This is a genomic window from Neisseria sp. HMSC068C12 (genome assembly GCF_001814095.1).
Taxonomy (GTDB): domain Bacteria; phylum Pseudomonadota; class Gammaproteobacteria; order Burkholderiales; family Neisseriaceae; genus Neisseria; species Neisseria perflava.
Map to the genome: position 1 here is coordinate 90,818 of NZ_KV814812.1, position 57,230 is coordinate 148,047.

Consider the following 57,230-nt stretch of genomic DNA (forward strand, 5'->3'; position numbering starts at 1 on the left):
AACCTGACGGATTTCGACCGTGCCGGTTACTTGCTCTTTCTCTTCCGGAGAGAGCATACCACTCATGGCGGCTTTCACGTCGTCAATGGCATCATAAATGATGTTGTAGTAACGGATTTCCACGTTTTCATTCTCAGCTAGTTTGCGTGCGGAAGCATCTGCACGGACGTTAAAGCCGATGATGAATGCGCCGGAAGCAATGGCCAAGTTGACATCAGATTCGGTAATGCCGCCCACGCCGCTGTGCAACACGTTCACTTTCACTTCGTCGGTGGACAGTTTTTTCAGGCTGCCCGCCAAAGCTTCGTAAGAACCTTGTACGTCTGCCTTAATGATGACAGACAAGGATTGGGCTTGGTTTTCGCCCATGTTGTTGAACATGTTTTCCAGTTTCGCAGCCTGTTGTTTGGCCAAGCGCACGTCGCGGTATTTGCCTTGACGGAAGAGGGCGATTTCGCGCGCTTTTTTCTCGTCGGCCAACACCATTGCATCTTCGCCTGCGTTCGGTACGTCGGACAAGCCGAGGATTTCGACAGGGATAGAAGGGCCGGCTTCATTGATGGCTTTGCCGTTTTCGTCAACCATTGCACGGATTTTACCGAATGCAGTACCGGCCAGCAGCATATCGCCTTTTTTCAGCGTACCGCTTTGAACCAGCAATGTGGCAACCGCGCCGCGGCCTTTGTCCAAACGTGCCTCAACAATGATACCTTTGGCAGGTGCATCGACTGGGGCAGTCAGTTCCAAAACTTCAGCTTCGAGCAAGACGGCTTCGAGCAATGCATCGATGTTCAGGCCTTTTTTAGCGGAAACGTCGATAAACTGTACATCGCCGCCCCATTCGTCAGGCACGACTTCGTGCGCAGTCAGCTCTTGGCGGATACGCTCTGGGTTGGCGGCTTCTTTATCGATTTTGTTGACGGCAACCACCATCGGTACGCCCGCAGCTTTAGCGTGGGCAATGGCTTCGATGGTTTGCGGCATCACGCCGTCGTCGGCTGCAACCACAAGAATCACGATATCGGTTGCTTTCGCACCGCGCGCACGCATTGCGGTAAACGCTTCGTGACCCGGAGTATCCAAGAAAGTAATCACGCCGCGAGGGGTTTCAACGTGGTATGCACCGATGTGTTGGGTAATGCCACCCGCTTCGCCTTGTACCACTTTGGCGCGGCGGATGTAGTCCAGCAGGGAAGTTTTACCGTGGTCAACGTGACCCATCACGGTAACAACCGGTGGACGCGGCAATGCTTCGGCTTCTACTGCTTCAACGCCTTCATCCAGGAATGCTTCAGGGTCGTCGGCTGCAGCAGGTTTGCCGATGTGGCCGAGTTCTTCCACCACAATCAGGGCAGTGTCTTGGTCGATGGATTGGTTGATGGTTACCATCATGCCCATTTTCATCAGGGCTTTAACCACTTCGACGCCTTTAACGGCCATTTTGTGTGCCAAATCGGCAACGGTAATGGTTTCAGGTACCAAAACTTCGTGTACGACAGGTTCGGTTGGTGCTTGGAAGGCGTGTTGGTTTGGCTCAAGTTTGAGTTTTTTGCCTTTTTTGCCGCCGCGTACGCGCTCGTCGTCGCCAGTGCGTGCATTGCGGTCACGTCCGCCTTTGCCGCCTTTGCCTTTAGCATTGCGGCCTTGAATGTCTTCATCACGCTCACGACGGTCTTCTTTTTTACCGCGCACGTTGTGTTCGGATTTGCCTTCGCCGGATGCTGCTTTGGCTTTCTCGGCAGGTTTGTTGCGTTCGCCTGATTTGGCTTCTTTCGTAGGTTTTGAGTCTTGAGCGGCCTGTTGTTTCATGGCTTCGCGGCGTGCTTGACGCTCTTGTTTTTCTTTCAACAAAGCTTCTTGATGCGCACGCAGGGCGGCGGCACGACGGGCCTCTTCATCGCGTTGAGCCTGTTCTTCCACGCTGACGACAGGTTGCGGTACGGCAGGAGCGACAGGTTTGGCTGCCTTTTTCGCTTCTTTGCCTTTGCCGCCTTTGTCTTGTTTGGCTTTGGCAGTTTTTTTGGCTTCGGCTGGTTTTTCAGCTTCAACGGATTTTTCAGACGGCTTGTTGTCTGCTTTAGCCTCAACTTTTGCTTCGGCCTTGGCTTCTACGGCTTCAACCGGTTTGGCTTCTTCTTTTTTGGCTTCGGCAGGTTTGCCTTCCGCTTTTGGTGCGGTTTTGGCTGCTTTCAGTCTGGCTGCTTCGGCCTCTGCTTTAGCACGGGCTTCGGCTTTGGCGGCAGCTTCTGCTTCAGCTTTGGCTTTTTCTTCGGCAGCTTGGGAGGCTGCTTTTTCTGCTTCGGCTTTTTGGTTTTCCGCTGCTACTTTGGCTTTGGCTTCCGCTGCCAATTCTTCGGAAGAAGGAATAGTAACGGCACGGCTGCGGCGGCGTGTTTCTACTTTTACGCCGTCAACGGTGCTGACTTCGGTTTTTTTGCGGCGGATGCTGATGGTGCCGCTGTTGCTGCCGTTTTTCTTTTGCAGGTAAGCGGTCAGCAATTGTTTGTCGTCAGTGGTTATGCTGTCATTACCGCTGTTTTTATTGACCCCGGCTTCTTTCAATTGTTTAAGCAAATCATCGACGGGGCGGTTTAGTTCGGCGGCAAATTGCGCTACGGTTGTATTACTCATTCAGTACCCCCTTAGTTGTTTTCTTCAGTAAACCAGTGTTCGCGTGCAGCCAAAATCACTTTTTTGGCTTCTTCTTCGTCAACACCGGTAATTTCGACCAATTCGTCAACAGACAATTCGGCCAGATCATCGCGTTGGGTAACGCCGGCTTCGGCCAGTTTGCGCAACATGTCGGAATCTACGCCGTCCAAATTGCGCATGTCTTCAGACACTTCACCCAGTTTTTCTTCTGCGGCGATGGTAATGGTCAGGATAGCGTCGCGTGCGCGGTTGCGCAGGGTTTCAACGATTTCTTCGTCAAAGCCGTCAATGGCGAGCAATTCTGCCGCTGGAACGTAAGCAACTTCTTCCAAAGTGGCAAAGCCTTCTTCCACCAAAATATCGGCGGTTTCGTCGTCGATGTTCAAGTGGGTGGTGAAGAGGTTGCGGATAACCGCGTCTTCGGCGGCATTGCGTTCGTCGGCTTCTTCAACGGTCATGATGTTCAGCTGCCAGCCGGTCAGGATGGAAGCCAGACGGACGTTTTGACCGCCGCGGCCGATGGCCAGCGCCAGTTGGTTTTCATCAACGATCACGTCAACGGCGTGTTTGTCTTCATCAATTACAATGCGGCTCACTTCGGCAGGAGACAGCGCATTCATTACGAATTGGGCAGGCTCTGGAGACCACAATACGATGTCAATGCGTTCGCCGGACAATTCGTTGCTCACGGCGTTAACACGGGAACCGCGCACGCCGATACAAGTACCTTGCGGGTCGATGCGTTGGTCGTTGGCTTTAACGGCAACTTTGGCGCGTTGGCCGGGATCGCGTGCTACTTCGCGGATTTCCAACAGGCCGTCTGCAATTTCAGGCACTTCGTTGGCGTAGAGTTTGGCCAAGAAGTCGCCGCTGGTACGGCTCAAAATGACTTGTTTGCGGCCGGTATTGCCGATTTCGTCCACACGCAGGAAGAGGGCGCGGATGCGGTCGCCGCTGCGGAAGTTTTCGCGCGGAATCATTTCTTCGCGCGGAATCAGGGCATCGAGTTTGCCTGCGACAACTTCAACGATAATGCCGTGGCGCTCGACGCGTTTTACCGTACCGGAAACGATGTCTTCTTTAGAAGCGAGGAACTCGTTCAGGTTTTGCTCGCGCTCCGCATCGCGGATGCGTTGCAGGATGATTTGTTTGGCAGTTTGCGCGGCTTGGCGGCCGAAGCCTTCGTTTGGCAGCTGCTCTTCGTAGTATTCGCCGATTTGGATGGTGGTGCCGGGAATTTCTTCTTGGATTTCCTCGATGGTTTTTTCTACGTCGGGGTAGGTGTAGTCTTCATCGGCAACAATCAGCCAGCGGCGGAAGGTTTGGTATTCGCCGGTATCGCGGTCGATTTCGACACGCACGTCCATGTGCTCGCGGTCGGCTTTTTTCTTGGCGGCAGTAGAGAGGGCGAATTCAAGGGCTTTGAATACGACTTCCGTTTCAACGTTTTTTTCACTTGCCAGCGCTTCGGCTAGCTGTAACATTTCGCGACTCATTTTCTAGAATCTCCAAGTAATCGGTTTTTAAAATTTAAATTCGGGGCGCAAACGGGCTTTGTCGATGTTGCTCAATTCGATTTGGGCAGTTTTGCCGTCGAAAGAGACGGTAACGATGTCGTTTTCGCAAGATTCGATGCGGCCGATGAAGTTTTTCTGACCATCAATCGGCAGGCGTGTTTTGATTTTGGCGTTCTGGCCGGCAAAGCGCACGAAGTCGGCGGCTTTTTTCAACGGACGGTCAAGGCCCGGGCTGGAGATTTCCAAACGTTTGTAGTCGATGTCTTCAACCATAAACACGCGGCTCAGATGGTTGCTGACAGTGGCGCAGTCTTCGACGGTGATGCCGCCTTCTTTATCGATGAAAACGCGTAAATCGCCTTGTGCGGTCAGTTCGAAATCGACCAGCTCGTAGCCCAAGCCGGGCAGGGTTTTATCAAGAATGCTTTGAATATCCATGCTTCTCCAGAAGTACATAAACAAAAAAATGGCCGCGCGGCCATTTTTCGTGTGATTTGAAAAATTGGCCTATTATAACTGTTTTCAAGATAAAAGAAAAGCGTTGATTTGGCGTGGATTTTTTGAAGTGATTGCGTAAATGGAAGGATAGGGGCGAGGCCGTCTGAAAAGGAAATTGTTGACAAGTTTTGATGTGGTGTCTCTGAAATTATTTTGGAAAACAAAGAATTGGTGTTGCTTTGTTTTCAGGCGGCCTTGTATTTCCTGGTTTTTCGTGCTTGCACAATGTGCAAGGCGGTTCTACAATTTCCTTATACTCTCCGAATAAGAAAGAAGGCCGCCATGTTCGCACATCCGATTTACAATTTTTCCGCAGGTCCTGCCGTATTGCCGGAAGCGGTATTGCGTACCGCGCAACAGGAAATGCTCGACTACAACGGTACGGGTTTCCCCGTGATGGCGATGAGCCACCGTTCGGATATGTTTTTGAGCATTCTGCATCATGCCGAACAAGACTTGCGCCAGCTTTTGAATATTCCGTCCAACTATAAAATCCTGTTTTTACAGGGCGGTGCGACCGCGCAATTTAATATGGTGGCCATGAATTTAGCGCACGGTTTTACGACTGCCGATGCGGTGGTAACGGGCAACTGGAGCCGTATTGCCTATGAACAGATGAGCCGTTTGAGCAATGCCGAAATCCGTTTGGCCGCGCATGGCGGCGAGCAATATGCCTATAAAAACCTGCCTGCGGTGGAGGATTGGGATGTCAACCCGAATTCTGCGTTTGTTCATTTTGCGATTAATGAAACCGTAAACGGTTTGCAGTATCAAAACGTCCCCAAACTTTCAGACGGCCTGCCGCCGCTGGTGTGCGATATGTCGAGCGAGATTTTGTCGCGTGAGTTTAATGTATCCGATTACGGCTTGATTTATGCCGGTGCACAAAAAAATATCGGTCCTGCCGGTGCGACCGTGGTCATTATCCGCGAGGATTTGCTGGAGCGTTGTCCGAACGATATTCCCGATGTGTTCAACTACCGCTCTCACATCAACCGCGACGGTATGTACAACACGCCGTCCACCTATGCGATTTATATGTCGGGTTTGGTGTTCCGCTGGCTGCAAACGCAGGGCGGTGTGAAAAAAATTGAAGCGGTCAATCGAATAAAGGCTCAAACCTTGTATGAGACGATAGACGGCAGCGGCGGTTTTTACATAAATGATATTCATCCTGATGCGCGCTCCAAAATGAACGTGGTCTTCAAAACCGCAAGTGAAGACTTGGACCGCCGCTTTGTGTTGGAAGCCGAGTTGCAGGGCTTGTGCCTGCTTAAGGGCTATAAAACCGTCGGCGGTATGCGTGCCAGTATTTACAATGCGATGCCGCTTGAAGGTGTGAACGCGTTGGCCGACTTTATGAAAGATTTCCAACGACGTTACGGTTAAGATGAAGATATAAAAAGGCCGTCTGAAACTGGGTTTCAGACGGCCTTTTGATTTGAATAAGTCTTATTCGGTGACTTCTTCAGTGATGCTGTCGCGGTAGATAGTGCTGTCGTAAGTCGGAACAGGAGGAGGCAGCAGGCTGTCGAGTGTCAGCGCGGACGGGTTCAGCGTAGGATAGCCACTGAAGGTTACGGAATAACCGCCGTTGCCGTTACTGCGGACTTTGGCATGCGTGCCCAAAGGGAAAGTGGTTTTGTTGGTGATGTGGCCGAATGGGAAGCCGGTCAACACAGGAATCTTGGCGGTGCGCGAAATGTGGTTGACTACGGCGGAGAAATCGTAGTTGGAGTCGTACACGTCGCGGATGGTGCCCATGCGGAAATCGCCGAAGATGATGGCGCGTTGTTTTTGCAAAACACCTGACAGATAAAGCGTGTTGAGCATGCGCTCGATGCGGTAGGGTTGCTCGCTGACGTCTTCGATAAAGAGGATGCCGCCTTGAATATCAGGCATATAAGGCGTACCGGCGAGGGAGGCGAGAACGCTGAGGTTGCCTCCCCACAATGTGCCTTCGACGTTGACATCGGCGCGTTGGATGGTCGGAACATCAACGATGTTGACGTTGTTGGTCGTGCCGCGGATGAACGAATCCATGGTAAAGACGCTGGGGTCTGCTTTGCCGAATTCGCTGTACACCATCGGGCCTGCAAAGCTCATCATATTGCCTTTGGCCAACAGGGCGAGTTGGACGGCGCACACGTCGCTGAAACCGAAGAATAATGTGCCGCGTTCGCGCATTCTGGCGCCGAGTGAGGCAAAGTCAATTTGCGGCAGGATGCGTGCCGCGCCGTAGCCACCGCGCAGGCCCATCAAGATTTTAGGCGTTTCGACACGACCGCTGGCAACGTCTTGGAAGTCGGCGGCGCGTTGGGCATCGCTGCCGGCAAAGCGTTGGTAACGGCGGCTGCCTGCTTGTTGGTTGGTCACGGTAAAGCCTGCGTTGTAGAGGCGGGTCAGGCCGGTGGTCACGCGGTTGGGGTCTTCGGCGAAGCCTGACGGCGCAACAACGCGCAGGAGGTTGTCGCCGGAACGTGGCGGATGGGGTTGCTTAGGTTGCACGGTTTGGGCTTTCGCGGTGGTGGAAGTGGTTTTGGTTTGCGGTGTGGTGGTCGTGCCTGTGCCGCAGGCTTGTAGCAACCCTGCGCCTGCCGCGGCAGAGCAGGTACGCAGGAAATGGCGGCGCGTGGTGGAGTTCATTGAGGTTTTCCTTTCGTTATATGTTCAGACGGCCTGAACTAGGCGTGTCGGGCCTTGCAGACCGTCTGAAAGTTTAAGCGATTAAGTTTTTGATTTGTTCCGGCCAATTTTCGGGCAGGGTCATACCGTGTTCGCGTACGGGCGCGGCCCAAATCGGCGCAGGAAAGTTGGCGTCGTTTTCAAAGCGGGCGATGACGTGCCAATGCAAGTGAGGCACAACATTGCCGAGGCTGGCCAGATTGATTTTGGCCGGGCGGAAGACTTGGCGCATTGCGGCTTCAACCTGATACACCATTTCCATGATTTCATTGCGTTCGGCAGGGGAAAGGTCGGTCATCTCGGAAACATGGTTATTCCAAATCACGCGGCAGAATGCCGGTGCGCCGGCTTCATTGTGGACGGCGATAACGCGCAGGTTTGGCGTTTGCAGCAAAATATCTTCGTTGTCGGCAGTGCAGATGGGGCAGGTCATGGGTTTTTCTTTCTCAGTCTGAATAGGAATCGGATGATTTCAATCAGGATTTTTAGAACAAGGTAAATGGCAGTCAGAGATATGAATGCGAAAAGCCACGGTTCAGGTATAAACCACCAAAATAAATAGGAGGGCGTGATTAAGTCGGCACATTCTTCGGCACTCTTAACGTGATCGCACAAGCCAAAGCGAAAAAAATCATTGACATCATGAAAGGGCGAATAGGCGAACATAAGTGCTATGGGCGTCACACAAATCAATGCAATGATGGCAATCCAAAAGAATGGTTTGAGATGTTTGAGTGCAGTCATGGATGAAATGTTATAAAAATTTTGCCGCGCCCTTATTGGCAAGTTCGTCGGCTTTTTCGTTTTCTGGGTGTCCGGCATGGCCTTTTACCCATGTCCAGCGGACATCGTGTTGTTGAACCAAACTATCCAGCTCTTTCCATAAGTCGTCGTTTTTAACCGGTTTTTTGGCGGCGGTTTTCCAGCCGTTTTTTTTCCAACCGCGTATCCAGCTTTCCATGCCGTTTTTGACGTATTGCGAGTCGGTGCAGATGACGACTTGGCAGCGGCGTTTTAGGGATTTCAGGCCTTCGATGACGGCAGTCAGTTCCATACGGTTGTTGGTGGTTTCGGCTTCGCCGCCGAACAGTTCTTTTTCGTGTGTGCCGTAGCGCATAAATACACCCCAGCCGCCTGCGCCGGGGTTGCCTTTGCATGCGCCGTCTGTGTAGAGGTAAACGGGTTTATCCATGGGCATGTCTTTGTCGAATAAGGCGGTATCATTATCATAACATAAGGCCGTCTGAAATATCGGCAAATACGGTTTACGCGTGTAAAATACCCTGCGCTTTATCACTCGTATAGAAAGAAGGCAGATATGGGATTGTTCAGCGGCCTTTTGGGCAATGCTTCGCAAAAAGACGCCGATGCGGTGGAACGCGATTTGGCGAATATCCTGATTGATGGCGAACAGGTAAAAATGGCATTCAGCCTGGTGCGCGATTTGATTGTGTTTACCGAATATCGGCTGGTGTTGGTGGACAAGCAGGGGTTGACCGGCAAGAAAGTGTCTTACCGTTCGATTCCATACCGTTCAGTATCGCGCTTTTCGGTGGAAACCTCGGGTCATTTTGATTTGGATGCCGAGCTGAAGATTTGGGTTTCTTCCGGCGAGGTGCCAACCGAAACCTTGCAATTTAAAAGCGACAAGAGCGTGATTGCCATTCAAAAAGCCTTGGCAGAAGCTGTGTTGAAACCGTCAAAATAGAAAGGAAACATGATGAGCGAACAGCAAGAATTGTTTTGTTACAAGCAGATGCCGGTGTGGACGGCGGACGAGATTCCCGAAGCCTTGTTGTCCAAACACAATACTGCCGCCGGTACTTGGGGCTGCCTCAATGTCCTCCAAGGCCGTCTGAACTTCAATGAAGTGGACGAGGCGGGCAATGTTACGTCCACGCACGAGCTGACGCCTGAAAGCGATGATTGGATTATCCATCCGCAAGCATGGCACTTTATCGCGCCGCAAACGCAAGACACGGAAATCCAACTGTCGTTTTACTGCGAGGCGGCAGACTATTTCAATAAGAAATACGGCATGAGCGCGACACATTCGGCCGTCCGTGCTGCCGAAGGCATCGTACCTGTCGGCAAGGTTTTGGATATGGGCTGCGGTCAGGGCCGCAATGCGCTGTATCTGGGTTTGAAAGGTTTTGACGTTACCGCTGTCGATAATAATCCCCATGCGGTTCAAAACGTGGAAGAGCTGGCGCGTATCGAAGAGTTGAATGTCCGCGCGTTTGAATACGACCTCAACGCCGCCAATATTCAGGAAAACTTCGATTATATGGTGGCGACCGTGGTGTTTATGTTCCTGATGCCGCGTTACGTTCCTGACGTGATTGCCAATATAAAGGAACACACCAACCCCGGCGGCTACAACCTGATCGTGTCTGCGATGGATACGGAAGATTTCCCTTGCCCGATGCCGTTCCCGTTCAAGTTTAGTGAGGGCGAGCTGCGCGAATACTATAAGGATTGGGAATTGGTGGAATACAAGGAAGAGCTGGGTTCGATGCACGCGAAAGACGAATTCGGCAATCCGATTCAGTTTAAATTCGTTACCATGCTGGCGAAGAAACCGGAATAAAGGTTTTGCCGTCAAAAGGCCGTCTGAATTCAGTTTTCAGACGGCCTTTGCCGTAATCAATCCACAATCCTTTTGCCCAAAATCACCACGTCTGCCAACATGGTTTCCAAGTCGCAGACTTGTGGCAGCCGCCCCCATTCTTCAAAACCGAAACGGTGAAACAGGTTCAGGCTCGGATAGTTGTGGCCGAACACAAGCGCGATGACGTTGTGGATGTCTAAGGACGGTGCGCGTTCGAGCATGTGCCGCAACAGGATTTTGCCCACGCCTGCGCCGCGCATATCGTGGCGGACATAAATGCTGACTTCCGCGCTGATGTGGTAGGCGTAGCGCGGATGGTAGTCACTGAAACTGCCCCATGCCAATACGGTGCCGTCGGCATCGTAAAGGGCGTAGATCGGGCGTTTGTCCGTGTGCGCGGCAAACCACATTTCACGCTCGGCAACCGTGGTCGGCGACAAATCGGCCGTGGATTGGCGCGTGGCCACGGTGCTGTTGTAAATATCGACGATGGCGGGCAAGTCTTGGCGCAGGGCAGGACGGATGGTGTATTGCATTTCAGACGGCCTGTTATTGAATTAGTTTGGAGATAGTCTTAAAGGCCGGATGTTTGGCATCGCCGAGCAGTTGGAACAAAATACTTTCGACATTGGAAACGATAATGCCTTGACGGCTCATTTGCGCCAAACCATTGTCGCGGTTGGCCGTTGTGCGCGAGGCGGTGCATTCGAAAGGCAGGAATACGGCGTAACCTTGCGCCTTCAAATCCAAGGCCGTCTGAAGCATACAGATATGCGCTTCAGCACCCATCAAAATAACGTTTTTAATGTCGTTTTTGCGTAAGATTTCCTGAATTTCGGGCAAAAACGCCGAAAATTGGGTTTTCTCGACAATCGGCGTGCCTTCGGGCAACAGCAGCGATACGGCGGATACGGTGCTGCCCAAACCTTTCGGATATTGTTCGGTTACGGCAAAGGGGATGTCCAAAGCCGTCAAACCTTGAATCAGCAGGCGGCAGCGTTCCAACATTTCATCCGCGCCGGAAAGGGCGGGCAGCAGGCGTTCTTGAATATCGACAATCAGACAAAGCGTATTTTTCGGGTTCATGGCTTTTCCTTTCAGACGGCCTTTACAGCAAAATCGTTGAATCAGAATGCAATCATATAACAAGCCGCTGGAAAAGTATTGCAGCTTGCCCTGTTTTAAAGCCCGAAATTCTTTTAAAATACCGCCTGATTTGAATTGATAGAGACCGACAACATGAATTTATACCAAACCGTCGAACGTGAAGCCCAAGCAGCCTTTGCCGCCGCAGGCATTGCCGACAGCCCCGTTGTTTTGCAGCCGACCAAGAATGCCGAACACGGCGATTTCCAAATCAACGGCGTGATGGGTGCGGCGAAAAAAGCCAAACAAAATCCGCGCGAGTTGGCGCAAAAAGTGGCCGAAGTATTGGCGGACAACGCTGTGATTGAAAGTGCGGAAGTAGCCGGCCCGGGCTTTATCAACCTGCGCCTGCGTCCTGAGTTCCTCGCCCAAAACATTCAGACGGCCTTAAACGACGCGCGTTTCGGCGTAGCAAAAACCGACAAACCTCAAACCGTCGTTATCGACTATTCTTCGCCTAATCTTGCCAAAGAAATGCACGTCGGCCACCTGCGTTCCAGCATCATCGGCGACAGCATTTCGCGCGTGTTGGAATTTATGGGCAACACCGTTATCCGTCAAAACCACGTCGGCGACTGGGGTACGCAGTTTGGCATGTTGGTCGCTTATTTGGTTGAGCAGCAAAAAGACAATGCCGCGTTTGAGCTGGCTGATTTGGAACAGTTTTACCGTGCCGCCAAAGTACGCTTTGACGAAGATCCTGCCTTCGCTGACACTGCACGCGAATACGTTGTGAAGCTACAAGGCGGCGATGAAACCGTTTTGGCGTTGTGGAAACAGTTTGTCGATATTTCGCTCTCGCACGCCCAAGCCGTTTATGACACGTTGGGCCTGAAACTGCGTCCAGAAGACGTGGCGGGCGAATCGACATACAACAACGATTTGCAGCCCGTGGTCGATGATTTGGCTCAGAAAGGTTTGGCAGTCGAAGACGACGGCGCGAAAGTCGTGTTTTTGGACGAGTTCAAAAACAAAGAAGGCGAACCTGCCGCATTTATCGTGCAAAAACAAGGCGGCGGCTTCCTTTATGCTTCCACCGACTTGGCGTGTTTGCGCTACCGCGTCGGTACGCTTCATGCCGACCGCCTGTTGTATGTCGTCGACCACCGCCAAGCCCTGCACTTTGAGCAACTCTTTACAACTTCCCGCAAAGCAGGCTATCTGCCGGAAGATGTAAAAGCCGAGTTTATCGGCTTCGGCACCATGATGGGCAAAGACGGCAAACCGTTCAAAACGCGCAGTGGCGACACCGTGAAACTGGTTGATTTACTTGATGAAGCGATCAATCGAGCCGAACAAGTCGTAAAAGAGAAAAATCCAAAATGGCAATTAACAACAGAATTAGAAGATGGATTAAAAAAGATTTCTTCTTTAACTAATTCTGATAATTTAAAAAATAAATTAAAGTACAACTTAGAAAATAAAAAGTTGGAAATTACTTTGGAAAACGATGTTGTGTATCATCTTCCTATCGATAAGATTGACAAGATTGTCAGAGGAGCAGAGGAATATACTGATACAGCATTAAGTGATGCAGAGAAAATTGCCCGAGTTGTCGGCATCGGCGCAGTCAAATATGCCGATTTGAGTAAAAACCGCACCAGCGATTATGTGTTCGACTGGGATGCCATGCTTTCGTTTGAAGGCAACACCGCCCCCTACCTGCAATACGCCTACACACGCGTGCAAAGCGTGTTCCGCAAAGCAGGCGAATGGGATGCAACCGCGCCAACCGTTTTGACCGAACCTTTGGAAAAACAACTGGCCGCCGAGCTGTTGAAATTTGAAGACGTACTGCAAAGTGTGGCAGATACTGCGTATCCGCACTACCTCGCCGCCTACCTCTATCAAATTGCCACTCTGTTCAGCCGCTTCTACGAAGCCTGCCCGATTTTGAAATCAGAAGGCGCAACCCGCAACAGCCGCCTGCAACTGGCGAAGCTGACCGGCGACACGCTGAAACAAGGCTTGGAATTGCTGGGTATTGATGTATTGGATGTGATGTAAGTTTTTGAATAAAAACGATGAAAGGCCGTCTGAAACTTTGCGGGTTGCAAGGTTTCAGACGGCCTTTTTTTATGCTTTGAAAAATATTGTGATACCGTTGATTTTGAGCCTAAGCGGTTTTGAATTTGCTCAGGTAATGCGTTTAGACGGCCTTATCTTTATTTCAAATTGCTTGCCAACAACCAAGCCTGTGCTTCGGCAGCATCGCTGAAATATTTGGGATGTTGGTTGGTCAAGAGGCTGGAAAGGCGCGCGCCGAGTTTGATCCAAATGTCGTCGGTAATGACGGCAACGCGGCCGAAGTCGGTTTCGTGTTGGTTGAGGAATTTGATTTGCTCAACCGCCATATCGATGGTGAAGTCTTTCAGCATGGACAAGTCCAACAGGATGTCGGGCAGATGGACTTTTTGTTTCGCGGCCAACAAGGCTTCTTCCAATTGGCGGAAATCGTCCAAAGTGAACTCGTTGTACAGCGCTACGTTTAAGCCGTAAGATTGTTCGCGGATGGAAATCATGGTGTTCTCCTTGTTAAATTATTGCTTCATCAGAAATTTTTTGATTGAGGCCGGAGTAAAACTGCTGAACACGCCGCCTGCAACAATGATAACCATGCCGACAGCTTCCTGCCAAGTGATTTTATCGCCGAAAAGCAATACGCCGGATAGGGCGGAGAAAACGACGGTCAGGTAGGAAAGCGAGGCAACGGTAAATTTCTTGCCGACCTTATAGGCGCGGGTCATGGCCAATTGTGCAATCATGGCGGAGATGCCGTTGCCGGCCAGATAGGGCAGGGAAGAGATGGTCAGCGGATGCCAGCCTGTGATGGTGCTCCAGACTGCGCCCATAATCAGGCCGGTAAGCGAGAGGTAAAACACCACGCGCCAGCCCGGCTCGCCCAAAAGAGAGAGTTCGCGCACCTGCAAATACGCCCAGCCCGACATGGCGCCACCTGCCAAACTGACCAGCGCGGCAAATTCTTGTCCGCCTTGAAAAGATGGGTTGAGCAAGAGGATAACGCCGATAAAGCCCATAACCAAAATGGCTTGGGTATAAAGCGTAATTCTTTCTTTTAAAATGAAAAATGAAAAGATGGCCAGCCAGATGGAGGACGTGTAGTTGAGCGTGACGCCTGTTGCCAGCGGCAGGTGCATGACGGAATAAAACGTGCACATCATGGCAAGCGTGCCGATGACGCTGCGGTTGAGATGGGTTTTCCAATGCGGCGTGGAAAACGTGTTGCCTTGCGCTTTGGCCATGATGCCTAAGAACAGGGTGGAGACCAGCATGCGCCAAAAGACCAGCTCGCCGCTGGAAAAGCCGAATTGCGTTGAGGCGGCTTTGATGGAGAGGTTCATGACGGTAAAGCCGAGCGCGGCAATAACCATCCATGCCGAGCCGAGCGGATCTTTTCTGACGGTTTCCATTTGATGGGTATATAAAGCGATTTTATTAATAAGAAAATATTATACAGATCAATCAGGCCGTCTGAAAAATATCGTTGGGTTTCAGACGGCCTTTAGATTAAGAAATGAGAATTATTATTGAAAAATATAGTGGTTTTTTGTAGAATGAAAGCCCTATTTTCAAGAAAGGCTTGTCATGAAAGTTGCCAATATTTCTGCCGTATTGCTGTCTGCTTTGTTTTCCGTTGCTGTTTCTGCCGCGCCTTTGGGAGAGGTTTCTTCAGAAAACGGTAAGATTTTCAGCGGCGAAAATTACATGGTCGTTAAGAAAGACATGAAGAAAGGGGAGCAGATTAAGCCGCACGATCATCCGGGTTTTAAAACGTTGATTTTTGCCGTTGGAAAAGGAAGCTTTGACGTAACCTTGAATCAGAAGGAAAAACATACGGTTGGCGCAGGCTCGGTGCTGCGATTTGGCGGAGATGTCGTGATTGAGGCCGTTGCAACTGAAGATGCGAATGTGGCAATTACGTTGATTAAGTAAGCCGATAGATGATAAAAGGCCGTCTGAAGATGATGTTTCAGACGGCCTTGTTTATTCAGTCAACCATTGCCATTAAGCGCAAATCAAATAGATGAAGCCGGAGCCGAAGATATCTGCCAAGGCGTGAATCAGGAAAAACGGCAGCAGGTTTTTGACTTTGTATTTATAGAAGAAGTAGTACATCAAGCCGAAAACAACGCCGATAACGGTCGCCCAAAGCATGCCTTGATAAGTATGGAAGGAGATGCGCACCAAGGTCGAATAGGCCAATGCCTGCCATTTGTATTTGTCTTCCACGCAGGTCAAGAGGCCGAGGAAACAGAATTCCTCATAAAAGCCGTTTAAAAGGCCGTAGAGGATGGCCATCGGCGCAAGGGCGGCGAATTTGTCAAAAATGGATAATGGTTTGATGTATTGGAAGATTTCAGTGGTGAAGTAATTGTAGCCGCCGCTTAACGAAGTTACCGCATCGGCGGTCAGACCCATCAGGATAAAAATCACAGGCGTCCAAAACAACACGCCTAAGTTAAAACGAATCGGCAATTGTTTGAAGTCGAAACGGCGGATAACGAGGTAAATCAGAGCAATAGCAAGCAGCGTCAACTGCAGGCTCATGTTTTCAGAATAAGCCACGCCGGTTACCGCAGTATCGCGCGCCTCTTCGGCAACCGCGGCTGTTTCCACTTGCGGCATCAGGCTGGCGATATAAAGTTGGGTAGAACGGTAGGCAAATTGACCGAACAGGATAGCGGTCACAATCAGCATGTCAAACCAGCGCAAATGGCGCAAAGGCTCTTTAGGGCGGATAGCGGCGAGTATGCTCATATTCTCCTCTTTGCTCTAATAAATAACGGTGCGCAATAGTTACATAAACATACAAAAATCGTCAACGATTATCACAATAAAACATGAATTAAAAATCAGACCGTTTCAGACGGCCTGAAGCGCTTCTAAAAATGCCATATTTTTCGAAGGGTTTATCTTCAAAAATATGGCATAATCACTTTATTGCAAACCAAGGAATCTTATCGTGAGTATTTCTCTGTCCCAATATCTGCTCTACCTGCAATACATGTTGGCAGGTATCGCCATGACCGTTGTTTTTGCTGCCGTATATCTGCGGATTACACCCGTTGAAGAATTGCGCCTGATTAAAAACGGCAACCTTGCCTGCGCCTTGTCATTTGGCGGCGCGTTGGTCGGTTTTTGTCTGACGCTTGCCTCAAGCATTGCACACAGCGTCAGCTTCATCGATTTTATCCTGTGGGCCCTTGCCGCAGCCGTAATTCAGATTTTTGTCTATTTCGCTGCGACAATGATGATTAAAGGCGCTACCGCAGAACTCATCGGTAACAATGTTGCCGTCGGCGCGTTGTTTGGTGCAGTGTCCATCTCGATCGGCATTTTGAATGCGGCTTGCTTGACTTGATTTTGATGGTCGGTTGGATAGCAAAAGATGTGCTGTTCCTGACTCCTACCTAGAAAAATTATCGGTAGATTTTTTTGACTGATAAGGTCTTATGTCTGATGGTATTGGCGTTATAGTGAAATTCTGAAAGCATCAAAAAATTCAGACGGCCTGTTATATACAAGGCCGTCTGAAATGTTTTAACTACTTAAGTTTGCTAAATTAGAACGAGTATTGCAATCTTATGCCTGTTTCACGGGTGCGGTTTTTAGGTTCGATCGCGCCCAATTGAATGAAGCCATAGTCTTCTGTAACGGTGAAGTTTGAATCTTTGACTTTCCAGCCGCGATAGAACGGGGTCAGACTGATTTTAGAACCGTTAGAGAATTTTTTAGATACAGGTACTTCAACCTCAATACCTTGTCCACCGCCTTGTTTCATTCTGGTTTCTTCTCGATCTGGCTCGTAAGAATACTGGCGGCCCTTAACGGCACGATTGTAGGCAATACGAGGAGCAATCTCAAAGTTTGCTGGAAGTGCGATATTTACACCGGCATTGATTTGCGCATATGTGGTTCGGTTTTTGCGGTCATAATCATCAGGATCGACACGTCGGCTCAAATCTCTCAGAACACGGTGTCCCAAGCCTGCACCGGCAGTCAGGCTAAAGCGATCGTTAATTGGATGTGTATATTCATATAAGGCACGGATATCGTATGCGCGGCGAGGTGCATTTTTGAGTGTGGCAGAACCATAACCTGTGGATTCACCAAATCCATTTTGGAAGCTTCCTGTGTAATCTGATTTACCACGGGAATAACGGCCTTCCAATTTTGCCGCATGGCGATCGTTGAAACGGTATTTAACCCCCGCATTAATAGACCACAGGTTGCCTTTTTGTTGCATTATTCGACTACCATCTTGTTCATATTCGCGATAGGTTTCGTTGTAATATTCGCTGCCAACGGTAAATTCAACAGGGCGGGCAGCCTGTGCGCCTACTGCAGCAGACAGTGCTAACACAGCAAGACAGAAATGAGCAGAATTTTTCATGTAAATTCCTTTTAGTTTGGGAAAATCAGTGTGATAATTTAATGTTATTGCATGGCAAAGTTTATAATATTTAATGAACATTAACAATGCTGATGGGGTAATATATTTACTTTTATTATATTCTTTAATGATTTATCGCAAATATTTGTCTTTTTTATGAGACAGTATGGATAAAAAACCTGGAAATAGTGTAAAACTGAGTCGGTAAGAGGTTTAATTTCGAAGTTTTCAAAAGTTAATATCTATATAGTTATTATTTAGTTTGCGATAAAAGTATATGCAGCCACCCACTCTATTCCCATGCATAAAGACATTTTGAATGTTAATATCGTATGACATTCTATTTATATAAAATAAGCGATATAACCGACTAGGCAAATTGACCTGACTGCCCATAAGTTATCCTTTCTTCTTCAAATAAGGAACTGCGATGTTCAACTTTATCAAGAAACAGTTTATCGACGTCATTCAATGGCCGAATCCCGATGACAGCCTGCTGATGTGGCGTTTTCCGATTGCCGATGAGGAGATCCAAAACGGTGCAAGCCTGACTGTGCGTGAGGCGCAGATGGCGATGTTTGTCGATGAAGGCGTAACCGCGGACGTGTTCGGTCCGGGGCGTTACACGCTCAATACGCAAACTCTGCCAGTGCTGACCAACTTGAAAAACTGGGACAAGCTTTTTGAGTCTCCGTTTAAATCGGATGTTTACTTTTTCAATACCAAACAACAGCTCGCACGAAAATGGGGTACGTCTCAACCAGTTACCGTGCGCGATGCTGAGTTTGGCGCGGTGCAACTGCGTTCGTTCGGTATGTATTCTTACCGCATCAGCGATCCGGCAAAATTCTTTAAAGAAGTCAGTGGTGTGGCGGCGCAATACAGCGGCGTAGACTTGGAAAACCAACTGCGCAATATCGCAGTCACCCAGTTGGCGGCCGCGTTCGGCAGCTCCGGTATCCCATTCTTGGATATGGCGGCGAACCAAGTTTTGCTGTCGCAAAAAATCGGCGAATTGCTTGGCGCGGAATTTGCCAAGCTGGGTTTGGCACTGGAAAACTTCACTGTTGAAAGCATTACTTTGCCCGCGTCTATTCAGGCTGCGTTGGATAAGAAAATTTCGATGGGTGTTATCGGCGATTTGGGACGCTACACCCAATATCAAACCGCCGAATCTATTCCGCTTGCGGCACAAAATGAAGGCGGACTTGCCGGAATCGGTGCAGGTTTGGGCGTAGGTGCCGGTATTGGTCAGGCGATGGCGGGTGCCATGGCTGGCATGATGCAGCCGAATGCGCAACAGGCTCAGCAAAATGCTCAGCCGGTTGCCGAAGATCCGCAGGCTAAATTGGTGAAACTCAAGTCTTTGCTGGATGGCGGTTTGATTTCGCAAGAAGATTTTGACAAAGCCAAGGCTGAAGTGTTGAAACAGCTGATTGGTTGATCAATTGAAGGCCGTCTGAAAAATATCATTCAAAAGAAGCGTTGAGCTGCTTCTATGAAAAGGTTTCAGACGGCCTTTCAAATGATTTGATTAAGCCTGTCCGACTTCAAAAACGTTAAGGCCGTCTGAAACACTCCAACCCATTCTGAAAAAGCAAACCCATGTCTCAAACTCCTTTCTTCAAAACCGACTGCCCAAGCTGCGGAGCACCTGTCGAGGCGCATTCTGCTTCTGCCGTGACGCTGGTGTGCGGCTATTGCAACAGCATGCTGGTGCGGAAAGATAACGGCGTTGTCGACTCCGGCCGCGACTCCGCATTGCTGGAAGATTTTAGTCCGCTGCAAATCGGAACCAGCGGCACATTTGTCGCACAACGCTTTACCTTGGTTGGACGGCTTCAGGTGCAATACGACGATGGCGCGTGGAATGAATGGTATGCGCTGTTTGACGACGGCAGAGCCGGTTGGCTTTCTGAGGCGGGCGATTTGTATGTGATGACCATGCCGGTCGAAATCGATAATCCGCCGAAATTTGAAGATACGCGAGCCGGATTTAGCGAGCTGACTTTTCAAGATAAGCACTATATTGCCTCCGATGTCCGCAACATCAGCTTGAAACATGCGGCTGCGCAGGGCGAATTGCCGTTTGTTTTGAAAGAGGATACAGAAAATCGGGTTTCCGACTGGCGTTGCGAAAACCTTTTCATCACGCTCGATTACAACAATAAAACTCCCGAAGCCTTCTTCGGGCGGATGGTAAACCTAGATGGTTTGAAGCTGGAAAACACGCGCCACGAAGATGAAATTAAAGAAAGCGCAGGCCGTCTGAAAGGCAGTATTACTTCAGAAAACTGTCCTAACTGCGGCTCGTCCATTCATTGGGTAAACGGGCTGACTTCCCATCTGAACTGTCAAAGTTGCGGCAGCGAATTGGCAGTCGGCAAAGATAAAGCGGAGCTTATTACCGCCAATAATCTGCGTTTGTCGCAAAATACGATGTTTACTTTGCCTGTCGGCTCGACAGGCAGTCTGAAAAATAAAGAGTTTCATGTTATCGGCGCAATTAGATATTTAGAAACAGATGCGCAGGAAACATTTGATAACTTGTTCAAAGGTGCCAAACATACATTGGCACCAGAAGGGCAGTGGACAGAGTATCTGCTTTACAACCCAACTCAGGGTTTCTTATGGCTGGTTGAAGCTGATGAAGGTTGGAATATTTCCGAAACCTTGAACGATTGGCCGCGCCTCGACCGCAACCGCCAACCGCAAGGCTATGGCAAACTTTATGACTATGGCGGACGGGTCAGGATTGCCAGCGGAGCGTTTTATTGGCGTGTCCGAAACGGTGATTTGAACTATTACAGCGATTACAGAGACGGACAAAGCCGTAAGATTGGCTCCGAACTAAACAGTCACGAAATGGCATGGACTAGAAGTGCCCCAATTGCTTATCGGGAGATTGCAGACGCGTTTAATCTGACCAGCCAAGCTCCGCATTACACTGCAAACATGGCGGCGGACGGCATTGATAAATCATTAAGAATCATAATGACCGTCATCCTGGTTGTCGTCAATCTCCCTGCGCTTCTGACCGGCGATAGTTCTGCCGCACTTACCGTCATCTTTATAGGATGCTGGTTGTTGTGGACCATGGGCAAAAAAGACGAGGACGAGGATTAACATGTCGAGAATCACTTACATCATTTTCAGTACCATCATCATCGTCATCTCCATGATCATCAGCTACGGCTCTTCCGATTCCGACGGCTCGCGTATGCACTCCGGCGGCTATTATGGCGGCAGCGGTTATTCCGGAGGCCATAAATGACCCATGCGCCCGGTAATCATGGCCTATTGGACTTATACGGTTGCGATGAAGCCATCTTAAAAGATGAAGGCCGTCTGAAAACCGCTTTGGTGGCTGCCGCACAGGCTGCAGAAGCCACCATATTGACCGAACACTTCCACACCTTCGGTGGCGCAGGCGGCGTAACCGGTGTTTTGCTGCTCGCCGAGTCCCATATCAGTATCCACACTTGGCCTGAACACCGCTTCGCTGCTATTGATGCATTTATTTGCGGCGGTATGAAATTGGAAAAAGTGAAGGAAATCTTGTGCAGGGAGTTGGTGGCAGCAAGGGCTGTTTGGACGGTTGTGCAACGTGGCGAAGGTATACTGGACGATGTACAACCATCGGTTGAACAATAAAATCTGTCGGGCCGTCTGGAAAAAATTGGCTGATAGTAAATTAGATAACAAATTTTGTATAAAAAGGCTTTTAAACAAAATGCTTAAAATAAAAGATTGGAAGAGAAACAGAAGTTTGCCATTGGTTATTTACTTGCTTGCAGGTTTGTTTTTGCTTGGAGTGGAAAGTGCCGAAGCAAAAAAATTAACACATGATCGTACCGAGTATTGCCGTAATCAAGTTTATGTCAGTAATAACCAAGGCGCATCCCTGCAAGCTCAACCGGACGATAAAGCATCTTCAATCACTCAATTGCACCATATGCAATACCTTTGCGTTGTCGGTAATGACAGCAAAAATACCGAAGAAGGATACTCTTGGATAAAAGTAAAAAAAGTACCTTTGGCAATCAAAGAAAACCAAATCAGTTGTCATGATATGGGCCTGCCTGACAACTGCACCAAACCTACCGATTTCCCGACTGAATGGAAAATCAAACCGCCCAAAGGCAAAAAATGTCGTCTTTCCACTCATGTTGATAATGAAGGTCAGTTGCTTATTGTCGCAAAAGGCGTTTGCCCAACCGGATGGGTAAAAGAGAGAGATGTACAATTTTTTGCCGATTAGTAAACTTGGCTTTAGTTAAAGAAAAAAACAAAGTTCATCATATGGCAGAACAATCAAGAAAAAAGATTTAACTTATTCTTTATTAAAAGACAGGCCGTCTGAAAGCATATTCAATCCGTTTTCAGACGGCTTTATCTTACATTTTTAAAATATCCTGATTAAGGAAATCAGAAATGCATGTTCGTACTTCCATCATTTTTGCCTTATCCATGCTCACCTTAGGAGCATGTGTCAGTCATCATCCTTCGGTTCCTCATGCTTCAACGGTGAAAGACCGTGCATATTATTTCCAACATCTTGACGAAGCCCAAGCAAAAAAAGAGCAATGTTTGAAAGACAGAGTATTTGAGAAAGCAGGCGTTGATATGGAAAACAGCAGAGATCAACAAATGATTGCTGCGTATCCCGATGACCTTTTAATGCTCAACCAAGATAATGCGGAATTATTTTCTTGTATCGCTGCGTGGACGGCTGCTAATTCCGCAGAACCATTACGCAAATGGCAGAGGGAAAATGAGGAAAGTGAAGCCACCAATCAAAAATTTGAGGCACAGGTTATGCGGTTTAAAGCAGAACTAGAAAAGAAATACTCAGAAATAGATTGGAAAAAGTTTTATCCTGCCGCACTCTATCAGGAATCTGTCCATTTCCTTTACACAGACAGTACGTCAGAAGAATATGCAAAAAAAGAAGCCATCGAACGTATCTTTATTGATAAAGCGAAACGGTTTATAGCAGAATCGGAAGCGAACAATATTGAAACGCTGACCCAAAAGATGTCGCAAATCTGCAAGGAGGATACTTGGGGCTATATCCCTTCGTGTAAAGTCTATTATCATGTTTTAAAAGAAAAACTCTCGAAAAAAACACTATCCGAATTAGTGGAGATGGAAAAACAGTATAACGACGGCGAGCATATGCCTGTTCCTATTTTATTTGAAGCTTATCGTTTTACCCTTGGATCTGCTTTGGAGAAAATAAATCGAGAATTAATGTCAGACTACGGTAAACTCGATTCCGAATATAGGCAGTGTGTAAAAAAAATCGGAGAAAAAGTCTCGGTTACCCAAATGGACAGCTTTGAAGAAAATTTCGAGCCGGAGTTTTATCTCGGTTTTTATCCCGAATGTGCCGTTACCGATAACATTATGAAACAATTGGAGTTTCCTCTGGATTTAAATGTCGCGGTTGAAAGCAAAATTTTCCACAAAATAGTCAAACAAAGCCAGGAAGAAAACGAGAAATTTCTCATCGATGAAGAGCTATCAGGAATAGCATGGCGGAAGCAGCTGGAAGAATCGCCCGAAGTCTTACAAACCAAAAAAAGCTTGGCTCAAAAATATGCCCAAACACCTTGGCAAAATTTCAGGAGCACTATAAAACAAGACTATCCAGATATCGAAAGTGACTTCTCGGGTACGGAAGAAGAACAGAAGCAGAAAAAGATAATTTCTACTGCCCTGAGGTTAATCTTGATTGAAAAAATACAGCCTGAAATGGACAAGTTAGAGAAAAAAAGTATAGATGAATTACTTACTGAACTACGAGCTCGTTGTAAAGAAGGAGAAGGAATAGATTGGCTAAGCGATACTCAGTGTATTCTGTATTACCGTACCTTCTTAAAAAAAATTCAGGGTCAAACTTTAGAAGAGCTATTAGCTTCAAAAGATAAATATGAAGAGGGGCCTTCCTTGGTTAAGTTTTCCTATAAGTTAGTATTAGAAGGGAAAGAGGTGAAACGATCCTTCGAACTGATAAAAAATGATGACAAACGCGAAGCAGCATACTGGCAATGTATCAAAAACATCAGCAAAACCATAAAGAAATCAGGCATTCTAGAAACTAACGATGCCGAGTCGATTATCTTGAACGAACCTGGTTGCAAACAGGTGTACTATGTCATGAGCAATATGAACGAAGAAAAACGGTTCACATATTTTGCCGACACGCTGCTTAACAAGAAACGTTTCAAAGAAGCTCCGAAAGTTCAACAAGATTGATGTAAACATTTCATTAAGAGGCCGTCTGAAGTCTTGCATATGCTGTTTTCAGACGGTCTTAAACCTTGTTCTGATTAAACTGAAATATTGACGTTATATGGAAAAAACGCCTTTTTTTAAAACCGATTGCCCAAGCTGTGGTGCGCCTGTGGAGGCGTATTCCGCTACTGCCGTGACGCTGGTGTGTGGCCATTGTCACAGTATGCTGGTTGCTAGAATCGGTAAGGGGAGGAGCGGATATTTTGTTGCCAATTCAGGGCGTGATTCTGCGTTGCTGGAAGATTTCAGTCCGTTGCAGATTGGAACGCGAGGCGTTTTTGATGATCGGAAATTTACGCTGATTGGGCGATTGCAGGTGCATTACGATGTCGGCGCATGGAATGAATGGTATGTCTTGTTTGATGACGGGCAGACCGGCTGGCTTTCCGAGGTTGGCGATTTATATGTGATGACATGTTTACTTGCCCAGAAGAGGAGACGGGGGCCGAAAAATTTTAAGTCGGTGAAAGCCGGTTCCAGTTCGTTGATCTTTAATGGCCAAACCTTTATTGCGTCAGATGTCCGCACCATACATTACCGTAATACCGATGCGCAAGGCGAGTTGCCGTTCAACTTATCTGAGAACCAAGCGGCAGGCGAGGTTTGCGACTGGCGACGGGGCAATTTGTTTTTGACCTTGGATTATTCGACGTTTCCAATGGACTCCTACTTCGGACGCATAGTCAGTTTGGACAGTTTGAAGCTGGAAAATAAGCGCAGTGATGATGAAATCCATGAAAGTGCAGGTCGTCTGAAAGGAGAGATTCTTTCTGAAAACTGCCCGCATTGCGGCTCTCCTGTTCATTGGCCAAGGGGTGTTACTTCTTTCCTTTTATGTCAGTCTTGCGGCAGCAGTTTGAATACGACAAAAGATACTGTTGCGTTGATGGAGGCAAATGCCCAAAGGAAAGAACAAGAAAATCTGTTCACACTTTCCATTGGTACGAAAGGCCGTCTGAACGATACAGAATATCTGATTATCGGGGCTGTAAGATTTGTCGAGATATCGTCCTATAATCAAAATCAGTCCGAATACTGGACGGAATATCTGCTTTATAACACTCAACAAGGTTTTGCCTGGCTGATTGAGTCTGGAAAACGCTGGCGGCTGTCAGAAACCATTACAAACATGGCCGGACTTTGATTCAAGTGGCAATCCTGCCGGTGAAATGTTGATTGATCATTACCGCGGGCAGGTCGAGGTAGCGGCTGGTGCTTTTTATTGGAAAGTCAAACAAGGCGATTTGCTTCATTACAAGGAATATAGCGGCAAGAAAAGTTATGGCCGGAATGTCATTCTGTGTTCCGAGCAGAGCAAGGACGAAATTGTCTGGAGTAAAAGCAGTCCTGTGTCTTACCGTCAAATGAGAAAGGCATTCGGTCTGTCTTTTGATACTAAGGAGATGCTCTCTTACTGGCTGAAGGGCGACAATAGAAATGTTGGGAGTAGAGATAATGTAGCCCGTATCATTGCTATGCTGATTCTTATCATCGTCAACCTTCCGGCCTGGCTGTCGCCGCATCTACGTAGTCCTGTCGGTATAGTGGTCAGTCTGTGTGCGTTGGTATGGATATGGATTTCTGACAGATATAAAAACGATCGTGATTACGAAGAAGAACGGGTAGGGATGATTATTTTCTTTGCTTTCATCATTTTTCTTACCGTCTTATTCAACTATGTCCAAGCGGAAGACAGTGATTCATCGCATTCCGGCAGATCCTATCATGGTTATTCGGCAGGGCATAAATAACGTGAGATCTGCTTAACCTCGTTGTATCGTTTTACTTTTATTTTTTCAGACGACCTTTTTATAAAACATGCTAACCCGCCGTCAATTTCTCAGCTATACCGCCGTGCTTGGTGCCGCCTCTGCTTTCTCTTGGCAGACTTATAAGTACCTCAACCGCAAACCGCCGGTTTCTATTAACCGTGTCGGCTTGCCGTTGGGGCATTTGTTGCGTGACGGGGAATTGCTCAGTTCGCCGACCCGTCGTTATGAATGCAATACGTTGATACTCGGCGGCGGTGCGGCTGGGTTGGGAGCATTGTGGTATTTGGCGAAGCATAATCACCGCGATGTATTGTTGGCAGAAGGGTTTGAACGTAATGGCAACAATGCCGCCTATACGTCTTCAGACGGCCTGAAAGCGCCGAGCGGTGCGCATTATTTGGCTTTGCCGTCGAAAGAAAGCGTGTATGTGCGCGAGATGTTGGCGGATTTCGGTATTTTGCAGTCGGATGGCAGCTTTAGGGAAACCGATTTGGTCTATGCGCCCGAATCGCGCCTCTTATATCAGGATAAATGGGTAGAACATTTATTGCCGAAAGAAGATGCGGATTCCAAACGGTTTTTTGATTTGATAGGCCGTCTGAAACAGGCTTACGGCAATGACGGTAAGAAAATTTTTGCCATTCCGATTGCGCTGTCATCGATAGATGAAACATGGCGAAAGCTCGATCATCTGACGTTTCAACAATGGCTTGATCAGGAAGGTTACCATTCGCCCGAGCTTTTGTGGTATCTCGATTATTGTTGCCGCGACGATTACGGACAAGGCATCGGGCAAGTATCTGCCTTTGCCGGATTGCATTATTTTGCCGCCCGCAACAATGCAGAAACTGTCCTCACTTGGCCCGAAGGTTTGGCACATCTTTCTGAAAACCTGCGCCGTCATGCCGATTTGCAGGAAGGCTGGCAATGGCCGTCTGAAAACAGTATCCGTTTGGAGAAACCTGCTTCGGTTAATGCTTCTGCCGTCAAAATCAAACCGCTTTCAGACGGCCGGATTGAAGTGTGGCTGCGTGATAATGCAAAAGGGGAAACCGTTGCCGTCACCGCGCAACACGTTATCTCCGCCATGCCGCTGATGGTTGCCGCCCACATTATTGAATCTCCCGAACAATTTGGTCTGAATATTCCCGAATACGCGCCATGGCTGGTTTCCAATTTTGAACTGCACAGTTTTCCGAAAGAAAAAAACAACAGCGAACTTGCGTGGGACAATGTGGTTTACGGCAGCCAAGGACTGGGCTATGTTGTTGCGACCAACCAGCTTATCCGGGTTGCCCGTCCTGAACGTACGATTTTTACCGCCTACGCCGCGCTCAATCACGATACGCCACAAGCCGTCCGCCGCCAGCTGCTTGAAGCAAGCGATGAAGAGCTGCTCCAGTTTGCCGCACAAGATCTGCTTACCGCTTACGGCGAAGGCTTTTGGCGGCATGTTTCCCATGTTGACATTACCGTTCGCGGGCATGGCATGAGCGTGCCGAAACCCGGCTATTTAAGCGATGAGGCTTTATTAAAAATCAGAAATCGAAATACTGGATTATTATTTGCACACAGTGACTTAAGCAGCTATTCGGTGTTTGAAGAGGCTTTGTATTGGGGTGTGGAAGCGGCGCGGAAAGTATTGGCTTAATTGATATAAAAAGGCCGTCTGAAATCATATTCAGACGGCCTTTTCTCTTTTAACTTAATAACCTGATTAGGCTTTTGGTTTCAAAGCGGCAGCTTCGCGAGCCAGACGGGTGATGGTATCCCAGTCTTTGTTTTTGATGGCTTCTTTTGGGGTCAGCCATGAGCCGCCGACGCACAAGACATTAGGCAGCGCCAAGTACTCGGGAGCGGTTGCCAGGCTGATGCCGCCGGTCGGGCAGAAGCGAACATCGGCGTAAGGGCCGTACAGGGCTTTGAGCATGGCTTTGCCGCCAACGACTTCGGCAGGGAAGAGTTTGAGGGTGTCGATGCCGTGTTCCAAAGCCAGTTGGACTTCGCCAGGAGTGGCAACGCCCGGAATCAGGGGGATGCCACTGTTGTGGCTGGCTTTGGCGAGGGATTCGTGCAAACCCGGGCTGATGGCGAAAACCGCGCCTGCGTCTTCGACGGCTTTGAGCTGTTCGGGATTGGTTACCGTACCCGCGCCGACGATGGCGTTAGGAACTTCTTTGGCAATCAGGCGGATGGCGTCGAGACCGACAGGGGTGCGCAGGGTGATTTCGAGGGTGGGAATGCCGCCTTCGACAAGGGCGTGGGACAAATCGACGGCAGTACTCAAGTCGTCAATCGCCATTACCGGCACAACTGCGCCGGCAGTCAGAATTTCACGAGGGGTCAGTTTAGACATTTTAGGTCTCCGTTGGGGACTGTATCGTAATAGGGTCGTTAACATGGTTTCAGACGACCTGATTGTTTTAAGAGGCCGTCTGAAAAGGGTTTAGGCAAATTCGCCGCCGAAGCTCATGGCACCGGTTTCTGCGCTGCTGGTCATGCTGCGGAAGTTGGCGAAGAGTTCGCGGCCGCAGCCTTGTTGATTCGCGCTCAAGTCGATACGTTCGACTTCGCGGGCGTTCCATTCGGCTTCGTTGATCAGGACGTTGAGTTCGCCGGTAACGGAGTCGAAGCGGATCAAGTCGCCGGTACGGATTTTGGCGATGTTGCCGCCCATCAGGGCTTCAGGCGTCATGTGGATAGAGGCCGGAACTTTACCGGACGCGCCGGACATACGGCCGTCGGTCAGCAGTGCCACTTTAAAGCCGCGGTCTTGCAGGATGCCCAAAGGAGGGGTCAGTTTGTGCAATTCGGGCATACCGTTGGCGCGCGGGCCTTGGTAGCGGACAACACAGACGAAATCGCGTTCCAACTCGCCGCGTTCAAATGCGGCCAATACTTCGCGTTGGTCGTTGAACACGATGGCGGGTGCTTCAATGATGCGGCAGCCTTCGCGCACGGCGGACACTTTAATTACGCCGCGACCGATGTTGCCTTTCATTAGGCGCAGACCGCCGTCTGGGGAGAACGGGTTGTCGGCTTTGCGCAGGATGTCTTCATTACCGCTGGTTTCAGGGGCTTCGCGCCATTCAAGTTTGCCGTCAATGAGGAAAGGCTCTTTGGTGTAGTGGCGCATACCGTGTCCGACAACGGTATCGACATCATCGTGCAACAGGCCTGCGTCCAGCAATTCGCGGATAACGAAAGGCAGGCCGCCGGCAGCGGTAAAGTGGTTTACGTCGGCTTTGCCGTTGGGGTACACACGGATCAGCAATGGGATGATGGAAGAAATTTCATCGAAGTCGTCCCAGTTCAAAATCACGCCTGCAGCACGCGCCATAGCAACGAGGTGCATGGTGTGGTTGGTCGAGCCGCCGGTTGCCATCAGGCCGATCAGGGCGTTAATGAAGGATTTTTCGGTCAACATTTCGCCCAATGGTTTGATGGTGCCGTTTTTGATGCCGCGTGCGAGGTGTCCGGCTGCGTAGCGGGTCAGTGCTTCGCGCAGGTCGGTATAAGGGTGGACGAAGGCAGCAGCAGGCAGGTGTACGCCCATCATTTCCATCATCATCTGGTTGGAGTTGGCGGTACCGTAGAAGGTACAAGTACCCGGGCTGTGGTAAGAGCCCATTTCGCTTTCAAGCAAGGCGTCGCGGCCGACTTTACCTTCGGCGAAAAGCTGGCGGGTACGGGCTTTTTCTTTATTGCCGATACCGCTAGACATCGGGCCTGCCGGAACGAAGATGCCAGGAATATGACCGAAAGACAACGCACCGATCATTAAGCCCGGAACGATTTTGTCGCATACGCCCATAAACAAGCTGCCGTCAAACATTTGATGCGACAGACCGATGGCGGTACTCATGGCAATCACGTCGCGGGAAAACAGCGATAATTCCATGCCGGCGTAGCCTTGCGTGATGCCGTCGCACATGGCGGGCGTGCCGCCGGCGACTTGGGCGGTCGCGCCGTTTTTTTGTGCTTCGTCTTTGATTTGGTCAGGGAAGTCTTTAAACGGCTGGTGTGCGGAAACCATGTCGTTGTAGGCAGTGATGATGCCTAAGTTGGGGACGGTTTCCTGAAGCATTTCGATTTTGATGCTCTTAGGCATGGAGGCATAGCCGTGTGCCAAGTTGCTGCAGCCGAGCTGGTTGCGCTCTAAGCGTCCCATCTGTTTGGCGCTGCGGATTTTCGCCAGATACTTTTCACGCGTCGGGCGGCTGCGCTCGATGATGCGCTCGGTAATTTCGGCGAGTTTCGGGTGAATAGGAGTGGGGTTCATGTGCGGTCTCCTGGCTAAACGATATGATAGGGATTTTGTTTGCGCGTTTCTGATTTTTGTATTGGGTGTTTTCTTCAGACGGCCTTGAGCTGTGGGAATGAATAATATGGGCCGTCTGAATATTTGAAGATTTTCTCTTCGAAGCGTCCGCATATTATAGTACAAAATCTGTAATTTTGTTACAAAATAATTTACTAAGTGGAAGAAATTTGATTTAAATCGAGGTATGGTCAATTCGTAAAATGGCAGGCTGCAAAAGTCATCAAACTTTTATGTTAAATCAAACAATTTGTAAAAATGAGAATAGACAAAATGTGTAGCCATGTGTAGTATTACTACTCATTAGCCCGCTTGTTTGAAATTTTGGTGCAGGCGATTGGTTCTTTACTGCTTATTGCTTAAAGGCTTTTGATTTTAATCGATTTTTATGGATGACGACAGTCCAAAAGTTTTGAAGCAAGCTTCCTCAACGAGAGATGAAACAATGAGTACACAGACAAATTTTGATTTGGTGTTGTTTGGCGCGACCGGCGATTTGGCAATGCGTAAACTTTTGCCTTGCCTGTATCAGGCGCATGTAGCCGGTTTGCTTCATCCCGAAGGTCGTATTTTGGGCGTAAGCCGCAGCGAATTGGATACCGCCGGCTTTTTGGCTAAAGTGGAAACGAATTCTAAAATCCATGTCAAACAAAACTTCTCAGATGAAGCGTGGGCATCGTTTATCCAACGTCTTGAGTATTTGAAAGTCGATGTGACAAAGAAAGACGACTTCATTGCTTTGGGCGACTTGGTAAAAGCGCGCAAGAATACTGAGAATGTCGTGATCTACCTCTCAACTGCGCCGAAATTCTTTGCACAAGCCTGTGAAAATCTTGCCGAAATCGGTTTGAATGCCGATAACGTGCGCGTGGTTTTGGAAAAACCGTTGGGTACGGACTTGGCTTCTTCCCAACAAATCAATACAGATGTAGCCCGTTATTTCAAAGAAGAACAAATCTACCGTATCGACCATTATTTGGGTAAAGAAAGCCTGCAAAACCTGCTGGCCTTGCGTTTTGCTAATGTGATGTTCGAGCCTTTGTGGAACAACAAATATATTGAAAGCGTACAGCTGACCATCGCCGAGCAGTTGGGCGTGGAAGAACGCGGTGAGTTTTACGACATTACCGGCGCATTGCGCGATATGGTGCAAAACCACTTGATGCAAATGCTTTGTATGACTGCGATGGAAGCGCCGGCAAGCTTGGATGCCGATGCCGTACGCGACGAGAAAGTGAAAGTCATCAAATCGCTGAAACCGCTGACCATCGAATCCGTCAACGAAAATGTTATTCGCGGCCAATATGTTGCAGCAAACGGTATGAACGGCTATCTGGAAGAAGTCGACGTACCGAAAGACAGTTTCACTGAAACCTATGTTGCCATCAAAGCCGAAATCGAAAACGAGCGTTGGAAAGGCGTACCTTTCTACCTGCGTACCGGCAAACGCATGGCAGGCAAAGTGGCGGAAATCGTGTTGAACTTCCGTCCGCTGCAAAACCATATTTTTGACAACAGCCAACCTGCGCCGAATCGTTTGGTTATTGAACTACAACCGACCGAATCCGTCCGTCTTTACACACAAGTGAAAACCCCGGGTGCTGGCAACAAAGTCGAAGTGACACCGATTGGCGTGGACTTGGGCACAGCCGTCGAGGGTCGCCGTGCCGAGGCTTATGAACGCCTGCTGCTGGATGTGATTAACGGCAAACTCGCTTTGTTCAACCGTCGTGACGAACTCGAAGCCGCTTGGGAATATGTGATGCCTATCCTGGAAAACTGGGCGAACAATACAACGCCTCCACATGCTTACGAAGCCCATTCTTGGGGTCCTGAAGCTGCGCGCGCGCTGTTGGCCCGTGACGGTAACAAGTGGCACGAAGAGCAATAATATTTCTTTCAGACGGCCTTGTTTTCCAACAAAAGGCCGTCTGAAACCATGAAAGGACGAAACATGTTTGTTTGGCACGAACAAGAAAATGCTGCAACTGCTGCGCAAGCTCTCGCCGATGCCGTTGCCGCCGCATTGCAAGCCGCGTTGAATGAGAAAGGCCATGCGGTTTTGGCCGTTTCCGGCGGTCGTTCGCCGATTGCGTTTTTCGAGGCTTTGTCGCAAAAAGATTTAAATTGGCAAAACGTCGGCATTACTTTGGTGGACGAGCGTATCGTTCCGACCACGCATGCCGACAGCAATACAGGCTTGGTACGCGAATATCTGCTCAAAAATAACGCGGCCGTTGCCACATGGATTCCTGTTGTTGAAGACGGAAAGTCTGAAACTGAATTACAACCTGAAGTTGTCGTTGCTTACGCATTGAAACATTATAAGCAACCTGATGTGCTGGTGTTGGGCATGGGAGGGGACGGACATACGGCGTCGTTGTTCCCTCAAGCGCCTCAATTACAGGCAGCAATCAATGAAGCCAATGACCCGACATTGATTCATACTACGCCGGTTACCGCGCCGCATGAGCGTGTGAGTATGACTTTGGGTGCGATTGCCAAAACGCCGAATGTATTTTTGGCCATTCAAGGCGCAGAGAAAAAAGCGGTATTCGACAAGGCTGCAGCAAGGGTCGATACCGAATATCCGACCAGCCTGATTCTCAATCATCAAGGGATTAACTGCCATGTCTACTATGCACACTGAAGCTTATCCTCGTTTGGTCGCCGATATCGGCGGTACGAATGCCCGTTTTGCACTTGAAACTGCACCACAGGTCATTGAAAAGGCTGAAGTCTTGCCTTGCCAGGATTACGACACCATTGTTGATGCCGCCAAAACTTATTTGGAACGCGCAGGCAGTCCGAAAGTTTTGCACGCCGCCTTTGCGATTGCCAATCCGATTTTGGGCGACTGGGTGCAGATGACCAACCACCACTGGGCATTCTCCATCGAAACCACCCGCCAGGCTTTGGGTTTTGAAACGTTGATTCTGTTGAACGACTTTACCGCCCAGGCTTTGGCGGTAACAAAAACCGATAAGAAAGACTTGATACAAATCGGCGGTCAAAAACCAATCGAATTTGCGCCTAAAGCCGTTATCGGTCCGGGTACCGGTTTGGGTGTCAGCGGTTTGGTGCACAGCGCTGCCGGCTGGGTGGCGTTGGCAGGCGAGGGCGGCCATACCAGCTTCCCGCCGTTTGACGATATGGAAGTATTGATTTGGCAATACGCTAAAAACAAATACGGCCATGTTTCTGCCGAGCGTTTCTTGAGCGGCGCAGGTCTGAGCCTGATTTACGAAGCATTGGCCAAACGCGACAACATCAAACAATGCCGTCTGAAGCCTTCTGAAATCACCGATAAGACATTGAGCGGAACATCGCCGATTTGCCGTCAGACTTTGGATATTTTCTGCGCCATGCTGGGTACGGTTGCTTCCAATTTGGCTTTGTCATTGGGTGCGCGCGGCGGCGTGTATTTGTGCGGCGGGATTATCCCGCGCGTGTTGGATTACTTTAAAACGTCTCCATTCCGCAGCCGCTTTGAAAACAAAGGCCGCTTTGAGGCTTATCTTGCCGCTATTCCCGTGTATGTCGTATTGAGCGAATTTCCGGGCATCGTCGGCGCGGCGGTCGCATTAGACAATCATTTAAATAACGTTTAAACACACAAACGGCGGTGCAGGGCAGGGGGTGGAAAAAAACCTTGTCCTGAACGTCAAAGAATCAAAGGGTAGAGTATATGTTAAGCAAAATCAGCGAATCATTGTCCAACCTCTCCGGCGCAGAACGCAAAGTTGCCGAATCTGCGTTGGCCGAGCCGAAATGGTTCGTTCATGCTGCTGTGGCGGAAATCGCCGAGCGTGCTTCCGTCAGTCAGCCGACTGTAATCCGTTTCTGCCGCAGCTTGGGTTACAAAGGCTTGCCTGAGTTCAAACTCGCTTTGTCTGCCAGCATCGGCCACGAAGGCATGCCTTACGTTCATGAAGAATTAAACGCCGATGACAACATGGGCAGCGTGGTCGAAAAAGTATTGGGCAATGCCGCAGCCTCCCTCTTGGGTGAGCGCCGTTTCCTGAAAGAATCCGAGCTGGAAAACGCGATTGCCATTCTGATGCACGCGCGACGCGTTGAGTTTTATGGTGTCGGCAACTCCGGCATCGTTGCCCAAGATGCGCAACACAAATTCTTCCGCTTCGGTATGTCCACCGTTGCCTATGTCGATACACATACCCAGCTGATGGCGGCTTCCGTATTGACCGAGCAGGATGTGTTGGTGGCGATTTCCAATACCGGCTCATCTATCGAATTGTTGGATGCGGCCAGTATCGCCAAAGAAAACGGCGCAGCCGTTATCGCGCTGACCCGCAATGATTCACCGTTGGCTCAAATGGCCGACTGTGTATTGAGCATTGCTACTCAGGAAAATGCCGAGCTTTATACGCCTATGGTGTCCCGTCTTCTGCAGCTGGCCGTTATCGATATTCTTGCCATCGGCTTGGCCTTGCGTTTGGGCGATACTGCCAGTACGCAACTGCAAAAAAGTAAAAAAAGCATACATAACAAGCACATCGAATACGATAAAGATTGATTCTTCATTGATATCTTCAGACAGCCCCAACCCACATCAAGGCCGTCTGAAACCTCAAAAAACGGAAACCACCCCGTTCCCGTTTCAGACGACCTCACGGCCGTTTTCTCAACAAAACTGTCCACTATCCAGGAGAGCATCCGATGAAACACCTTCACGATTTACCAGCTTGGTCAAAATTATGGATACATTTTGACGAAACCAAAGAACAACACATGCGCGAAATGTTCGAGCAAGATCCCGAACGTGCCGAGCGCTACTGGCTGCAGGTTGGCGGCCTGACTTTGGATTATTCTAAAAACCGTATCAACGACGAAACCATGGCACTGTTGTTCGAGCTGGCGCGTGAAGCAGGCGTACCGGAGCGGATGCAGCAAATGTTCCACGGCGAAAAAATCAATACGACGGAAAACCGCGCCGTTCTCCACGTCGCCCTGCGCAACCGCACCAACGCCCCTATCGTCGTGGATGGCGAAGATGTCATGCCTAAGGTCAACCATGTCCTGCAACGCATGGGCGAGTTCGCGCATGAAGTCCGCAGCGGCAGCTGGTTGGGCTATACCAATCAAGTCATTACCGACGTCGTCAACATCGGTATCGGCGGCTCTGACCTCGGTCCTCTGATGATGTGTACCGCGCTCAAGCCTTTCGGCCATCCGCGTTTGAACATGCACTTCGTCTCCAATGTGGACGGCTCCCAACTGCGCGACGTATTGTCCAAAGTCCACCCTGAAACTACGCTGTTCATCATTGCGTCCAAAACCTTTACCACCCAAGAAACCCTGACCAACGCCCTGACCGCGCGTAAATGGTTCTTGGATCATGCAGGCGATGAAAGCGCCGTGGCCAAACACTTCGTTGCCGTATCGACCAACCAAAAAGCCGTTGCCGAATTCGGTATCGATACCGCCAATATGTTTGAATTTTGGGACTGGGTCGGCGGACGATACAGCCTGTGGTCGGCCATCGGCCTGCCGATTATGCTGTATCTCGGCGAAGAAAACTTCATCGAAATGCTCAACGGCGCGCACTTGATGGACCAACACTTCATCAACACGCCGCTAGAGCGCAACATGCCCGTCATCCTCGCCCTCATCGGCATCTGGTACATCAATTACTACGGCGGCGGCAGCCATGTTATCGCGCCTTACGACCAACATCTTCACCGCCTGCCCAAATTCATCCAGCAGCTCGACATGGAGAGCAACGGCAAACAAGTTACCCTTGACGGTAAACCGGTCGGTTACGAAACTTCGCCGATTATTTGGGGCGAAACCGGCATCAACGGCCAGCACGCCTTCTTCCAACTGCTGCACCAAGGTACGCACATCACGCCGATTGACCTCATCGCCTCCCTTGAAAAACGCAGCAACCTGCGCGGTCACCACGAAATCCTGCTGGCGAACGTCTTTGCCCAAGCCGAAGCCTTTATGCGCGGCAAAACGCCTGACGAAGTCCGCACCGAGCTTCAAGCCCAAGGCATGGAAGCAGAGCGTATCGAAGAGCTGGTTCCGCACAAAACCTTCTCAGGCAACCGCCCGACCAACCTCATCCTAATGGACAAAATCAACCCGCGCAATATGGGCAGCCTGATTGCCATGTACGAACACAAAACTTTCGTTCAAGGCATTATTTGGGGCATCAACAGCTTTGACCAATGGGGCGTAGAACTCGGTAAACAACTGGCCAAAACCATTCTTGCCGAATTGACCGGCGAGACCGAAGTGCAAAAACACGACAGTTCCACTACACGCCTAATTAATCTTTATTTGAACGCCAACAAATAAAGCATTTATTTAAAGCTAAGGCCGTTTGAAAGTTTCAGACGGCCTTTTGTTTTATTCCGGATCATCCGTAAACGCATTTTCCCGAAATATCGGTACAAACGTGAAAAGATACAGTACGAACACGGCGATGGTCAGAATCGTAGGAATGGTGATGAAGAATATCGGGTTCACGTTCATTAAAACAGCGCGCGAGACGGCGGCGGCGAAGAGGATGGGGACGGCAATGCGGCAGAGCTTGGGGTAGTCGAGTTTGGTAAAGCCGCTGTGCCACAGCCCGGCGGTCAGCCACACCATCATCACGCCCCCCATCATGCCGCCGAGGGTAATCAGGTGTAATGGGGCGGAGGAGGGCAGATTTTGCAGTTTCGCCGCGCCTGTCCACAGATAGCCTGCGGCGGCAAAGAGTTGGAGCAGGTAATAAGTGCGGACGTAGTGTTTGCGCAGGAGTTCGTGATGGTGAAGCTCACGCAGCTTGGCGAGCAGGATAAAGCCGACGGCAAGCGCGGTAAAACCGGCGGTTTGCACTGGCAGCCAAAGTTCGGCGGCGGCGTGCAGCAGCAGGAAGGTGATGGCGATGTTTTTATAAACGATATTTGGAATAAAAACAGGGTCTTTCAGACGGCATTCTTTAAGGGCTTCCGCGCCCAAAAGAATACTGACGCGGACGGATACAAACATGACCGCCGCCATGTTCAGATGTACTTGCGCACGCAACAGGTTTAAATCGCCGCTGACGGCATAGGCCGTCTGAAAAACGGTAAACGCGGCAAGCAGCATTAGTAGGGCAAAGTTGTCAGTGTTTCGGTCAAGCCAAATCAGCCAGGCGCAAAACAGCAGCAATACCAGCCAATAGGCGGCAACGAAAAACGAGGCAGTTTGCGGCGAAAAGGGCAGTATGGCGGATGCGGCGAGCAACAATGCCGCCATCAAAGTAGCGACAGGTTTCAGACGGCCTTGATAGCCCGTCCATTCGAGCATGGCGGCAGTCAGGAAGCCGCCGTATGCCGCAGGCAGCATGAGTTCTAAGAAGATTTGGCGGTGCAAAATGACGGCACCGGGGCTGATGAAAAACACCAACGCGCCGAATATGGCAAGTACCGCCGCACCGACAAAAAACGGCCGCATGGGGTGGGTGAAAAATTTATTCATGGCTTGGCTTGATTCTGCATGAAGATGCTTTCGGATATGGATTTATTGGGCGGACAGGGTTGTATTTTTCGCCAAAGAGGCAAGCCTGCGGCTTGCTTGCCCTCTCCCTAGCCCTCTCCCACGGGGAGAGGGGATTAGGCTGTCGAGCGCCCTCTGATTTTCAGAAACCTGATTCCCTCTCCCCGTGGGAGAGGGTTAGGGAGAGGGCAACGAACCGCAAGGTTTGTCAGATACTCAAATGCCCGTATCATTCATATTATTGATATTATTGTTCGAATTGTATTATTTTCAATAATAATAAATAACCCTAAACCAATATAAATAACAGCCATTATCCAACGACTAAACTTCTCTACAATTTCACCAACACCTGAAATATTAGCCAATCTTTGTGCTGTATATACTAAAACAAAAATCAATATTAAAAATACAAGAAGAGTAACTAATAAGTCGACAAGATCTAAAGTCACAAAGTAAGGAACAAAAAGTCCAATATTATCTGCACCACAACTAGCAACTGTAACCAAAGCAACAATACCGACTAATTTTGACAACCCTTTTTCATCCAATTCTTTTTTAGCTCTTTTTTCGCCCTCACAATCGTCGTAAATAGCAACTTTAATACCTAAGTAAATCGGTATTAAACCTAATAAACCCAACACCCATTTTTCCGGAACATAATGCAAAACAAAAGCTAGAAATAAACTAACTAATATTAAAATTACAGAACCTAAATATTGTCCGATATAAATATCTCGATATTCTTTTCTAGTATTTGCTCTAGCAAAAAATATTAATAGTATTACCAACAAATCTACTGCTGTAGCAATATATAAAACAGCAGCAGTAATCACAGTCGAAAACATAAAGCACCTCATAATGAATCCCCTGCCCCCTTGGCACCACGGCTTTTTCAAAAACCGAATCGCGTTCGGATAACAGATTCGTATCTTTCGCTAAAGAGGCAAGCCTGCGGCTTGCTTACCCTCTCCCTAGCCATCTCCCACGGGGAGAGGGAATTGGGCTGTCGAGCCTGAACATTTTCAGGTTTACCTGACATCTGATTCCCAATTCTACGGCTCTCTGATTTTGAGAAACCTGATCCCCTTTCCCCGTGGGAGAGGGTTAGGGAGAGGGCAACGAACCGCAAGGTTTGTCAGAAATTTAAATTCCTATCACTCATAATAATGAATCCCCTGAAACTCTCTTGCCACCACGGCTTCTTCAAAAGCCGAATCGCGTTCGGACAGCGGCGTAGGCAGGGTAATCACGTTTTGCACGTTCATGCCCTTAGTGGAAAGCAGCATGATTTCATGGCTCAGGCGTGCGGCTTCGAAGCGGTCGTGCGTTACCAGCATACACGCCATGCCCTGCCGCTCGATTTTTTCCACCAGCATGGCGACCAAAATATCGCGCAAATCGCGGTCCAAACCGACGAACGGCTCGTCCAGCAAGGCAAGGTCGCAGCCGCACAGCAGCAGGCGCAAAAATGCTACCCGTTTCGCCATGCCGCCGGACAATTCGGTCGGATATTTGTTCAAATCGCCCGCAGTCAGCCCGACTTTCGCCGCCAGCGCGATGATTTCGCCTTCATCGGGTTTGTCCATAAAAATAGCGATATTCTGCATCGCGGTCAAGTTTCCCGGCAGGCGGTTTTCCTGAAACAGAAAACCCGTTTTGCGGAAAGTATTGCGTATCGTGCCCGATTTCGGCGTTTCCAAGCCCGCAATCAAACGCAAAACCGTCGTCTTGCCACAGCCGCTCGGCCCGAACAAAGCTTTCACTTCGCCATGTTGCAGGTTCAAACTGAAATCGCGCACGATGGGGTCGCGGAGAATTTCAAAACGCACGTTTTCAAGACAGAGCATCATCTCCTCCACGGCATAAACAAAATTTCCAAAGGTTTGGTAATCAGGTATTCAAACAGTGACACAAACACGATAACCAACACCACATAAGCCATCACCGTCGAAGTCTCCAGCATCGCCCTCGCGTCTGCAATCCGCGCGCCTACGCCTTCGCTCGCGCCCAAGAGTTCCGCCATAATCACCACCTTCACCCCCATCGCCACCGCCACGCCGATGCTGGAAATCACATAACCCGTCAGATGCGGGATATACAGATAACGGATTTTTTTCAGACGGCCTAATTTATAAGCGTCAAACAATTCCTCATGCTGCTTGTTCACGCTCGCCATCCCGACCGCCGCACTCGCAAACGTCAGCGGCGCAACCAACACAATGATGGTAAACAGCACGCTCGGATTGCCGAACCCGAACCAAAACAGAGCCATCACCACCCAAATAATCGGCGGCATCGCCAACAAAGTCGTAATCACAGGTTTAAGCAATGCCATCGCCGTCTTAAAACTGCCCGCCACCAGTCCCGCCGCCAATCCCGCTACCAGCGCAACCGAAATCCCCACCACCGACCGCCACAGCGAAATCCCGATTTCGTTTTCCTGAAAATGTTTCAATAAAGCCAAAGATTTTTGAAACACCTCCACCGGCGCAGGCAGCATAAACTCGCCGAACACGGCACTGCCCCACGCCCACAACGCCACCACTACCATCGCCACGCCTAGACCGGCAAAGCCGCTCCAAAGGTAGTCGATGATGTAAAACAGCGCAGGCTGCGGTTTGCGGATTTTGTCGGTTTTAATCATGGTTTGGGTGTTGGTTTGTCGTTATGTTTTGGCAAGGATAGGCCGTCTGAAAAAAGTAGGTCGGATACTCGTATCCGACAGCCCCCATTTAGCCGAAATGTCGGATTCAAGAATCCGACCTACGCTGCTGATAATGTCCTAACAGGCCGTCTGAAAAATGATAAGTCAAATTTCAATGGCTTTCACTATTTTCAGACGGCCTCTCTCCTCTTTTAAGCTAAGAAGAACCCGTTATCCGGCAGCTTGCCGCCCAAGAGTTTCGGGTTGAACTGCATCAGGATTTCGTAAAACTTCAAAATCTCGTTCTTCACTTCGCTGCCTTTGGTTACCGTCAGCCGCGCGCCGTCCAAGCCCATGACTAGGGCGGGTTCGGGGGCGGGGAGGTAGTTTTTGCCGATTTTCGCGGCGCTCTGACGGTTGGCGAGTATCCAGTTGAGCGCGTTTTTCAAATCCTGATGGAAGATGTCGAACTGCGCTTTGTGTGCGTGGAAATATTCTTCGTTGGCGATGATGCCTGCCATCGGAATCAGCGGTTTGGTGTCAAACGCCTGTCCCCATGCTTTCACCAAGTCAAATCCACGCACGACGTTTACGCCCATGGTTTTGCCTTTAAGTAGGCTGGCGGTTGCCATCGGTTCGGGCAGGATGGCAGCGTGGTAGTCCTTGCTCAAAAACAGTCCGACTGCTTCCGGCGGCGTGGCGGTGTAAGTGATGCCGACTTTGTGCGCGTCGATTTTCAGTTTTTTCAGTAAGGCTTGCAGCACGATGTCGGGCATATCATTTTTAAACGGTACGAGGATTTTTTTGCCGACCAAATCCTGAGGCGAGGCAATCGCACTGCCTTTGCACATCAGCTGCGTGATGCCGTTGGTCAAAATATTGACCATGCCGACTTTCTGCCCTTGGTTGCGCAGGTTTACGCCGACATTGCTCGGGCTCATCATCACTTTAAATTGTCCGCTTGCTACGCCTGCGCGCAGTTGGTCGGGCGAACGCCAGATTTTCAGCGATACATCTGCCTGTTTCGCCAGCTTGCCTTGCAACGCCGCTACGGCAATGGTTACGCTGGGCATTGCCGGTGCGCCGTACACGGTAAATTGTTCTTTACCGGCTGCCAACAATGAAGGCGAAACGCCTGCGGCTGCCAGAGCGGCGGTCATTTTTAAGAAATCGCGTCTTTTCATGTCCATTTTTTATCTCCTAATTCTTAATAAGCCAGTGTAGGCATTCTTTCAGACGGCCTGATTTTAAAAAGCCGCATGCAAACTCAACCAATATGTCCTGCCCGGTGCATACACCACACTGGGCGACAGGGCGAGGACGTGGTCGCCGCTGATGTGTTCGGCGTATTTTTTGTTGAACACGTTGTTTACGCCCAAGCGCAAGCCGTATTTGTCTTTGATGTTTACGCCTGCGTAAAGGTCGGCAACGGTAAAGCCTTTGGCGGCTTCGCGTTTGTCTATGCCCAGACCTCTTGCCGCGTCAAAATCGCCGCGCGTTTGTTTGGCGACAAAGCGTGTTGCTGCGCCGATGTTGTAGCTGCCGTGGGCAAAGTAGTTTTTGTAGTCGGCTTGGACGGCGGCTTCAAACGGACGGATTTGATAGAGCGGCCTGCCGTCGGTTTCATTGTGTCCGTAGTTGTAGGTGGCTTTGATGCCTGCCGCCCAATGCGGATTGAAGTTGTAACGCGCGTAGGCTTGCGCGGTAAACAATCGTGCATCCACGTTGCGTGTGATGATGCCGCTGCCTTTGGAAGCCGTGCCGCTTTGTCCGTGTGCGCGGTCAAAAATAATCAGGTCTTTGACTTTGTCCGCCACAAGTGTGCCGCCCACGTTCCAGCCTGCGCCTGCCAACGAGTTCATATAGCCGTTGTAGTAGTCGTTGCGGCTGTCGGCGGTGAGCTTGATGCGGTTGTGTTTTTCGGTTTTCAGCAGGGGATTGCCTGCGATGGCGGCGGCTGGGTTTTGGTTCATCAGCATGCCGTTCATACGGTTTTGCACGATGGCGGCAAGCGAGTTGAAGCGTTCGGTGTTGTCGCCGATGCGTTCTAAGTGAGCAAGGGAAACGCCGTATTTTTGCGTTTCAGACGGCGTAAAATCGTATTTGAGTTCACCTGAAAAGGCATGACGGCGCACTTTGCCGTTGAAGTCGTAGCCGTAATGGGTTTTCCAGATTTGCTGCGATGAGGCGAAGGCAAGGTTGCGGTTCATCGGATGGGCGGGTTGCGCCGTATTTTTGCGTACGTCCGCTTTGTTGATTTCGTAGCTCAAACCCAAGCCCAGTTTGTGTCGGTCGTCAAACTTGTAAGACAAGGTATCGGCAATGCGCCAGCGGTCGAGGTGTACATCGGCGAAACGGTAGCCGTTGAGGAAATCGCGCATGGCGGTGTGGGCGTTGCGCTCGCCGTTTTGGCTGTCGTTGCGGTAGCTAACGGCGGCGGTGTTGTGGAATTTGCCGAAGTTCGCATCGTGTTTGAGCGAGAAGTCGTACACTTTGCGGTCAAGCTCTACGAATACTTGCTGCGGCGTATTGTTTTGGCGCAGGGAGTAATTGTCGGCATGGCGTTTGAGTTTGATGATGCCTGCTTCCGCGCTGACCGTATTGCTCAAATCGGCATTGCCCCAACGCGCGTTGAGTTTGGCGATGTGGCGTTCGGTATCCAATGCGTCGTTGACGAACTGCGGTTGGCGGTCGTTGTTGATGTCGTCGTGTAGGTAGGTGAGGCGGTATTCCTGATTTTCAGACGGCACGAAACCGAGTACCAAAGCTTGATTAAAACGGCTATATTTCCAATCGGTCTGATTGCTGTCGCCGTCTTTATAGCCGTTGGCCTTGGTGTGATTGAGGTTGACCACGCCGTACACTTTTGCTCCACGCGCTTGCGCGGTAACGGAATTGTAAAAACTTTTGCCGTAGAAGCCGCTGTTTGCTTTCAGCGGACGGAAGGCTTGGTCTATGTTTTCGGTAACAAAGTAATGATCGCTGCGGTCGGTGCGGTCGAATTGGTTTTCGGGGAAATAGCCTTGTGCGGCGGTTGGTGCAATCGGTTTGGGAGGGGAGAAGGTTTTGACAGGCTGGATTTCGTCTGGGTCTGCCAAGGTTTCGGCAAAGCCGTTTGCGGCGGCAAAACTGCTCATTAACAAGCAAATCAAATGGTTTTGTTTCATGATCTATATCCTGATAATCATTTTTATTTATTATGCTCTTAGAGAGAAGCAAAGTAAAGAAACGATAAGGTATTTATTGTCGATAAACACCTAGCGCAAAATACAAATCGGCAAGAAGGAGAATTTTTAGAAGAGGGGAGTGGCGGCGCAGGTTGTATTTGCTCCGAAATCGGGTTTTGTCTACTATTAATATTTCAGGGTAATAAAGCAAAAGGCCGTCTGAAAACCCCTCTCTTTTCAGACGGCCTTTTGCTGGGTATAATAAATTTAAGAATCATTATTATTTCTGTTTAAATATAGGAGAAACGCATGAGTACCCGTACCGAACACGACACCATGGGCAATGTCGAAGTCCCGTCCGAAGCCTATTGGGGCGCGCAGACCCAGCGCAGCCGCAACAATTTCAAAATCGGCGGCGAAACCCTGCCGCAGCCGTTGATTTATGCTTTGGCGCTGGTAAAAAAAGCCGCAGCCGCCACCAATGTTTCCCTCGGCAGGATTAAGCCCGAACAGGCAGATTTGATTACGCAGGCGGCAGATGATGTGTTGAACGGCAAGCTTGACGGGCAGTTCCCATTGGTAGTGTGGCAGACCGGCTCCGGCACGCAGTCCAATATGAACATGAACGAAGTGCTGGCGAACCGCGCCAACGAAATCGCTGGTACGGGTTTGGCAGCGTACCAGCCCGTCCATCCCAACGACCATGTGAACCACGCGCAATCGACCAACGATGCGTTCCCGACCGCCATCCACGTTGCCGCCGCGATTGAAATCAACCGCCACCTTATTCCGGCGGTAAAAGCCCTGCGCGATACATTGGACAAAAAAGCCAAAGAATTCGCCCCTATCGTCAAAATCGGCCGCACCCATTTGCAGGACGCGACGCCGCTGACTTTGGGACAAGAATTTTCCGGCTACGTTTCCCAGCTCGATCACGGTTTAGGCCGTCTGAACGATGCGCTTAAAGACTTGTATGAACTCGCTTTGGGCGGCACGGCGGTCGGCACGGGCTTAAACAGCCATCCCGAATACGCCGAAAAAGCCGCCGCCAAACTCGCCGAACTGTCCGGCCTGCCATTTGTCAGCGCGCCGAACAAATTTGAAGCCTTGGGCGGACGCGATGCCGCCGTTGCCGCTTCGGGCGCATTGAAAACGCTGGCGGCAAGCCTGAACAAAATCGCCAACGACATCCGTTGGCTGGCAAGCGGCCCGCGCTGCGGTTTGGGCGAAATCAAAATCCCCGAAAACGAGCCGGGTTCGTCCATCATGCCGGGCAAAGTCAACCCGACCCAATGCGAAGCAATGACCATGGTGTGCTGCCAAGTGTTCGGCAACGACGTCACCATCGGCATGGCAGGCGCATCGGGCAACTTCGAGCTGAACGTCTATATGCCCGTTATCGCTTACAACCTCTTGCAATCCATCCGCCTGTTGGGCGATGCGTGCAACAGCTTCAACGAAAACTGCGCCGTCGGCATCGAACCCGTACCGGAAAAAATCGATTATTTCTTGCACCATTCTCTGATGTTGGTTACTGCGTTAAACCGCAAAATCGGCTACGAAAACGCCGCCAAAGTCGCCAAAACCGCCTATAAAAACGACAAATCGTTGCGCGAAACCGCCATCGAATTGGGCTTGTTGACAGGCGAAGAGTTTGACGAATTGGTCGTTCCTGCCGATATGGTTCATCCGCGTTAAGCTTTAATAATGAAACATGCCGTCTGAAAATGTTTTCAGACGGCATGTTTTTATGCTGCGCTTGTCTTTTCTTCGAATAGGGCAAAAATCATTGGCGTCAGATTGACGACCATTAGAAATATTATTGAGCTCAAAAATGTACGCCAGGCGTAATGCCACGCATCCTTTCTATCTGCTTGGGGTAGGAGCGATGCAGAATAGCGGTTGTGTAGGGTTTTTGCGGTGTCACTGTTTTCTAAATAGTCCAACGAAAGTACCAATAATTTGCCCGTGTCCTTATGCTGTAAGAATTTGGCATGTTCAACCCAGATGCCCGGCTTGGCGTGTTCGCATAAAGATTCAATGCCGACGCAAGAGGCTAAGCTGTTTTGGTTGTTTTGCAAAATCGACAGCTCGTTTTTTTCAGCCTGCATGGTGGCGGCGGAGATTTGATGAAGGTATACGCTCATGCCGTTGCTCTCTATTGCTTGAAAATCATGGAGCTGGCTGAATCCGCCATTTTCCCAGGCAACGAATACGGCATAGCATCCGCAGCATAGGCAGATCATAACCAATTTTAAGACAATGTTTTTCATCCTTGCTCCTTTTGTTTGAAGATGGCGGCAAAGTCAGGAGGCGTGTTTTCTCGTTTGAAGGTAAGTTTAGGTTTATCTGTTTTTATTGTGCGGTTGAGTGTAACACGGGTAATCAAAAGGCCGTCTGAAAATTTTCAGACGGCCTTTTGTTATGTATTTAGATGGGTTTAAGCCAACAATTCACGCCAGCGTTTAATTTGGAAACGGACTTGTTCAGGCGCGGTGCCGCCCAAGTGGTTGCGCGCGTTTAAGCTGCCTTCGGGTGTTAGCACGCTGTAAACGTCGTTGGTAATCAAACCGCTGAAACCTTGCAAGACTTCAAGCGGCAATTCGCTCAAATCAACGCCAGCTTCATCGGCATGGCGCACGGCTTGGGCAACAACTTCGTGGCTGTCGCGGAAAGGCATGCCTTTTTTCACCAAGTAATCCGCCAAATCGGTAGCAGTTGCAAAACCCTGCATTACGGCGGCGCGCATGTTGTCGGGTTTGACGGTTACGCCGCGCATCATGTCGGCGTAAATGCGCAGGGTGTCGATAAGCGTATCGGCAGTATCAAACAAAGGCTCTTTGTCTTCCTGATTATCTTTGTTATATGCCAAAGGTTGAGATTTCATCAGGGTAACCAGGCCGATCAGGTGGCCAATCACGCGACCGGATTTACCGCGCACGAGTTCGGGTACGTCGGGGTTTTTCTTTTGCGGCATGATGGACGAGCCGGTGCAGAAACGGTCGGCAATGTCGATAAAGCCGAAACGCGGGCTCATCCACAAAATCAATTCTTCGGAAAGGCGGCTCAGGTGGACCATAATCAGAGAAGCGGCGGCCGTGAACTCAATGGCAAAATCGCGGTCAGATACGGCATCGAGTGAGTTTTGGCAGATTTGCTCAAATCCCAGCAGCTCGGCGGTAATTTCGCGTTGAATCGGGTAGGTGGTACCGGCAAGGGCTGCGGCGCCGAGCGGCATACGGTTGACGCGTTTGCGGCAGTCGACCATGCGCTCGAAATCGCGGCCGAGCATTTCAACGTAGGCGAGCATGTGATGCCCGAAGCTGACCGGCTGGGCAACTTGCAGGTGGGTAAAGCCGGGCATGACGGTTTCGGCGTTTTGTTCCGCCAAATCAACCAAGGCCGTCTGAAGGTTTTGAATCAGGTCTTGAATGACGGTAATCTGGTCGCGCAGCCACAGGCGGATGTCGGTAGCGACTTGGTCGTTGCGGCTGCGGCCGGTGTGCAGGCGTTTGCCGGCATCGCCGATTTTGTCGGTGAGGCGGCGTTCGATGTTCATGTGGACATCTTCCAAATCCAGCGACCAGGAAATCGTTCCTTCCTTGATTTCTGCTATAATCTCGGCCATGCCCTGACGGATGGCAAAGAGGTCGTCTTCGCTCAAAACGCCCGACTGTGTCAGCATTTGCGCGTGTGCCAGCGAGCCTTGGATGTCCCATTCTGCCAGCCGTTTGTCAAAATCAATCGAGCCGGTATATTTTTTGACCAGCTCGGAAACAGGTTCGTTAAAACGGCCTGACCAGGTTTTGTCCTTGCTCATATCAGCATCCTTAAAATATAAATAAAAAACAGGGTCTACGTCTTCAATATAGCAGACCCGTCTATACATTATGAAAGAAAACGGTTGAAATCATGTCTATTATACGTCAAATAAACCAGAATTTCGCAGTGCCGGATTTGCGCAATTCCGCAACTTTGGTGCGCCTGCTTATTGTTTTATTAATCAGTTTGTTTATCTTTCCGTTGATGACGGTATCGGGTGTGCCTTATCCGGAACAGATTTTCCAACATTTTTCATGGGCTTGCCCCGTCATCCTCTTAATTTTACTCAAGGTCTATTTCTTACAGGCATTTGCGCCTTCCCTGCTTCGCTCGCAGTACAGCGTTGTGGTTTCCTACGTCTCCAACCTGCTGATTTTCTTGTTTGTCGATCTAGTGATTTTGAAGACGGAAATTTGGCTGCTGATTCAACACTTCTTCTTGCTGACCTTTTTTTGTTTCAGTTTCATGTACATCGAAGCAGCCCGTCGCAATAGCCTTGCGCCTTCCATTTCCGAAGCCAGACTGAGCGCGTTGACAGCGCGTATCCGTCCGCATTTCTTGTTTAACAGCTTGAATGCCGCCATCAGCTTAATCCGTCTGCGTCCGTATGACGCGGAGACTTTGCTGGAAAATTTGGCCAACTTGTTCCGCGCACAACTGCGCGACGGTAGTCAAAACAGTACCTTAGGACAGGAAATCGAGTGGGCGCAGGAATATATTGCCATCGAGCAAATCCGCATGGGACATATGCGCGTACAGGTCATGTGGCAGCACCATGCGCCTGATGATGCGGAAACACCGCATCTGTTGTTGCAACCGCTTTTGGAAAATGCCGTATTCCATGGTGTCGAATCTATCCACCGTCCAGGGATAATTACGGTATTAACAAAATTGGAAAAATCATCTATTTTCATCAGTATCGAAAATCCGTGCGGAACGGAACCCAACGAAAATACCAAGCCGCATAAAGGTAATTCTATGGCCTTGCGCAATCTGAAAGAGCGCCTGACTTTGATGTATGACACCGACGCGAAAATCAGATATATCCAATCAGACGGCCTGTTCCGCGTTGAAATCATATTGCCGTACCGTAAAAAATCAGCCGAAGTTTCCCGTCTGTTTGGCTAAAACGCCTAGAATAGGGCAGCTTTAGATAATTAGACTATTAACACATTAAATAAAATAGTTTAAATTTATTACACTTAGTAACATAACTGTTCCCATTTTTTGAAAACTGGTCTATGATACTTAAAAGGATTGTTTACAATCCTTAATTGCAAATCATTTGCAATTATCCAGAAGAAAAAACAGAAAAAGGAACAAAGAGATGTTAGAAGCCTATCGTAAAGCCGCCGCCGAGCGCGCCGCCCTTGGTATTCCCGCCCTTCCTCTGACTGCTCAGCAGACTGCTGATTTGGTTGAGCTGCTGAAAAATCCACCTGCCGGTGAAGGTGAGTTCTTGGTTGAGCTGTTGGCTCACCGCGTACCACCCGGTGTGGACGATGCCGCCAAAGTTAAAGCCTCATTTTTGGCTGCCGTTGCCGAAGGCAGCGCATCCAGTCCGCTGATTTCCCCTGAGTATGCTACCGAGCTGTTGGGTACTATGCTTGGCGGTTACAACATTCATGCACTCATCGAACTCTTGGACAACGACAAACTTGCGCCTATCGCTGCAAATGGTCTGAAACACACTCTGTTGATGTTTGACTCTTTCCACGATGTTCAAGAAAAAGCCGAAAAAGGCAACAAATACGCGCAAGAAGTATTGCAATCTTGGGCAGATGCCGAATGGTTCACTTCTCGTGCCAAAGTTCCAGAAAAAATCACTGTTACCGTCTTCAAAGTCGACGGTGAAACCAATACAGACGACCTCTCTCCTGCACCTGATGCATGGAGCCGTCCTGATATCCCTCTGCACGCGCTGGCTATGTTGAAAAACCCGCGCGACGGCATCAATCCTGACAAACCGGGCGAAGTCGGTCCGATTAAATTGTTGGAAGAACTCAAAGCCAAAGGCCATCCGGTTGCTTACGTTGGCGACGTGGTCGGTACCGGTTCTTCACGTAAATCTGCTACCAACTCCGTGATTTGGCATACAGGCGAAGATATTCCGTTCGTACCGAATAAGCGTTTCGGCGGTGTGTGCTTGGGTGGCAAAATTGCTCCTATTTTCTTCAATACTCAAGAAGACTCCGGCGCATTGCCGATTGAAGTCGATGTATCTGCTCTGAAAATGGGCGATGTCGTCGATATCCTGCCTTATGAAGGCAAAATCGTGAAAAACGGCGAGATTGTTGCCGAGTTTGAATTGAAATCACAAGTATTGCTGGACGAAGTGCAAGCCGGTGGCCGTATTAACCTGATTATCGGTCGCGGTTTGACTGCCAAAGCGCGCGAAGCACTGAAATTGCCTGCTTCTACCGAGTTCCGTCTGCCTCAAGCGCCAGCTGAAAGCAAAGCCGGTTTCACATTGGCTCAAAAAATGGTTGGTCGCGCCTGCGGTTTGCCGGAAGGCAAAGGCGTGCGTCCGGGTACTTACTGCGAACCACGCATGACTACTGTCGGCTCGCAAGATACTACCGGCCCGATGACTCGCGACGAATTGAAAGACCTGGCTTGCTTGGGCTTCTCAGCAGATATGGTGATGCAGTCTTTCTGTCACACCGCGGCTTATCCAAAACCTGTCGATGTGAGAACTCATAAAGAATTGCCTGCTTTCATCTCTACCCGTGGCGGTGTATCCCTGCGTCCGGGTGATGGCGTGATTCACTCATGGCTCAACCGTCTGCTGTTGCCTGATACAGTCGGTACAGGCGGCGATAGCCACACCCGTTTCCCTATCGGTATTTCTTTCCCTGCAGGTTCGGGCTTGGTTGCTTTCGCAGCAGCCACGGGCGTAATGCCGCTTGATATGCCTGAGTCTGTATTGGTACGCTTCAGCGGCAAACTGCAACCGGGCGTCACCCTGCGTGACTTGGTAAATGCAATTCCGTTGTACGCGATTAAACAAGGTTTGCTGACTGTTGCCAAAGCCGGTAAGAAAAACATCTTCTCCGGCCGCATCCTCGAAATCGAAGGCCTGCCTGATTTGAAAGTGGAACAAGCCTTTGAATTGACTGACGCGTCTGCCGAACGCTCTGCTGCTGGCTGTACCGTGAAGCTCAACAAAGAGCCGATTATCGAGTACATGAAATCCAATATTGTGTTGATGAAAAACATGATTGCCGACGGCTATCAAGATTCACGCACTTTGGAACGCCGTATCAAAGCCATGGAAGCATGGTTGGCAAATCCTGAATTGCTCGAAGCGGATAAAGATGCCGAATACGCCGCCGTGATTGAAATCAACATGGACGACATTAAAGAGCCGATTATTGCTTGCCCGAACGACCCTGACGACGTGTGCTTCATGTCTGAACGCTCCGGCACCAAAATCGACGAAGTGTTCATCGGTTCTTGTATGACCAACATCGGCCACTTCCGCGCCGCCTCCAAACTCTTGGAAGGCAAGAGCGACATCCCGGTACGTCTGTGGATGGCACCGCCGACCAAAATGGATGCGAAAGAGTTGTCTGACGAAGGTCACTACGGTGTACTCGGCCGTGCAGGCGCGCGTATGGAAATGCCGGGTTGCTCATTGTGTATGGGTAACCAAGCGCAAGTACACGAAGGTGCGACTGTAATGTCCACTTCTACCCGTAACTTCCCGAACCGCTTGGGTAAAAACACCTTTGTTTACCTCGGCTCGGCTGAGTTGGCGGCAATCTGCTCCAAACTGGGTAAAATCCCGACTGTTGAAGAATACCAAGCCAATATCGGCATCATTAACGAGCAGGGCGACCAAATCTACCGCTACATGAACTTCAATGAAATCGACAGCTACAACGAAGTAGCCGAGAAAGTGAATGTTTAATATAGCAAGGTAAACCGATTTTCAGACGGCCTTAAATAATAAAGGCCGTCTGAAACGGAAAAATAAAGGGCGTGTTCATCACGTCCTTTTTATTTTTAGTTTAATAAAAGGCCGTCTGAAAGATAAGTTTCAGACGGCCTTTGCTTAGGATAAATAATCAGAAAACCGATTAATCAGCGTTGTTTACTTTACGCCAAAACCAGGTTGGAGCAGGGCGCAAGGCTGACGCTCGTGACGGCTGCGGCGTGTTCTGCCGGCAATTTTGCCGCAGACAATACCCGGATCGTTTTTCTCTTCTGCTTTTTTTGAGCTTTTATCTGATTTATTCGCGTATTCGTTGCGTTTGTTTCTATCTTCGCGGCGAGAGCGGCTGTCGTTGTGCTGAACCGGTTGTGCTTCAGCTTCATCTTGATTGTCGTTGCCCCACCAATACGGCTCAAAGCCTTCGATGCGTTCCACATTCAAATCGCTGCCGGTCAGCTCTTTAATGGATTCAAACATTTTCTGTTCGGTTTTATCCATCAAGGAAATGGCAACGCCGTCGGCACCGGCCCGGCCGGTGCGTCCGATGCGGTGGACGTAGTCTTCAGGTTGGGTTGGCAGCTCGTAGTTGATGACAAAAGGCAACTCGGCAATATCCAAACCGCGCGCAGCAACATCGGTGGCAACCAAAACGCGTAATGTGCCTTCTTTAAAGGCGTTGAGGGTTTCCAGTCGGCTTTGTTGGGATTTGTCGCCGTGGATGGATTGAGCGGCAATGTTGCGGCGGACGAGGTCGCGGGTAACTTGATCGACGCTTTGTTTGGTTTTGCAGAATACAATGACTTGATTCATATGCAAATCAACAATCAGACGTTCGAGCAGGTTGCGCTTTTTGAGTGCATCAACGGCGATGATGTGTTGCTCGACATTGGCGTTGGTGGTATTTTGCGCAGCCACTTCAACCATTTCGGGCGTGTGCATAAAATCTTGCGCAAGTTTGCGGATAGGCGGTGAGAAAGTGGCGGAAAAGAGCAGGGTTTGTCGCTGTTTGGGCAACATCTGCATGATTTTGCGGATATCGTCGATGAAACCCATATCAAGCATACGGTCGGCTTCATCGAGTACGACGATTTCAACTTTGTTTAAATTAATGTTTTTTTGTTTGACGTGGTCGAGCAGTCGGCCAACCGTAGCGACAACGATTTCACAACCAGCGCGCAAGTCGGCAGTTTGTTTGTCCATATTGACGCCGCCGAAGAGGACGGTATGGCGCAAAGGAAGATTTTTAATGTATGCCTGCACGTTTTGATCGATTTGATCGGCCAGTTCGCGGGTAGGGGTTAATACCAACATGCGGACAGGGTGCATGGCAGGGGAGGTGCTGGATGTGGCGTAGCGTTTCAGGCGTTCGAGGCTGGGCAGCATAAAGGCGGCGGTTTTACCTGTGCCGGTTTGTGCTGCGGCCAAAAGATCGTGTCCTGCCAAGGCTTTAGGAATCGCTGCGGCTTGGATAGGCGTCGGGTTTTCATACCCTTGATCGGTCAGGGCAGAGACTAATTCGCTGCCTAAACCGAGTGAAGAGAAAGGATTCATGATGGTGGCTTTCTGTTCAGACGGCTTTTTGAATGGTGAGGCCGTCTGAAAAATCTGATTCTGAAATGGATAAACCGCAGTATGATTTTGATTCTGCGGTTTGAAAAAAATGGGGAGCGGAATAATCCGTCAAGTAGCCCATTATGCCATAAAAAGATGGACTCCCCAAATGATGGTTGCGGCTAGAATTGACCAAGTTTTGATATTTTTACAGTTCAAAAACAGAAAAATTTACTGGCCTGCAAGGTTTTGAGTTTATTGAGGATTAAGCATTTGTCTTAACGTCAATAGAATTAATTTATCAAAAACTTACAGGCTGAAATGAAACTAAATTGTACTCACGTACTCAATATTGAGGTGCAGAGCTTGTTTTGTAGCCTGTATCTCCCGTTTAACGGTAAACCATAAAATCAAAATTTAGGAATATACAATTATGAAAACTTTATTGATCGCTCTTGCAACCGGTAGCCTGATGTTGGCAGCTTGTTCTTCTTCCAAACCTGCTGAAGAAGCGGCAGCGCCACGCGTCACTGTTGAAGAAGCAATGACCCAATGCCAACAGGCATCTGGTGAAAATGCTGACCGCGCTGTGTTTGACGCCTGCATGAAAGACAAAGGCTATCAACGTACCGCTGAATCAGCTGCTTCCGAGCCTGCTGCCTCTGAACCTGTAGCAGCGCCTGAGGCTGTTACTCCTGAAGCTGCCGCATCCGAGCCTGCTGCTAAAGCCGCTCCTGCAAAAAAAGCTGCTAAAAAAGCAAAAAAATAAGCTTCATAAAATTCAAGGAAGTCACTCTCATCAATACTCCGGATGAAGACAGACTTAGAGCAACTTGAAAACAAAGGCCGTCTGAATATGTTTCAGACGGCCTTTGTTTTTTTATGTATAAGGGCATTATTAGGAAATATGGTTTTGGTTTTATTAAGAAAATAAAAAAGACGTGTAACGGGTACACGTCTTTTTCGGAGAATAAACCTTATTGCTTATATTCGCTGCCGTCTTCACGGAAAAGTTTTGGCTGTTCGCCTTTTTCCACGACCTCTTTATTGATGACGACTTTTGCTACGTCTTTCAAATCTGGTAGAGTGTACATGGTGTCTAAGAGGCAACGTTCGACGATAGAGCGCAGGCCGCGCGCACCTGTTTTGCGTTCCATTGCTAGTTTGGCGATGCTGCGCAAAGCATCTTCTTCAAACTCAAGGCCGACATCTTCCATTTCAAACAAGGTTTGATATTGTTTGACCAAGGCATTTTTCGGCTCGGTCAAAATGTTGACTAAAGCATCTTCGTCCAATTCTGTCAATGTAGCAATCACGGGCAGACGGCCGATAAGCTCGGGAATTAAACCGAATTTAATCAAATCTTCAGGCTCGACTGTCTCAAACAGAGCTGAAATATCGGCGTTTTCATCTTTACTGTGCACCGCCGCACCAAAGCCGATACCGCCTTTTTCAGTACGTTGACGGATGACTTTTTCCAAGCCGGCAAATGCGCCACCACAAATAAAGAGGATGTTGGTGGTATCAACGTTGATGAATTCTTGGTTCGGATGTTTGCGGCCGCCTTGAGGGGGAACGCTGGCTACCGTGCCTTCAATCAGTTTCAGCAAGGCTTGTTGCACGCCTTCGCCAGATACGTCGCGCGTAATGGACGGATTGTCGCTTTTGCGTGAAATTTTATCGATTTCATCGATATAAACGATGCCGCGCTGGGCTTTTTCAACGTCAAAATCACATTTACCCAAAAGTTTGGTGATGATTTGTTCGACGTCTTCACCGACATAACCGGCTTCGGTTAAAGTTGTGGCATCCGCCATGACAAAAGGTACATCCAGTTTGCGCGCCAAAGATTGCGCCAACAAGGTTTTACCTGAGCCGGTAGGGCCGATGAGCAGGATGTTGGATTTGGACAATTCAACCTTGCCCTCTGCTTTTGGATGGCGCAGGCGTTTGTAGTGGTTGTAAACCGATACTGCCAACGCTTTTTTTGCGTGTTCCTGACCGATAACGTGGTCGTTGAGGTTGGCAACGATTTCGGCCGGGGTAGGCAGTTTTTTCTCGGTGTTTTCTTCTTTTGCTTTGGCAAGCTCGTTTTCAATTTCGCCGGATTCGTTGTCTTGCAGCATCATGCCGCAAGTTTCTACACATTCGTTGCAGATGAAGGCGTGTTCGCCTTCGATCAGATTTTTAACGTCGTTTTCGGACTTCCCGCAAAATGAACAGGTGCGTTTTTCTTCAGACATAATAATTTCTTCGTATGGTTGTATGGAGGCTGTGTTGTAAAGGGGGAACAGATATTTCGGGCGTATTGCCGGATTGAGGGAATGCCTCTGACAAGGGAGCCTAAGTATAATGACTATCTTGTGTTTTTTCAAATCAGAGCAGGCATTGCGCCGTATCGTCTAAGAAACAGATGAGGGCGCTGGATTTGAATATCTCGCAAACAAACGCAAAGTTTTCTCAACTCGCTTTACAATTAGCGAAAAATTTAACAGAATGTTGAATTAAATGTATTTTTTTGAATTGGCAGATATGAAATTCTATAAAACTTTAGGAATGGTATGGACAGGTGTGGCATTGGCTTTTGCTTCCGCGCCTGCCGTTGCCGATGATATGGATGTATTGGGACAATTTTTGGAGCAAAATTTCCCAGTGCAAAATGACCCGATGGAAGCTTTTGCGTTGAGTCATGCCGACCAAGTCGAAGCTCAAGCCGCTTTGGCCGGTCCTCTGCTTTCTTCGCAATCTGCTTTGATTTTCAATAATAAAACCGGTGAAGTGCTGTATCAGAAAAACCCTGATCGTGTCATGCCGATTGCTTCTATTTCCAAATTGATGAGTGCGATGGTGGTTTTGGATGCGCATCTGGATATGAACGAGCCGATCACGATTACCGAGGCTGAAATCGACCGTCTGAAAGGTACGGGCAGCCGCTTGAGCATCGGCACGACGCTGACACGCGGCGAATTGTTGCATTTGAGCCTGATGAGCAGTGAGAACCGTGCCACTCATGCATTGGGCCGTACTTATCCGGGCGGTATGAGCGCGTTTGTTGCGGCAATGAATGCCAAAGCGCAAAGCCTGGGTATGACCAGCAGCCGTTTCTATGAGCCTACCGGTTTGAATTTCCAAAACGTTTCAACTGCGCGTGATTTGAACCGCATGGTTGCGGCAGCCAGCAAATATCCGCTGATCCGTAAAAATTCGACTTCAAATTACGGCTCGGTTTGGACGGCAAACGGTCGTCAAAACTACAAAAACTCCAATGCCTTGGTGCGTGAGGGCAGCTGGAATATTGAATTGCAGAAAACAGGCTATATTCGTGAAGCAGGACGTTCTATGGTGGTTAAGGCCAATGTGCAGAATCAGCCGATTACCATTGTGTTGCTCAACTCTCCGTCTTCCACAACCCGCGTGAACGATGCGCGTAAGATTGAGTCTTGGATGCTGCAGCGCCGTTCTTAAATATTACGCTTAAAGGCCGTCTGAAACCGTTCAGACGGCCTTTTGTGTAAAGTGTATTAAATTTGGGTACAATGTCGTTACATTAACTTAAAAACACAGAGAGAAAACATGTTGAAAAAATGGAATAAAAAATATTGGGCCGGCATGGGCGTGATTTTGGCGTTGACCGGCTGTACTTCTGTAGCGGATATGGTTGGCTACGATACTGCGACTTTAAATGAAGACGCGGCTAAAAGTTATTCACAAGTCATTCAAAAAGCGCGTGGTCAAAAAGCTTTGGATGTTTCCTCTCCAACTGCTCAACGTGTTCAACGTGTGTTTGCACGTCTGCGTCCTCATGCTGAGCGCGCTAACAAAACCGGTGTGCCTTTCAATTGGCAGATGAACGTTATCCGCAGTGATGAAATGAATGCATGGGCAATGCCGGGAGGTAAAATGGCCGTGTACACCGGCATAGTAGAAAAATTGAAGCTGACGGATGCTGAAATTGCCGCCGTTGTCGGCCATGAAATGACCCATGCTCTGTTGGAGCACAGTAAAAAAGCTTTGGGCGGGCAAGTATTGACCGGCTTGGGTGGTTCGATTTTGGCCAGCTCAACCGGTGTAGATGGTGATTTGGTTGGCTTGGGAGCAGATTTGTTGGCAACCAAACCGTTCTCACGCCATCAGGAAAGCGAAGCGGATGCCGGCGGTGTGCGTTTGATGGCTGAAGCAGGCTACAACCCTGAGGCTGCGGTAAGCGTGTGGGAAAAAATGAACAAAGTACATGGCGGCAGCTCATTGTCTATTTTGTCGACCCACCCGACCAATCAGGCGCGTATCAATGCAATCCGCAAAATGTTGCCTGAAGTAATGCCGATTTATCAGAAAAACAAACGTTAATTCGATGTATTGATGATTTTGCCGGTTTGAACAGATGATTCAAACCGGCAAAGTTTTATGGTTTCAGCCTGACAGTTTGGCAAATTTATCCCAATTTGCCTGAACGTAGGCTGCCGCAATTTCCAAGTCTTCGTCGGCAACGTCATAATAATCGCCGTCAAGCTCTTCAAAATCGGGAAAAGCTTTGCGGATTTCGTCGAAATCCCTTTGCTCGTCTGCCATTTTTTCAATGGCTTCGCCGTGTTTTTCGTACAGGGCTTTGGCTTTGTCTAAGATTTTCGGTATCGGCTTGATGCGCCAGCAGCGCAGGCTGTCGGTAACAGGATTGCCAAAGATGTATTCTCCGTATCC

52 protein-coding genes (2 of these 52 running past the window's edge) are annotated in these 57,230 nt (G+C 49.3%); 26 read left to right on the top strand and 26 right to left on the bottom strand.

Annotation, left to right across the window (positions count from 1 at the left end; all coding sequences use genetic code 11):
* The 3 genes in view from infB to rimP are tightly spaced (at most 27 nt apart) and all read right to left on the bottom strand, a layout consistent with a single transcriptional unit that may run on beyond the window.
* A protein-coding gene (gene infB, locus HMPREF2952_RS04890) for a translation initiation factor IF-2 (RefSeq protein WP_070695335.1) crosses the window boundary here: on the bottom strand, positions 1–2,631 show its 5' portion. It extends 261 nt beyond the left edge of the window; 2,631 of the gene's 2,892 nt are visible here — the first part of the coding sequence; it begins with the start codon at positions 2,629–2,631; its stop codon lies beyond the left edge, outside the window.
* 11 nt (positions 2,632–2,642) lie between these two features.
* Positions 2,643–4,148: a transcription termination factor NusA gene (gene nusA / locus HMPREF2952_RS04895; RefSeq protein ID WP_049330906.1), complete on the bottom strand. Its 1,506-nt coding sequence runs from the start codon at positions 4,146–4,148 to the stop codon at positions 2,643–2,645.
* A 27-nt stretch (positions 4,149–4,175) separates the two neighbouring features.
* Positions 4,176–4,607, bottom strand: coding sequence for a ribosome maturation factor RimP (gene rimP / locus HMPREF2952_RS04900; RefSeq protein WP_003685973.1), 432 nt, complete (start codon positions 4,605–4,607; stop codon positions 4,176–4,178).
* A 342-nt stretch (positions 4,608–4,949) separates the two neighbouring features.
* On the opposite strand from rimP, the gene serC reads away from it, so the two are divergent.
* Complete coding sequence (gene serC, locus HMPREF2952_RS04905; protein WP_070695336.1) at positions 4,950–6,056, top strand: phosphoserine transaminase; 1,107 nt, start codon at positions 4,950–4,952, stop codon at positions 6,054–6,056.
* Positions 6,057–6,119: 63 nt separating this feature from the next.
* On the opposite strand, the gene HMPREF2952_RS04910 is transcribed toward serC, so the two are convergent.
* The 4 genes from HMPREF2952_RS04910 to rnhA all read right to left on the bottom strand — a co-directional run bounded on the left by HMPREF2952_RS04910 (position 6,120) and on the right by rnhA (position 8,544).
* A complete protein-coding gene (locus tag HMPREF2952_RS04910) occupies positions 6,120–7,313 on the bottom strand; it encodes an LD-carboxypeptidase (RefSeq protein WP_070695337.1) in 1,194 nt (397 codons plus the stop codon).
* Between the two features lie 73 nt (positions 7,314–7,386).
* A complete protein-coding gene (locus HMPREF2952_RS04915; protein ID WP_004519320.1) occupies positions 7,387–7,785 on the bottom strand; it encodes an HIT family protein in 399 nt (132 codons plus the stop codon).
* Positions 7,782–8,096, bottom strand: coding sequence for a hypothetical protein (locus tag HMPREF2952_RS04920; protein WP_049335391.1), 315 nt, complete (start codon positions 8,094–8,096; stop codon positions 7,782–7,784). The genes HMPREF2952_RS04915 and HMPREF2952_RS04920 overlap by 4 nt, the downstream gene beginning before the upstream one ends.
* Positions 8,097–8,106: 10 nt before the next feature.
* On the bottom strand, positions 8,107–8,544 hold the full coding sequence (gene rnhA / locus HMPREF2952_RS04925) for a ribonuclease HI (protein WP_049335392.1): 438 nt from the start codon (positions 8,542–8,544) through the stop codon (positions 8,107–8,109).
* 126 nt (positions 8,545–8,670) lie between these two features.
* Between rnhA and HMPREF2952_RS04930 the strand changes: the two genes are divergently transcribed.
* Positions 8,671–9,060, top strand: a complete 390-nt coding sequence (locus HMPREF2952_RS04930; RefSeq protein WP_004519323.1) for a PH domain-containing protein — start codon at positions 8,671–8,673, stop codon at positions 9,058–9,060.
* Positions 9,061–9,072: 12 nt separating this feature from the next.
* A complete protein-coding gene (gene tehB, locus HMPREF2952_RS04935) occupies positions 9,073–9,942 on the top strand; it encodes an SAM-dependent methyltransferase TehB (RefSeq protein ID WP_039861960.1) in 870 nt (289 codons plus the stop codon).
* 56 nt (positions 9,943–9,998) lie between these two features.
* On the opposite strand, the gene HMPREF2952_RS04940 is transcribed toward tehB, so the two are convergent.
* Together HMPREF2952_RS04940 and HMPREF2952_RS04945 are read right to left on the bottom strand one after the other, a co-directional pair.
* A complete protein-coding gene (locus tag HMPREF2952_RS04940; protein WP_004519325.1) occupies positions 9,999–10,499 on the bottom strand; it encodes a GNAT family N-acetyltransferase in 501 nt (166 codons plus the stop codon).
* A 13-nt stretch (positions 10,500–10,512) separates the two neighbouring features.
* Positions 10,513–11,049: an isochorismatase family protein gene (locus HMPREF2952_RS04945; protein WP_004519326.1), complete on the bottom strand. Its 537-nt coding sequence runs from the start codon at positions 11,047–11,049 to the stop codon at positions 10,513–10,515.
* Positions 11,050–11,202: 153 nt separating this feature from the next.
* On the opposite strand from HMPREF2952_RS04945, the gene argS reads away from it, so the two are divergent.
* Positions 11,203–13,116 carry an arginine--tRNA ligase gene (argS, locus tag HMPREF2952_RS10945; protein ID WP_004519327.1) on the top strand — a complete coding sequence of 638 codons (1,914 nt, stop codon included), beginning with the start codon at positions 11,203–11,205 and terminating at the stop codon, positions 13,114–13,116.
* Positions 13,117–13,274: 158 nt separating this feature from the next.
* Here argS and HMPREF2952_RS04955 read toward each other — a convergent pair whose 3' ends face one another.
* Positions 13,275–13,631 (bottom strand): SpoIIAA family protein, encoded by a 357-nt coding sequence (locus HMPREF2952_RS04955; protein ID WP_003678720.1) that lies wholly within the window; start codon positions 13,629–13,631, stop codon positions 13,275–13,277.
* An 18-nt stretch (positions 13,632–13,649) separates the two neighbouring features.
* The gene (locus HMPREF2952_RS04960) at positions 13,650–14,540 is read right to left on the bottom strand and encodes a DMT family transporter (RefSeq protein ID WP_004519328.1); all 891 of its coding nucleotides are present in this window, start codon (positions 14,538–14,540) and stop codon (positions 13,650–13,652) included.
* Positions 14,541–14,715: 175 nt separating this feature from the next.
* On the opposite strand from HMPREF2952_RS04960, the gene HMPREF2952_RS04965 reads away from it, so the two are divergent.
* The gene (locus HMPREF2952_RS04965; RefSeq protein WP_004519329.1) at positions 14,716–15,063 is read left to right on the top strand and encodes a cupin domain-containing protein; all 348 of its coding nucleotides are present in this window, start codon (positions 14,716–14,718) and stop codon (positions 15,061–15,063) included.
* 72 nt (positions 15,064–15,135) lie between these two features.
* On the opposite strand, the gene HMPREF2952_RS04970 is transcribed toward HMPREF2952_RS04965, so the two are convergent.
* Positions 15,136–15,888: a CPBP family glutamic-type intramembrane protease gene (locus HMPREF2952_RS04970; RefSeq protein WP_004519330.1), complete on the bottom strand. Its 753-nt coding sequence runs from the start codon at positions 15,886–15,888 to the stop codon at positions 15,136–15,138.
* A 205-nt stretch (positions 15,889–16,093) separates the two neighbouring features.
* Between HMPREF2952_RS04970 and HMPREF2952_RS04975 the strand changes: the two genes are divergently transcribed.
* Positions 16,094–16,492: a DUF350 domain-containing protein gene (locus tag HMPREF2952_RS04975; protein WP_039861961.1), complete on the top strand. Its 399-nt coding sequence runs from the start codon at positions 16,094–16,096 to the stop codon at positions 16,490–16,492.
* Positions 16,493–16,693: 201 nt separating this feature from the next.
* Here the strand turns inward: HMPREF2952_RS04975 and HMPREF2952_RS04980 are convergent, their stop codons facing one another.
* Positions 16,694–17,524, bottom strand: a complete 831-nt coding sequence (locus HMPREF2952_RS04980) for an outer membrane beta-barrel protein (protein ID WP_039861962.1) — start codon at positions 17,522–17,524, stop codon at positions 16,694–16,696.
* Between the two features lie 430 nt (positions 17,525–17,954).
* Here HMPREF2952_RS04980 and HMPREF2952_RS04985 point away from each other — a divergent pair, with 430 nt between their 5' ends.
* The 9 genes from HMPREF2952_RS04985 to HMPREF2952_RS05015 all read left to right on the top strand — a co-directional run bounded on the left by HMPREF2952_RS04985 (position 17,955) and on the right by HMPREF2952_RS05015 (position 27,247).
* Positions 17,955–18,968: an SPFH domain-containing protein gene (locus tag HMPREF2952_RS04985; RefSeq protein ID WP_049335400.1), complete on the top strand. Its 1,014-nt coding sequence runs from the start codon at positions 17,955–17,957 to the stop codon at positions 18,966–18,968.
* 161 nt (positions 18,969–19,129) lie between these two features.
* Complete coding sequence (locus tag HMPREF2952_RS04990; RefSeq protein ID WP_224783367.1) at positions 19,130–20,650, top strand: DUF4178 domain-containing protein; 1,521 nt, start codon at positions 19,130–19,132, stop codon at positions 20,648–20,650.
* 1 nt (position 20,651) lies between these two features.
* Positions 20,652–20,798 carry a hypothetical protein gene (locus HMPREF2952_RS11330; RefSeq protein WP_162837292.1) on the top strand — a complete coding sequence of 49 codons (147 nt, stop codon included), beginning with the start codon at positions 20,652–20,654 and terminating at the stop codon, positions 20,796–20,798.
* The gene (gene speD / locus HMPREF2952_RS04995) at positions 20,795–21,178 is read left to right on the top strand and encodes an adenosylmethionine decarboxylase (protein ID WP_049335402.1); all 384 of its coding nucleotides are present in this window, start codon (positions 20,795–20,797) and stop codon (positions 21,176–21,178) included. The genes HMPREF2952_RS11330 and speD overlap by 4 nt, the downstream gene beginning before the upstream one ends.
* A gap of 25 nt (positions 21,179–21,203) precedes the next feature.
* A complete protein-coding gene (locus tag HMPREF2952_RS05000) occupies positions 21,204–21,785 on the top strand; it encodes a hypothetical protein (protein ID WP_224783366.1) in 582 nt (193 codons plus the stop codon).
* Between the two features lie 173 nt (positions 21,786–21,958).
* Entirely contained in the window at positions 21,959–23,785 is a 1,827-nt protein-coding gene (locus HMPREF2952_RS05005; protein WP_049335405.1) for a hypothetical protein, read from the top strand.
* 97 nt (positions 23,786–23,882) lie between these two features.
* Positions 23,883–24,968 (top strand): DUF4178 domain-containing protein, encoded by a 1,086-nt coding sequence (locus HMPREF2952_RS11500; RefSeq protein WP_224783365.1) that lies wholly within the window; start codon positions 23,883–23,885, stop codon positions 24,966–24,968.
* A gap of 25 nt (positions 24,969–24,993) precedes the next feature.
* Positions 24,994–25,575 carry a hypothetical protein gene (locus HMPREF2952_RS11505; protein WP_283120699.1) on the top strand — a complete coding sequence of 194 codons (582 nt, stop codon included), beginning with the start codon at positions 24,994–24,996 and terminating at the stop codon, positions 25,573–25,575.
* A 67-nt stretch (positions 25,576–25,642) separates the two neighbouring features.
* Complete coding sequence (locus tag HMPREF2952_RS05015; protein ID WP_049335410.1) at positions 25,643–27,247, top strand: NAD(P)-binding protein; 1,605 nt, start codon at positions 25,643–25,645, stop codon at positions 27,245–27,247.
* Positions 27,248–27,313: 66 nt separating this feature from the next.
* Here the strand turns inward: HMPREF2952_RS05015 and HMPREF2952_RS05020 are convergent, their stop codons facing one another.
* Both HMPREF2952_RS05020 and edd read right to left on the bottom strand, forming a co-directional pair.
* Positions 27,314–27,952, bottom strand: coding sequence for a bifunctional 4-hydroxy-2-oxoglutarate aldolase/2-dehydro-3-deoxy-phosphogluconate aldolase (locus tag HMPREF2952_RS05020; RefSeq protein ID WP_003745733.1), 639 nt, complete (start codon positions 27,950–27,952; stop codon positions 27,314–27,316).
* A gap of 90 nt (positions 27,953–28,042) precedes the next feature.
* On the bottom strand, positions 28,043–29,878 hold the full coding sequence (gene edd / locus HMPREF2952_RS05025) for a phosphogluconate dehydratase (RefSeq protein ID WP_004519344.1): 1,836 nt from the start codon (positions 29,876–29,878) through the stop codon (positions 28,043–28,045).
* A gap of 484 nt (positions 29,879–30,362) precedes the next feature.
* Here edd and zwf point away from each other — a divergent pair, with 484 nt between their 5' ends.
* The 5 genes from zwf to pgi all read left to right on the top strand — a co-directional run bounded on the left by zwf (position 30,363) and on the right by pgi (position 36,241).
* Positions 30,363–31,808, top strand: coding sequence for a glucose-6-phosphate dehydrogenase (gene zwf / locus HMPREF2952_RS05030; RefSeq protein ID WP_039862026.1), 1,446 nt, complete (start codon positions 30,363–30,365; stop codon positions 31,806–31,808).
* A 63-nt stretch (positions 31,809–31,871) separates the two neighbouring features.
* Complete coding sequence (gene pgl / locus HMPREF2952_RS05035) at positions 31,872–32,567, top strand: 6-phosphogluconolactonase (RefSeq protein ID WP_039861965.1); 696 nt, start codon at positions 31,872–31,874, stop codon at positions 32,565–32,567.
* Positions 32,548–33,528, top strand: coding sequence for a glucokinase (locus HMPREF2952_RS05040; RefSeq protein WP_039861966.1), 981 nt, complete (start codon positions 32,548–32,550; stop codon positions 33,526–33,528). The genes pgl and HMPREF2952_RS05040 overlap by 20 nt, the downstream gene beginning before the upstream one ends.
* Positions 33,529–33,605: 77 nt before the next feature.
* Positions 33,606–34,454: a DNA-binding transcriptional regulator HexR gene (gene hexR, locus HMPREF2952_RS05045; RefSeq protein WP_004519348.1), complete on the top strand. Its 849-nt coding sequence runs from the start codon at positions 33,606–33,608 to the stop codon at positions 34,452–34,454.
* 143 nt (positions 34,455–34,597) lie between these two features.
* Entirely contained in the window at positions 34,598–36,241 is a 1,644-nt protein-coding gene (pgi, locus tag HMPREF2952_RS05050; RefSeq protein ID WP_049335414.1) for a glucose-6-phosphate isomerase, read from the top strand.
* A 51-nt stretch (positions 36,242–36,292) separates the two neighbouring features.
* Here the strand turns inward: pgi and HMPREF2952_RS05055 are convergent, their stop codons facing one another.
* The 6 genes from HMPREF2952_RS05055 to HMPREF2952_RS05080 form a co-directional block, all read right to left on the bottom strand.
* Positions 36,293–37,390 (bottom strand): NnrS family protein, encoded by a 1,098-nt coding sequence (locus HMPREF2952_RS05055; RefSeq protein ID WP_070695338.1) that lies wholly within the window; start codon positions 37,388–37,390, stop codon positions 36,293–36,295.
* A gap of 251 nt (positions 37,391–37,641) precedes the next feature.
* Positions 37,642–38,256 (bottom strand): CadD family cadmium resistance transporter, encoded by a 615-nt coding sequence (locus HMPREF2952_RS05060; protein WP_049335602.1) that lies wholly within the window; start codon positions 38,254–38,256, stop codon positions 37,642–37,644.
* A 309-nt stretch (positions 38,257–38,565) separates the two neighbouring features.
* Positions 38,566–39,258: an ATP-binding cassette domain-containing protein gene (locus HMPREF2952_RS05065; RefSeq protein WP_009310824.1), complete on the bottom strand. Its 693-nt coding sequence runs from the start codon at positions 39,256–39,258 to the stop codon at positions 38,566–38,568.
* Positions 39,258–40,055 carry an ABC transporter permease gene (locus tag HMPREF2952_RS05070; protein ID WP_049335418.1) on the bottom strand — a complete coding sequence of 266 codons (798 nt, stop codon included), beginning with the start codon at positions 40,053–40,055 and terminating at the stop codon, positions 39,258–39,260. Before HMPREF2952_RS05070 ends, HMPREF2952_RS05065 begins: the two co-directional genes overlap by 1 nt.
* Positions 40,056–40,267: 212 nt before the next feature.
* Positions 40,268–41,245: an ABC transporter substrate-binding protein gene (locus tag HMPREF2952_RS05075; protein ID WP_049335420.1), complete on the bottom strand. Its 978-nt coding sequence runs from the start codon at positions 41,243–41,245 to the stop codon at positions 40,268–40,270.
* Positions 41,246–41,302: 57 nt separating this feature from the next.
* Positions 41,303–43,222, bottom strand: a complete 1,920-nt coding sequence (locus HMPREF2952_RS05080; RefSeq protein WP_049335422.1) for a TonB-dependent receptor — start codon at positions 43,220–43,222, stop codon at positions 41,303–41,305.
* Between the two features lie 309 nt (positions 43,223–43,531).
* Here HMPREF2952_RS05080 and fumC point away from each other — a divergent pair, with 309 nt between their 5' ends.
* The gene (gene fumC / locus HMPREF2952_RS05085; protein ID WP_004519360.1) at positions 43,532–44,920 is read left to right on the top strand and encodes a class II fumarate hydratase; all 1,389 of its coding nucleotides are present in this window, start codon (positions 43,532–43,534) and stop codon (positions 44,918–44,920) included.
* A 50-nt stretch (positions 44,921–44,970) separates the two neighbouring features.
* Here the strand turns inward: fumC and HMPREF2952_RS05090 are convergent, their stop codons facing one another.
* Positions 44,971–45,495 (bottom strand): hypothetical protein, encoded by a 525-nt coding sequence (locus tag HMPREF2952_RS05090; RefSeq protein WP_004519361.1) that lies wholly within the window; start codon positions 45,493–45,495, stop codon positions 44,971–44,973.
* A gap of 167 nt (positions 45,496–45,662) precedes the next feature.
* The gene (argH, locus tag HMPREF2952_RS05095) at positions 45,663–47,042 is read right to left on the bottom strand and encodes an argininosuccinate lyase (protein ID WP_039861969.1); all 1,380 of its coding nucleotides are present in this window, start codon (positions 47,040–47,042) and stop codon (positions 45,663–45,665) included.
* A 92-nt stretch (positions 47,043–47,134) separates the two neighbouring features.
* Here argH and HMPREF2952_RS05100 point away from each other — a divergent pair, with 92 nt between their 5' ends.
* The gene (locus HMPREF2952_RS05100; protein ID WP_004519364.1) at positions 47,135–48,172 is read left to right on the top strand and encodes a sensor histidine kinase; all 1,038 of its coding nucleotides are present in this window, start codon (positions 47,135–47,137) and stop codon (positions 48,170–48,172) included.
* A gap of 199 nt (positions 48,173–48,371) precedes the next feature.
* On the top strand, positions 48,372–50,957 hold the full coding sequence (gene acnB, locus HMPREF2952_RS05105; RefSeq protein WP_004519365.1) for a bifunctional aconitate hydratase 2/2-methylisocitrate dehydratase: 2,586 nt from the start codon (positions 48,372–48,374) through the stop codon (positions 50,955–50,957).
* A 183-nt stretch (positions 50,958–51,140) separates the two neighbouring features.
* Here the strand turns inward: acnB and HMPREF2952_RS05110 are convergent, their stop codons facing one another.
* A complete protein-coding gene (locus tag HMPREF2952_RS05110) occupies positions 51,141–52,535 on the bottom strand; it encodes a DEAD/DEAH box helicase (RefSeq protein ID WP_100066635.1) in 1,395 nt (464 codons plus the stop codon).
* A 430-nt stretch (positions 52,536–52,965) separates the two neighbouring features.
* On the opposite strand from HMPREF2952_RS05110, the gene HMPREF2952_RS05115 reads away from it, so the two are divergent.
* The gene (locus HMPREF2952_RS05115; protein WP_004519367.1) at positions 52,966–53,301 is read left to right on the top strand and encodes a hypothetical protein; all 336 of its coding nucleotides are present in this window, start codon (positions 52,966–52,968) and stop codon (positions 53,299–53,301) included.
* Positions 53,302–53,509: 208 nt separating this feature from the next.
* Here the strand turns inward: HMPREF2952_RS05115 and clpX are convergent, their stop codons facing one another.
* The gene (clpX, locus tag HMPREF2952_RS05120) at positions 53,510–54,775 is read right to left on the bottom strand and encodes an ATP-dependent Clp protease ATP-binding subunit ClpX (protein ID WP_070695339.1); all 1,266 of its coding nucleotides are present in this window, start codon (positions 54,773–54,775) and stop codon (positions 53,510–53,512) included.
* Between the two features lie 289 nt (positions 54,776–55,064).
* On the opposite strand from clpX, the gene HMPREF2952_RS05125 reads away from it, so the two are divergent.
* Entirely contained in the window at positions 55,065–55,997 is a 933-nt protein-coding gene (locus tag HMPREF2952_RS05125; RefSeq protein WP_063068055.1) for a serine hydrolase, read from the top strand.
* 108 nt (positions 55,998–56,105) lie between these two features.
* The gene (locus HMPREF2952_RS05130; protein ID WP_004519369.1) at positions 56,106–56,879 is read left to right on the top strand and encodes a M48 family metallopeptidase; all 774 of its coding nucleotides are present in this window, start codon (positions 56,106–56,108) and stop codon (positions 56,877–56,879) included.
* A gap of 63 nt (positions 56,880–56,942) precedes the next feature.
* Here the strand turns inward: HMPREF2952_RS05130 and HMPREF2952_RS05135 are convergent, their stop codons facing one another.
* Positions 56,943–57,230, bottom strand: partial view of a DMP19 family protein gene (locus HMPREF2952_RS05135; protein ID WP_039862028.1) — the 3' portion only. Its footprint extends 207 nt past the window's final position; the window shows 288 of its 495 coding nt (coding positions 208–495); its start codon lies beyond the right edge, outside the window — the gene reads right to left on this strand; its stop codon occupies positions 56,943–56,945.

What these genes read in the sequence shown, in the direction of transcription:
- nusA (WP_049330906.1), bottom strand. Translation starts at nt 4,148, where the DNA reads ATGAGTCGCGAAATGTTACAGCTAGCCGAAGCGCTGGCAAGTGAAAAA.
- rimP (WP_003685973.1), bottom strand. Translation starts at nt 4,607, where the DNA reads ATGGATATTCAAAGCATTCTTGATAAAACCCTGCCCGGCTTGGGCTAC.
- serC (WP_070695336.1), top strand. Translation starts at nt 4,950, where the DNA reads ATGTTCGCACATCCGATTTACAATTTTTCCGCAGGTCCTGCCGTATTG.
- HMPREF2952_RS04910 (WP_070695337.1), bottom strand. Translation starts at nt 7,313, where the DNA reads ATGAACTCCACCACGCGCCGCCATTTCCTGCGTACCTGCTCTGCCGCG.
- HMPREF2952_RS04915 (WP_004519320.1), bottom strand. Translation starts at nt 7,785, where the DNA reads ATGACCTGCCCCATCTGCACTGCCGACAACGAAGATATTTTGCTGCAA.
- HMPREF2952_RS04920 (WP_049335391.1), bottom strand. Translation starts at nt 8,096, where the DNA reads ATGACTGCACTCAAACATCTCAAACCATTCTTTTGGATTGCCATCATT.
- rnhA (WP_049335392.1), bottom strand. Translation starts at nt 8,544, where the DNA reads ATGGATAAACCCGTTTACCTCTACACAGACGGCGCATGCAAAGGCAAC.
- HMPREF2952_RS04930 (WP_004519323.1), top strand. Translation starts at nt 8,671, where the DNA reads ATGGGATTGTTCAGCGGCCTTTTGGGCAATGCTTCGCAAAAAGACGCC.
- tehB (WP_039861960.1), top strand. Translation starts at nt 9,073, where the DNA reads ATGAGCGAACAGCAAGAATTGTTTTGTTACAAGCAGATGCCGGTGTGG.
- HMPREF2952_RS04940 (WP_004519325.1), bottom strand. Translation starts at nt 10,499, where the DNA reads ATGCAATACACCATCCGTCCTGCCCTGCGCCAAGACTTGCCCGCCATC.
- HMPREF2952_RS04945 (WP_004519326.1), bottom strand. Translation starts at nt 11,049, where the DNA reads ATGAACCCGAAAAATACGCTTTGTCTGATTGTCGATATTCAAGAACGC.
- argS (WP_004519327.1), top strand. Translation starts at nt 11,203, where the DNA reads ATGAATTTATACCAAACCGTCGAACGTGAAGCCCAAGCAGCCTTTGCC.
- HMPREF2952_RS04955 (WP_003678720.1), bottom strand. Translation starts at nt 13,631, where the DNA reads ATGATTTCCATCCGCGAACAATCTTACGGCTTAAACGTAGCGCTGTAC.
- HMPREF2952_RS04960 (WP_004519328.1), bottom strand. Translation starts at nt 14,540, where the DNA reads ATGGAAACCGTCAGAAAAGATCCGCTCGGCTCGGCATGGATGGTTATT.
- HMPREF2952_RS04965 (WP_004519329.1), top strand. Translation starts at nt 14,716, where the DNA reads ATGAAAGTTGCCAATATTTCTGCCGTATTGCTGTCTGCTTTGTTTTCC.
- HMPREF2952_RS04970 (WP_004519330.1), bottom strand. Translation starts at nt 15,888, where the DNA reads ATGAGCATACTCGCCGCTATCCGCCCTAAAGAGCCTTTGCGCCATTTG.
- HMPREF2952_RS04980 (WP_039861962.1), bottom strand. Translation starts at nt 17,524, where the DNA reads ATGAAAAATTCTGCTCATTTCTGTCTTGCTGTGTTAGCACTGTCTGCT.
- HMPREF2952_RS04985 (WP_049335400.1), top strand. Translation starts at nt 17,955, where the DNA reads ATGTTCAACTTTATCAAGAAACAGTTTATCGACGTCATTCAATGGCCG.
- HMPREF2952_RS04990 (WP_224783367.1), top strand. Translation starts at nt 19,130, where the DNA reads ATGTCTCAAACTCCTTTCTTCAAAACCGACTGCCCAAGCTGCGGAGCA.
- HMPREF2952_RS11330 (WP_162837292.1), top strand. Translation starts at nt 20,652, where the DNA reads ATGTCGAGAATCACTTACATCATTTTCAGTACCATCATCATCGTCATC.
- speD (WP_049335402.1), top strand. Translation starts at nt 20,795, where the DNA reads ATGACCCATGCGCCCGGTAATCATGGCCTATTGGACTTATACGGTTGC.
- HMPREF2952_RS05005 (WP_049335405.1), top strand. Translation starts at nt 21,959, where the DNA reads ATGCATGTTCGTACTTCCATCATTTTTGCCTTATCCATGCTCACCTTA.
- HMPREF2952_RS11500 (WP_224783365.1), top strand. Translation starts at nt 23,883, where the DNA reads ATGGAAAAAACGCCTTTTTTTAAAACCGATTGCCCAAGCTGTGGTGCG.
- HMPREF2952_RS11505 (WP_283120699.1), top strand. Translation starts at nt 24,994, where the DNA reads ATGTTGATTGATCATTACCGCGGGCAGGTCGAGGTAGCGGCTGGTGCT.
- HMPREF2952_RS05015 (WP_049335410.1), top strand. Translation starts at nt 25,643, where the DNA reads ATGCTAACCCGCCGTCAATTTCTCAGCTATACCGCCGTGCTTGGTGCC.
- HMPREF2952_RS05020 (WP_003745733.1), bottom strand. Translation starts at nt 27,952, where the DNA reads ATGTCTAAACTGACCCCTCGTGAAATTCTGACTGCCGGCGCAGTTGTG.
- edd (WP_004519344.1), bottom strand. Translation starts at nt 29,878, where the DNA reads ATGAACCCCACTCCTATTCACCCGAAACTCGCCGAAATTACCGAGCGC.
- zwf (WP_039862026.1), top strand. Translation starts at nt 30,363, where the DNA reads ATGAGTACACAGACAAATTTTGATTTGGTGTTGTTTGGCGCGACCGGC.
- pgl (WP_039861965.1), top strand. Translation starts at nt 31,872, where the DNA reads ATGTTTGTTTGGCACGAACAAGAAAATGCTGCAACTGCTGCGCAAGCT.
- HMPREF2952_RS05040 (WP_039861966.1), top strand. Translation starts at nt 32,548, where the DNA reads ATGTCTACTATGCACACTGAAGCTTATCCTCGTTTGGTCGCCGATATC.
- hexR (WP_004519348.1), top strand. Translation starts at nt 33,606, where the DNA reads ATGTTAAGCAAAATCAGCGAATCATTGTCCAACCTCTCCGGCGCAGAA.
- pgi (WP_049335414.1), top strand. Translation starts at nt 34,598, where the DNA reads ATGAAACACCTTCACGATTTACCAGCTTGGTCAAAATTATGGATACAT.
- HMPREF2952_RS05055 (WP_070695338.1), bottom strand. Translation starts at nt 37,390, where the DNA reads ATGAATAAATTTTTCACCCACCCCATGCGGCCGTTTTTTGTCGGTGCG.
- HMPREF2952_RS05060 (WP_049335602.1), bottom strand. Translation starts at nt 38,256, where the DNA reads ATGTTTTCGACTGTGATTACTGCTGCTGTTTTATATATTGCTACAGCA.
- HMPREF2952_RS05065 (WP_009310824.1), bottom strand. Translation starts at nt 39,258, where the DNA reads ATGCTCTGTCTTGAAAACGTGCGTTTTGAAATTCTCCGCGACCCCATC.
- HMPREF2952_RS05070 (WP_049335418.1), bottom strand. Translation starts at nt 40,055, where the DNA reads ATGATTAAAACCGACAAAATCCGCAAACCGCAGCCTGCGCTGTTTTAC.
- HMPREF2952_RS05075 (WP_049335420.1), bottom strand. Translation starts at nt 41,245, where the DNA reads ATGGACATGAAAAGACGCGATTTCTTAAAAATGACCGCCGCTCTGGCA.
- HMPREF2952_RS05080 (WP_049335422.1), bottom strand. Translation starts at nt 43,222, where the DNA reads ATGAAACAAAACCATTTGATTTGCTTGTTAATGAGCAGTTTTGCCGCC.
- fumC (WP_004519360.1), top strand. Translation starts at nt 43,532, where the DNA reads ATGAGTACCCGTACCGAACACGACACCATGGGCAATGTCGAAGTCCCG.
- HMPREF2952_RS05090 (WP_004519361.1), bottom strand. Translation starts at nt 45,495, where the DNA reads ATGAAAAACATTGTCTTAAAATTGGTTATGATCTGCCTATGCTGCGGA.
- argH (WP_039861969.1), bottom strand. Translation starts at nt 47,042, where the DNA reads ATGAGCAAGGACAAAACCTGGTCAGGCCGTTTTAACGAACCTGTTTCC.
- HMPREF2952_RS05100 (WP_004519364.1), top strand. Translation starts at nt 47,135, where the DNA reads ATGTCTATTATACGTCAAATAAACCAGAATTTCGCAGTGCCGGATTTG.
- acnB (WP_004519365.1), top strand. Translation starts at nt 48,372, where the DNA reads ATGTTAGAAGCCTATCGTAAAGCCGCCGCCGAGCGCGCCGCCCTTGGT.
- HMPREF2952_RS05115 (WP_004519367.1), top strand. Translation starts at nt 52,966, where the DNA reads ATGAAAACTTTATTGATCGCTCTTGCAACCGGTAGCCTGATGTTGGCA.
- clpX (WP_070695339.1), bottom strand. Translation starts at nt 54,775, where the DNA reads ATGTCTGAAGAAAAACGCACCTGTTCATTTTGCGGGAAGTCCGAAAAC.
- HMPREF2952_RS05125 (WP_063068055.1), top strand. Translation starts at nt 55,065, where the DNA reads ATGAAATTCTATAAAACTTTAGGAATGGTATGGACAGGTGTGGCATTG.
- HMPREF2952_RS05130 (WP_004519369.1), top strand. Translation starts at nt 56,106, where the DNA reads ATGTTGAAAAAATGGAATAAAAAATATTGGGCCGGCATGGGCGTGATT.